General features: G+C 40.6%; 56 protein-coding genes, 1 pseudogene and 1 other annotated feature (1 of these 58 running past the window's edge). Of the genes and pseudogenes, 14 read left to right on the forward strand and 43 right to left on the reverse strand.

Features of this window, described 5'->3' with window-relative positions:
- The 23 genes and pseudogenes from Q0O89_RS01875 to Q0O89_RS01985 all read right to left on the reverse strand — a co-directional run.
- Positions 1-86, reverse strand: the beginning of a protein-coding gene (locus tag Q0O89_RS01875) for an NCS2 family protein (RefSeq protein WP_293730094.1). It extends 1,144 nt beyond the left edge of the window; 86 of the gene's 1,230 nt are visible here — the first part of the coding sequence; its start codon is at positions 84-86; its stop codon lies off the left edge, out of view.
- Positions 87-402: 316 nt separating this feature from the next.
- Positions 403-1,029 (reverse strand): uracil phosphoribosyltransferase, encoded by a 627-nt coding sequence (gene upp, locus Q0O89_RS01880; RefSeq protein WP_135709185.1) that lies wholly within the window; start codon positions 1,027-1,029, stop codon positions 403-405.
- 132 nt (positions 1,030-1,161) lie between these two features.
- Complete coding sequence (gene hisIE / locus Q0O89_RS01885; RefSeq protein ID WP_293730095.1) at positions 1,162-1,803, reverse strand: bifunctional phosphoribosyl-AMP cyclohydrolase/phosphoribosyl-ATP diphosphatase HisIE; 642 nt, start codon at positions 1,801-1,803, stop codon at positions 1,162-1,164.
- A 67-nt stretch (positions 1,804-1,870) separates the two neighbouring features.
- Positions 1,871-2,485 (reverse strand): DUF2726 domain-containing protein, encoded by a 615-nt coding sequence (locus Q0O89_RS01890; RefSeq protein ID WP_293730096.1) that lies wholly within the window; start codon positions 2,483-2,485, stop codon positions 1,871-1,873.
- A 4-nt stretch (positions 2,486-2,489) separates the two neighbouring features.
- On the reverse strand, positions 2,490-3,266 hold the full coding sequence (gene hisF / locus Q0O89_RS01895) for an imidazole glycerol phosphate synthase subunit HisF (RefSeq protein WP_293730097.1): 777 nt from the start codon (positions 3,264-3,266) through the stop codon (positions 2,490-2,492).
- Positions 3,248-3,997, reverse strand: a complete 750-nt coding sequence (hisA, locus tag Q0O89_RS01900; RefSeq protein WP_293730098.1) for a 1-(5-phosphoribosyl)-5-[(5-phosphoribosylamino)methylideneamino]imidazole-4-carboxamide isomerase — start codon at positions 3,995-3,997, stop codon at positions 3,248-3,250. Before hisA ends, hisF begins: the two co-directional genes overlap by 19 nt.
- A 244-nt stretch (positions 3,998-4,241) precedes the next feature.
- Positions 4,242-4,697, reverse strand: a complete 456-nt coding sequence (gene tnpA, locus Q0O89_RS01905; RefSeq protein ID WP_062924251.1) for an IS200/IS605 family transposase — start codon at positions 4,695-4,697, stop codon at positions 4,242-4,244.
- Between the two features lie 55 nt (positions 4,698-4,752).
- Positions 4,753-5,418, reverse strand: coding sequence for an MOSC domain-containing protein (locus Q0O89_RS01910; protein WP_293730099.1), 666 nt, complete (start codon positions 5,416-5,418; stop codon positions 4,753-4,755).
- On the reverse strand, positions 5,418-6,011 hold the full coding sequence (gene hisH / locus Q0O89_RS01915) for an imidazole glycerol phosphate synthase subunit HisH (RefSeq protein WP_293730100.1): 594 nt from the start codon (positions 6,009-6,011) through the stop codon (positions 5,418-5,420). Before hisH ends, Q0O89_RS01910 begins: the two co-directional genes overlap by 1 nt.
- A gap of 2 nt (positions 6,012-6,013) precedes the next feature.
- The gene (locus tag Q0O89_RS01920) at positions 6,014-6,604 is read right to left on the reverse strand and encodes a hypothetical protein (protein WP_293730101.1); all 591 of its coding nucleotides are present in this window, start codon (positions 6,602-6,604) and stop codon (positions 6,014-6,016) included.
- An 11-nt stretch (positions 6,605-6,615) separates the two neighbouring features.
- Positions 6,616-6,954: pseudogene (locus Q0O89_RS01925) on the reverse strand (DUF1016 N-terminal domain-containing protein); the annotation flags it as partial.
- Positions 6,955-7,015: 61 nt separating this feature from the next.
- On the reverse strand, positions 7,016-7,861 hold the full coding sequence (locus Q0O89_RS01930) for a DUF817 domain-containing protein (RefSeq protein ID WP_276983944.1): 846 nt from the start codon (positions 7,859-7,861) through the stop codon (positions 7,016-7,018).
- 132 nt (positions 7,862-7,993) lie between these two features.
- Complete coding sequence (gene hisB / locus Q0O89_RS01935; RefSeq protein WP_293730102.1) at positions 7,994-9,088, reverse strand: bifunctional histidinol-phosphatase/imidazoleglycerol-phosphate dehydratase HisB; 1,095 nt, start codon at positions 9,086-9,088, stop codon at positions 7,994-7,996.
- Positions 9,089-9,155: 67 nt separating this feature from the next.
- Positions 9,156-9,611, reverse strand: a complete 456-nt coding sequence (gene tnpA / locus Q0O89_RS01940; protein WP_075606160.1) for an IS200/IS605 family transposase — start codon at positions 9,609-9,611, stop codon at positions 9,156-9,158.
- Between the two features lie 81 nt (positions 9,612-9,692).
- Positions 9,693-10,745 (reverse strand): histidinol-phosphate transaminase, encoded by a 1,053-nt coding sequence (gene hisC / locus Q0O89_RS01945; RefSeq protein WP_293730103.1) that lies wholly within the window; start codon positions 10,743-10,745, stop codon positions 9,693-9,695.
- Between the two features lie 48 nt (positions 10,746-10,793).
- Positions 10,794-11,204: an ACT domain-containing protein gene (locus tag Q0O89_RS01950; RefSeq protein WP_293730104.1), complete on the reverse strand. Its 411-nt coding sequence runs from the start codon at positions 11,202-11,204 to the stop codon at positions 10,794-10,796.
- Positions 11,205-11,402: 198 nt separating this feature from the next.
- The gene (locus tag Q0O89_RS01955; RefSeq protein ID WP_293730105.1) at positions 11,403-11,546 is read right to left on the reverse strand and encodes a hypothetical protein; all 144 of its coding nucleotides are present in this window, start codon (positions 11,544-11,546) and stop codon (positions 11,403-11,405) included.
- A gap of 86 nt (positions 11,547-11,632) precedes the next feature.
- Positions 11,633-12,916, reverse strand: a complete 1,284-nt coding sequence (gene hisD, locus Q0O89_RS01960) for a histidinol dehydrogenase (RefSeq protein WP_293730106.1) — start codon at positions 12,914-12,916, stop codon at positions 11,633-11,635.
- Between the two features lie 63 nt (positions 12,917-12,979).
- A complete protein-coding gene (locus Q0O89_RS01965; protein WP_293730107.1) occupies positions 12,980-13,507 on the reverse strand; it encodes a transposase in 528 nt (175 codons plus the stop codon).
- A gap of 3 nt (positions 13,508-13,510) precedes the next feature.
- Complete coding sequence (hisG, locus tag Q0O89_RS01970; RefSeq protein ID WP_293730108.1) at positions 13,511-14,410, reverse strand: ATP phosphoribosyltransferase; 900 nt, start codon at positions 14,408-14,410, stop codon at positions 13,511-13,513.
- Positions 14,411-14,443: 33 nt separating this feature from the next.
- Positions 14,444-14,567, reverse strand: a sequence feature (His leader region).
- Positions 14,568-14,693: 126 nt separating this feature from the next.
- Positions 14,694-15,443, reverse strand: a complete 750-nt coding sequence (locus Q0O89_RS01975) for a class I SAM-dependent methyltransferase (protein WP_293730109.1) — start codon at positions 15,441-15,443, stop codon at positions 14,694-14,696.
- Position 15,444: 1 nt separating this feature from the next.
- Positions 15,445-16,698, reverse strand: a complete 1,254-nt coding sequence (locus Q0O89_RS01980; protein ID WP_293730110.1) for an aromatic amino acid transporter — start codon at positions 16,696-16,698, stop codon at positions 15,445-15,447.
- Positions 16,699-16,753: 55 nt separating this feature from the next.
- On the reverse strand, positions 16,754-17,389 hold the full coding sequence (locus tag Q0O89_RS01985; RefSeq protein ID WP_293730111.1) for a YitT family protein: 636 nt from the start codon (positions 17,387-17,389) through the stop codon (positions 16,754-16,756).
- Between the two features lie 137 nt (positions 17,390-17,526).
- On the opposite strand from Q0O89_RS01985, the gene Q0O89_RS01990 reads away from it, so the two are divergent.
- The 5 genes from Q0O89_RS01990 to dusC all read left to right on the forward strand — a co-directional run bounded on the left by Q0O89_RS01990 (position 17,527) and on the right by dusC (position 22,841).
- A complete protein-coding gene (locus Q0O89_RS01990) occupies positions 17,527-18,792 on the forward strand; it encodes a NupC/NupG family nucleoside CNT transporter (RefSeq protein WP_293730112.1) in 1,266 nt (421 codons plus the stop codon).
- Between the two features lie 100 nt (positions 18,793-18,892).
- Positions 18,893-20,080: a phosphopentomutase gene (locus Q0O89_RS01995; RefSeq protein WP_293730113.1), complete on the forward strand. Its 1,188-nt coding sequence runs from the start codon at positions 18,893-18,895 to the stop codon at positions 20,078-20,080.
- Between the two features lie 52 nt (positions 20,081-20,132).
- A complete protein-coding gene (gene deoD / locus Q0O89_RS02000) occupies positions 20,133-20,849 on the forward strand; it encodes a purine-nucleoside phosphorylase (RefSeq protein WP_293730114.1) in 717 nt (238 codons plus the stop codon).
- A gap of 175 nt (positions 20,850-21,024) precedes the next feature.
- A complete protein-coding gene (gene djlA / locus Q0O89_RS02005; RefSeq protein WP_293730115.1) occupies positions 21,025-21,906 on the forward strand; it encodes a co-chaperone DjlA in 882 nt (293 codons plus the stop codon).
- Positions 21,906-22,841, forward strand: a complete 936-nt coding sequence (gene dusC, locus Q0O89_RS02010; RefSeq protein WP_293730116.1) for a tRNA dihydrouridine(16) synthase DusC — start codon at positions 21,906-21,908, stop codon at positions 22,839-22,841. The genes djlA and dusC overlap by 1 nt, the downstream gene beginning before the upstream one ends.
- 57 nt (positions 22,842-22,898) lie before the next feature.
- On the opposite strand, the gene infA is transcribed toward dusC, so the two are convergent.
- Positions 22,899-23,117, reverse strand: coding sequence for a translation initiation factor IF-1 (gene infA, locus Q0O89_RS02015; protein WP_135709164.1), 219 nt, complete (start codon positions 23,115-23,117; stop codon positions 22,899-22,901).
- 344 nt (positions 23,118-23,461) lie between these two features.
- Between infA and Q0O89_RS02020 the strand changes: the two genes are divergently transcribed.
- From Q0O89_RS02020 to mreD, 3 genes are all read left to right on the forward strand, one after another.
- The gene (locus Q0O89_RS02020) at positions 23,462-24,511 is read left to right on the forward strand and encodes a rod shape-determining protein (protein WP_273316825.1); all 1,050 of its coding nucleotides are present in this window, start codon (positions 23,462-23,464) and stop codon (positions 24,509-24,511) included.
- Positions 24,512-24,587: 76 nt separating this feature from the next.
- On the forward strand, positions 24,588-25,637 hold the full coding sequence (mreC, locus tag Q0O89_RS02025) for a rod shape-determining protein MreC (protein WP_293730117.1): 1,050 nt from the start codon (positions 24,588-24,590) through the stop codon (positions 25,635-25,637).
- Positions 25,637-26,128 carry a rod shape-determining protein MreD gene (gene mreD / locus Q0O89_RS02030; protein WP_293730118.1) on the forward strand — a complete coding sequence of 164 codons (492 nt, stop codon included), beginning with the start codon at positions 25,637-25,639 and terminating at the stop codon, positions 26,126-26,128. The genes mreC and mreD overlap by 1 nt, the downstream gene beginning before the upstream one ends.
- Positions 26,129-26,221: 93 nt before the next feature.
- Here the strand turns inward: mreD and Q0O89_RS02035 are convergent, their stop codons facing one another.
- The 4 genes from Q0O89_RS02035 to Q0O89_RS02050 all read right to left on the reverse strand — a co-directional run bounded on the left by Q0O89_RS02035 (position 26,222) and on the right by Q0O89_RS02050 (position 29,997).
- Positions 26,222-26,980, reverse strand: coding sequence for an energy transducer TonB (locus tag Q0O89_RS02035; protein ID WP_293730119.1), 759 nt, complete (start codon positions 26,978-26,980; stop codon positions 26,222-26,224).
- 1 nt (position 26,981) lies between these two features.
- Positions 26,982-27,368 carry a TonB system transport protein ExbD gene (gene exbD, locus Q0O89_RS02040; protein WP_293730120.1) on the reverse strand — a complete coding sequence of 129 codons (387 nt, stop codon included), beginning with the start codon at positions 27,366-27,368 and terminating at the stop codon, positions 26,982-26,984.
- 9 nt (positions 27,369-27,377) lie between these two features.
- Positions 27,378-27,833 carry a TonB-system energizer ExbB gene (gene exbB, locus Q0O89_RS02045; protein WP_135709156.1) on the reverse strand — a complete coding sequence of 152 codons (456 nt, stop codon included), beginning with the start codon at positions 27,831-27,833 and terminating at the stop codon, positions 27,378-27,380.
- A 202-nt stretch (positions 27,834-28,035) separates the two neighbouring features.
- Complete coding sequence (locus Q0O89_RS02050) at positions 28,036-29,997, reverse strand: TonB-dependent receptor (protein WP_293730121.1); 1,962 nt, start codon at positions 29,995-29,997, stop codon at positions 28,036-28,038.
- A gap of 187 nt (positions 29,998-30,184) precedes the next feature.
- Here Q0O89_RS02050 and Q0O89_RS02055 point away from each other — a divergent pair, with 187 nt between their 5' ends.
- Genes Q0O89_RS02055 through Q0O89_RS02070 form a run of 4 tightly spaced genes read left to right on the forward strand, consistent with a single transcriptional unit; the run spans position 30,185 to position 33,807 of the window.
- The gene (locus Q0O89_RS02055; RefSeq protein WP_293730122.1) at positions 30,185-31,141 is read left to right on the forward strand and encodes an iron chelate uptake ABC transporter family permease subunit; all 957 of its coding nucleotides are present in this window, start codon (positions 30,185-30,187) and stop codon (positions 31,139-31,141) included.
- Entirely contained in the window at positions 31,134-32,102 is a 969-nt protein-coding gene (locus tag Q0O89_RS02060; protein WP_293730123.1) for an iron chelate uptake ABC transporter family permease subunit, read from the forward strand. Before Q0O89_RS02055 ends, Q0O89_RS02060 begins: the two co-directional genes overlap by 8 nt.
- Positions 32,093-32,887: an ATP-binding cassette domain-containing protein gene (locus Q0O89_RS02065; protein WP_293730124.1), complete on the forward strand. Its 795-nt coding sequence runs from the start codon at positions 32,093-32,095 to the stop codon at positions 32,885-32,887. The genes Q0O89_RS02060 and Q0O89_RS02065 overlap by 10 nt, the downstream gene beginning before the upstream one ends.
- Positions 32,884-33,807, forward strand: a complete 924-nt coding sequence (locus Q0O89_RS02070) for an ABC transporter substrate-binding protein (protein ID WP_293730125.1) — start codon at positions 32,884-32,886, stop codon at positions 33,805-33,807. Before Q0O89_RS02065 ends, Q0O89_RS02070 begins: the two co-directional genes overlap by 4 nt.
- Positions 33,808-33,866: 59 nt before the next feature.
- Here Q0O89_RS02070 and Q0O89_RS02075 read toward each other — a convergent pair whose 3' ends face one another.
- From Q0O89_RS02075 to Q0O89_RS02090, 4 genes are all read right to left on the reverse strand, one after another.
- On the reverse strand, positions 33,867-35,102 hold the full coding sequence (locus Q0O89_RS02075; protein ID WP_293730126.1) for an O-antigen ligase: 1,236 nt from the start codon (positions 35,100-35,102) through the stop codon (positions 33,867-33,869).
- An 83-nt stretch (positions 35,103-35,185) separates the two neighbouring features.
- Complete coding sequence (gene fbaA / locus Q0O89_RS02080; RefSeq protein ID WP_293730127.1) at positions 35,186-36,265, reverse strand: class II fructose-bisphosphate aldolase; 1,080 nt, start codon at positions 36,263-36,265, stop codon at positions 35,186-35,188.
- 73 nt (positions 36,266-36,338) lie between these two features.
- On the reverse strand, positions 36,339-37,508 hold the full coding sequence (gene pgk, locus Q0O89_RS02085; protein ID WP_293730128.1) for a phosphoglycerate kinase: 1,170 nt from the start codon (positions 37,506-37,508) through the stop codon (positions 36,339-36,341).
- A gap of 104 nt (positions 37,509-37,612) precedes the next feature.
- A complete protein-coding gene (locus Q0O89_RS02090) occupies positions 37,613-38,389 on the reverse strand; it encodes a ribonuclease HI (RefSeq protein WP_293730129.1) in 777 nt (258 codons plus the stop codon).
- 74 nt (positions 38,390-38,463) lie between these two features.
- Here Q0O89_RS02090 and Q0O89_RS02095 point away from each other — a divergent pair, with 74 nt between their 5' ends.
- Entirely contained in the window at positions 38,464-38,724 is a 261-nt protein-coding gene (locus Q0O89_RS02095) for a YfhL family 4Fe-4S dicluster ferredoxin (protein ID WP_293730130.1), read from the forward strand.
- 11 nt (positions 38,725-38,735) lie between these two features.
- On the opposite strand, the gene Q0O89_RS02100 is transcribed toward Q0O89_RS02095, so the two are convergent.
- Together Q0O89_RS02100 and Q0O89_RS02105 are read right to left on the reverse strand one after the other, a co-directional pair.
- Positions 38,736-38,966: a zinc ribbon domain-containing protein gene (locus Q0O89_RS02100; RefSeq protein ID WP_293730144.1), complete on the reverse strand. Its 231-nt coding sequence runs from the start codon at positions 38,964-38,966 to the stop codon at positions 38,736-38,738.
- Positions 38,966-40,006 carry a TrmH family RNA methyltransferase gene (locus Q0O89_RS02105; protein WP_293730131.1) on the reverse strand — a complete coding sequence of 347 codons (1,041 nt, stop codon included), beginning with the start codon at positions 40,004-40,006 and terminating at the stop codon, positions 38,966-38,968. Before Q0O89_RS02105 ends, Q0O89_RS02100 begins: the two co-directional genes overlap by 1 nt.
- Positions 40,007-40,116: 110 nt before the next feature.
- Between Q0O89_RS02105 and pssA the strand changes: the two genes are divergently transcribed.
- On the forward strand, positions 40,117-41,469 hold the full coding sequence (gene pssA / locus Q0O89_RS02110; protein WP_293730132.1) for a CDP-diacylglycerol--serine O-phosphatidyltransferase: 1,353 nt from the start codon (positions 40,117-40,119) through the stop codon (positions 41,467-41,469).
- Between the two features lie 145 nt (positions 41,470-41,614).
- Here pssA and Q0O89_RS02115 read toward each other — a convergent pair whose 3' ends face one another.
- The 9 genes from Q0O89_RS02115 to plsX form a co-directional block, all read right to left on the reverse strand.
- Positions 41,615-42,178, reverse strand: a complete 564-nt coding sequence (locus Q0O89_RS02115) for a manganese efflux pump MntP family protein (protein ID WP_293730133.1) — start codon at positions 42,176-42,178, stop codon at positions 41,615-41,617.
- Positions 42,179-42,244: 66 nt separating this feature from the next.
- Positions 42,245-43,594 (reverse strand): anaerobic C4-dicarboxylate transporter, encoded by a 1,350-nt coding sequence (locus Q0O89_RS02120; protein ID WP_293730134.1) that lies wholly within the window; start codon positions 43,592-43,594, stop codon positions 42,245-42,247.
- Between the two features lie 305 nt (positions 43,595-43,899).
- Positions 43,900-44,130, reverse strand: a complete 231-nt coding sequence (acpP, locus tag Q0O89_RS02125) for an acyl carrier protein (RefSeq protein ID WP_115637124.1) — start codon at positions 44,128-44,130, stop codon at positions 43,900-43,902.
- A gap of 150 nt (positions 44,131-44,280) precedes the next feature.
- On the reverse strand, positions 44,281-44,649 hold the full coding sequence (locus Q0O89_RS02130) for a HepT-like ribonuclease domain-containing protein (protein WP_293730135.1): 369 nt from the start codon (positions 44,647-44,649) through the stop codon (positions 44,281-44,283).
- The gene (locus Q0O89_RS02135) at positions 44,646-44,936 is read right to left on the reverse strand and encodes a nucleotidyltransferase family protein (RefSeq protein ID WP_293730136.1); all 291 of its coding nucleotides are present in this window, start codon (positions 44,934-44,936) and stop codon (positions 44,646-44,648) included. The genes Q0O89_RS02130 and Q0O89_RS02135 overlap by 4 nt, the downstream gene beginning before the upstream one ends.
- A gap of 46 nt (positions 44,937-44,982) precedes the next feature.
- On the reverse strand, positions 44,983-45,708 hold the full coding sequence (fabG, locus tag Q0O89_RS02140; protein WP_293730137.1) for a 3-oxoacyl-ACP reductase FabG: 726 nt from the start codon (positions 45,706-45,708) through the stop codon (positions 44,983-44,985).
- A gap of 54 nt (positions 45,709-45,762) precedes the next feature.
- On the reverse strand, positions 45,763-46,701 hold the full coding sequence (fabD, locus tag Q0O89_RS02145) for an ACP S-malonyltransferase (RefSeq protein ID WP_293730138.1): 939 nt from the start codon (positions 46,699-46,701) through the stop codon (positions 45,763-45,765).
- An 81-nt stretch (positions 46,702-46,782) separates the two neighbouring features.
- Positions 46,783-47,733, reverse strand: coding sequence for a beta-ketoacyl-ACP synthase III (locus Q0O89_RS02150; RefSeq protein ID WP_293730139.1), 951 nt, complete (start codon positions 47,731-47,733; stop codon positions 46,783-46,785).
- 2 nt (positions 47,734-47,735) lie between these two features.
- On the reverse strand, positions 47,736-48,757 hold a 1,022-nt coding region (gene plsX / locus Q0O89_RS02155; protein WP_293730140.1), incomplete at its 5' end, for a phosphate acyltransferase PlsX.

Raw genomic sequence — 48,757 nt, forward strand, 5'->3', positions numbered from 1 at the left:
ACCAACGCACCAAATGCCACGAAAAGCATTTGCAGTCCCACAAATGCTTGTTTTGCTTTACTTTGTTGTTCAATTTGAGTTGTCATATTTGCTCCAAAAATAACCGCACTCTAGGGTCTGTTTATCTTTCAATAAAAGGCAGCGGCGGAGCTTATTTTTTGCCCAATCAAGGCAAAAAAACTGCCGTTTAGTCATTCTAAACAAAGTTTTTTTAACACAGAGTGGGCAAAAAAGAAGCCCGCCCCTTCGGGTTGTGCCTAAAAAAGCCATCGTCGTTGTTGTAAAACTTGTCAATAGTCCTGCTATTAACTGCGTTTTACGCCTAGCCGATGGCTTTTTTAGGCGACAACGCAGCTTTTTATTGAAAGATAAACAGACCCTAAAGTGCGGTCTAAAAAAGAATTATTTTGTACCAAAAATCTTATCGCCGGCATCCCCTAAACCAGGAATGATATAACCATGTTCATTTAAATGACTATCAATTGACGCAGTATAAACTTCAATGTCCGGGTGTGCTGCTTCTAAGGCTTTAATACCTTCAGGTGCCGCCACTAACACTAGCACTTTGATTTGTTTACAGCCGTGTTGTTTTAATAAATCAATGGTCGCAATCATTGAACCGCCTGTTGCCAACATGGGATCCACGACAATGGCTAAACGCTCATCTAAATCACTGGCTAATTTTTGGAAATAAGGCACTGGCTCAAGGGTTTCTTCATTACGATACATCCCCACAACGCTAATACGCGCGCTTGGAATATGCTCTAACACCCCATCCATCATCCCTAAACCCGCACGTAAAATAGGCACAACGGTCACTTTTTTACCCTTGATTTGCTGGATTTCTACATCACCGCACCAGCCATCAATAATCACATTTTCCACTTCTAAATCTGCCGTGGCTTCATAAGTTAAAAGGCTCCCCACTTCGGTTGCCAATTCACGGAAATGCTTCGTGCTAATATCTGCTGCACGCATTAAACCTAATTTATGTTTCACCAACGGATGTTTTACTTCAACCAATTTCATACTTGTTGCCCTTTCATTCAAAAAAATCGTTTGATTGTAATGAAATTCAGTATTTCATTCAATGAGCGAGATCACAAAATCATAAAAAAAAGTGCGGTTATAAAAATCCTTATTTTTTCACCGCACTTTATCCTATTTATTCGACCCTTCAGGATGTAGCCCAATCCCTTGATGACGTTCTTTGAGTTTTTCAATCACATCTTGCCATGCCAAATTTTCATTGTGGAGCAATACAGTTAAGTGATAAACCAAATCTGCCGCTTCGCTAACTAATTCTTCACGATCTTTTGCCATCGCAGCCAGCGCCGTTTCAACCCCTTCTTCCCCGACTTTCTGCGCAATTTTCTTCGTGCCTTTCGCATACAGTTTTGCCGTATAAGAGCTTTCAGGATCAGCGTTTTTACGCTCGGCAAGGGTGCGTTCTAATTTACTAAACCACGTCCAATCGCCTTCAGATTGCGTTTCAAACTGATGAAAACAACTTTCTGCCCCTGTATGACAGGTTTCGCCAATCGGATCGGCTAAAATCAGCAAGGTGTCGTTATCGCAATCCAGGCTCATATCCACCACGTTTAAGAAATTGCCTGAAGTTTCTCCTTTCGTCCATAAACGTTGTTTGGTACGAGAGAAAAACGTCACTTTTTTCTCGGCTAATGTTTTGGCTAATGCTTCTTGGTTCATATAACCAAGCATTAGAACTTCACAGGTTTGGGCGTTTTGGACGATCACGGGAAGTAAACCGTCCACTTTTTGCCAGTCTATTGTATTTATCATTCTTTAATCCTTGTTTTTTCCTAGCACGACAAGCCGTACTAGGTTATAAATAATTAAATCGCCAATTTTATTTATTTGCTATCTTAGCGTAGTGAGCATTAAGCAATAATGAAATTTTCTCACATTCAAATTCTTTTGAGTGTTCAAATACTTCAATTAAATCTACACCTACTTTTTGACAGGCATAACGTTTTCTAGTATCTCGATCGCTAGAATTTTCCACTCTATGACCAGAGCCTTGATATTCAATGACAAGAACCGGCTTACCAAATCTATCAATAATTAAAAAGTCAGCGCGTAAATGGTTGATTGCCCAAAAAGCATCCTTTTCCTCTTTGGTACAATCATCTAACTTTTTAGGTGGATCAATCAGACCTCCTAATCCTACCTGAACAAATAGCCGATAATTTTGTTCTCTATGCTTTTCTAACAAAAGTTTCTCTAATGCACAGAAAACTTTATATTCAGCTTTATTCATTAATTGCCTAGATTTAAAATTGGTATTTAAAATTTGTTTTATGCGCTCATTTTGAAAAGAACTTTTATTATCTTCTTGATAATAAAAAACAGGCTCTTCTCGTCTATATTTTGTTATTCTCTTAGTACGGTGAGTTTTAGGATTAAAAATTAATACTAAAATAAAAATAATAATTGATGAAATAATAACAATAGAATTATTCACTTTATTAACCTCTTCTTATTTCAACATTTTCTTTCCCAAGATACGCCTTCAACTCCCCAATATTGATAATCTGCTTATGAAACACACTTGCCGCCAGTGCGCCGTCCACATTCGCTTCCACAAAAGCATCTCTAAAATGCACCATTTCGCCTGCACCGCCTGAGGCAATTAGCGGTACGTGGCAGACTTCACGCACTTTTTTCAGTTGGACTAAATCATAGCCGTTGCGTACGCCGTCTTGGTTCATCATATTCAGCACGATTTCGCCTGCGCCACGTTTTTGCACTTCGGCAACCCAATCAAGCAATTGCCAGTTGGTTTGACGGGTGCGGCTTTCATCGCCTGTGTATTGGTTCACCCAATACTTGCCCGTTTCTTTCTCAAACCAGCTATCAATCCCCACCACAATGGCTTGCACGCCAAAGCGATCCGCAAGGCGAGAAATCAGTTCAGGATCGGCAAGTGCGGGCGAATTTATAGAGATTTTATCCGCACCAAAGGCAAAAATTTGCTCCGCATCCTCAATGGTTTTAATGCCACCCGCCACGCAAAACGGAATATCGATCACTTCCGCCACACGCTCCACCCAGCTTTTATCCACCGTTCTTCCGTCTGAAGAAGCCGTAATATCGTAGAACACCAATTCGTCCGCCCCTTCTTCCGCATAGCGTTTGGCAAGCGGTACGATGTCGCCGATAATTTCGTGATTGCGGAACTGCACACCTTTGACTACTTGTCCGTCACGCACGTCTAAACAAGGGATTATCCGTTTTGCCAACATTCGATTGCCTCCGCTACATTAAATTTACCTTCCAACAACGCACGCCCCACGATCACGCCAGCCACGCCTGTGCCTTTTAACGCTTGAATATCGGCAAGAGAACCGATACCGCCCGATGATTGGAAATTCACATCAGGGTATTTGGCACAAATTTCTTTATACAAATCCACGTTTGACCCTGCCAATGTGCCATCACGGGAAATGTCCGTACATAAAACGTGCTGCAAACCGACCGATTGGAAATCGTCAATCAATTCTTCCAATGACACGCCGCTTGCCTCTTGCCAACCGCTAATCGCAATGATTTTTCGACCGCTTGCATCAATGTTCACGTCCAACGCTAACACGAATTTTTCTGCACCGTATTTGTTAAACCAGCTCTTGACCATCTCACGTTCTTTGACCGCTGTTGAGCCAATCACCACACGGTTCGCCCCCACTGCTAATAAATCCGCCACATCTTGCTCCGAGCGAATACCGCCGCCCACTTGGATTTTACATTTGGTCGCCGCAATAATCTCACCGATAAGTGCGGTCTGTCTTTTGGCAGGATCTTTCGCCCCCGTCAAATCCACCAAATGCAACTGCTCCGCCCCTTGTGCAAGGTAGCCGGCAAATTGCTCAATCGGATTGTCACTATAAGTCGTCTGTTTGGCATAATCGCCTTGGTGCAACCGCACCACCTGCCCATCAATCAAATCAAGGGCGGGAATAATAATAGATTTTTTCATTGTGTTTGTTTCCTATCCTATATGCTCCTACCCCAAAGGGGTAGGTCTATGATTAACCTAGGGTAATTTATTACCCTAGGCACAGCTATATCATCTCCCCTAGGGTTACTTGTTTGTCCTAGGCACTGCTATGTCGTTTCCCCTAGGGCTGCTTGTTTGTCCTAGGGTAGCAAGCTACCCTAGGTTATGCATGATCCTACCCCGTTGGGGTAGATATGGCACCTAGATACAACTAGGGTCGCTGTTATAAATTTCTATCAATAAAGTTTGCATCAACTTCTACACCAGCTTCAGCCAGTAGAAATTTTGCTTCGTCCATAAAACTCGTATGTTTATGGTGTTCTTTTTGATTTTTGATGTAGTTAATAATTTTTGCTTTATCTCTTTCGCAATAAGTTAATGCACAATAACCCACTGCCCACTCAGTAAAATCAGGAAATAATGATTTATTTTGTTCTAAAAATAAATGCGTTGTCTTTTTTAACTTCCGCACAAATTCCGATACAGGAATAGTTTGATGAATTTCCACAAATAAATGAATATGATCGGGCATTCCATTCACACGGTATAAAACGCTTTGATGATCTTGAACAAATTTCCAAATACAACGATAAAGCTCATTTTCATATTGTTCATTAATGGCGTGAACCCCATATTTTGTCCGAAAAACAATATGATAAAGTAAACGTGTATAACTCATTATATTCCTCAATTACCCCAAATGGGTAAGCTTATACATAACCAAGGGTAACTTGTTACCTTTGGGTTAATCGCCCCAACTGATTTCTCAACGTCCGCTTAAACGCCTCTGCCAGCACTTCGCAAGCTAAAGCTTTTTCTAGCTCCGCGCGCATTGCCTCTGTTGATTTTTGTGCGGCAAGTTGGTTTAGGTGCATAATATTCAAATCCGGATACGGGCGTTGCAAGCGATGGATTTTGTCTCCTTTTTTGCAAATGCCGGTTTGAATCACACGCACATACCAGCCTGTTAAACCTTGCTCTCGCACGATTTTTTGTGTCTCCGCACATTCGGAATTGAGCGACAATCGCTCGCAAGGCTTGCGTGGTTGCGAGACTTCTACAATCACATCGCCGATTTGATAATGGTCGCCCACACAAACGTTGGTTTCGTCCAATTCGGAAACGATAAAATTCTCGCCGTAAATCGCTGTGTTTTTCCAATCGAAATCCTTGCCGATAAGTGCGGTCAATTTTTCAAAGGTTTTTTCTGCCATAAAAAACAACGCTTTATCCACGCCACCGTGGTGGGCTTTCAAGCCCACATCATTACCTTCTGCGCCTAATTCGTGAACGGTGATTTGATCCACTGGCTGCTTGCGGATAGCACTTTCTAAGGTCGTGCCGTCCGCAAAAGTAACGTTTTCCACCAAACCGATTTTTAAGGCTAACACTTCCGCCATTAAATATTCTCCACAAAATTTTTCAATAACTGCGCCCCGTTTTTGCCCGAACGTTCAGGGTGAAATTGCACGCCATAAAAATTTTTGCTCGCAATCGCCGCCGAAAAATCCACGCCGTAGTTACAGGTCGCAATGGTATTCTCATTCGGCAGCACCGCATAACTATGCACAAAATAGAAATGGCTGTCTTGCTCAATATCGGCAAACAACGGATGATCCGCCGCATAACGCACAGGGTTCCAACCCATATGCGGCAACGGCAAGCCTGTATTCGGGATTAACTCCGTTTTACCGTTCATCAGGCGCAAGGTTTCCACATTACCTTCGGTGGAAAACTCCGTCATCAGCTGCATTCCCAAACAGATACCAAGCATCGGTTGAGTAGCGTTTTGAATGGTTTCAATCAGCTGACGCCCCTGCAGATTTTTCATCGCCGCAATCGCTGTGCCCACGCCGGGTAATAGCAATTTATCCGCCGATCTGATTTTCGCTAAATCACGGCTAATTTCCGCTTGAATTCCCAAACGGTCGAATGCAAATTTTACAGAAGACAGGTTTGCACAGCCTGTGTCGATGATTACTAAATTAGTCATAATTATGAGATCTCAACTATATAAAATTTCTTATTCTCACCAAAATCCCGCCATATTATTTGGTAAGTTTCCTTTAATGATATAGAGTATTTTTCTTTTCCTGTCGGTTTTTCTATATCTCCAGTTATTTGTTTTCCATTACGAAAATAAGCATAAACCCCATCAATCTTACCCTTCTTCTTATAAAAATTTTCATCTTCAATAATTGTAATACAATAATTCCTAACAAATCCTTTACATTCCGCTTTGACTGTTTCCATAAAATGTATATCTTTAATAAAACTAAACATCTTTTCAGGGTATTGACCATTAGTTGTATTTGCAAATTTTAGCTCTATTGCATATTTTTCATCATTTTCATATTTATTTAATATAACTATATCTATTTCTTTTTTCTCATTTTTATCTTTTGGTATATAACCAAAATCTTTGACATTTCTTTCAAATTGAATTTTATAGTCTTTATATTTTAGCTGTTCTCTTAAGAATATACCAAGTTCATGCTGAAAGCTAAACTCATTATAAATTTCAATATCTTCTTTATATTTTAAATAACTAAAGAAATCATTAACTAAACTTTCTATATCTAACATAAAACTTCCTAAAATAATCGTTTATCCGCATCATCAAGGCGTAATAACATACGATATTGCGTCCGCAGTGCGGACGCAATTGGAAACGCACGATAAAATTGGCGATAACGTTCCAATTGACGGGCAGAAAAACCACTGCCAAATTCGGGCTGTAGTTGTTGTGCAAGGGATTTGATCAAATAAGCGCCATAATCCGCCCGATCTTGCCCTTGCTGTTCTTCTTCAAAAATCCGCTTGCCGATATGCCAATACATCAGCACCCGTTGGAAATCCACCGCGCGAATGGCCGTTTCGCGGGATTGAAGGATGATTTGTTTGATGTCGGTGGTTAAAGTATTGGCTGTGAGCATGTTTTTTCCTTATCATTTCTACTTGTTACAGGCGGTCTGATTTCTACAAATTTTTGCAAAATCAATCTCTTGAAATACGAATAGTTTTTTTAATATGTTTTAAATTTGCCACAATAGTAAATGTCATCACAATTAAAAGCGACCAAGCTCCCCATTTTCCTAAATGCACCGTTGTCCATGCTCCCATTTGGTTTGGATATTGCCAGATGCCGACAAACGTTCCGATATTTTCAGCTAACCAAATAAAAAAGCCAATTAATGCAAATGCTAATAAAAGCGGCATTCTTCGCTTGCGATCGTAAGGGGTGAAATAAACATAAGTGCGTGCATATAATCCCATTGCAAATGCAGCTAAATACCAGCGATAGTCACCAATATAATGATGAGTAAAAAAATTCAAATAGATCAGTATAGCAACTAAGGTTGATAGCCAATAAGGTGGATGGCTTTTTATTTTTAAATCAAATAATCGCCACGCCTGAATAATATAACTTCCTACCGCTGCATACATAAAACCGGTAAATAATGGTACACCACCAATTTTAGTATAAGCAAAATCAGGATACGCCCAAGATTGTATACTGCTTGATGTTTTAAAATATTCCAAAATAAAACCAATAAGATGAAATAAGGTAATGGATTTTATTTCATCGAGAGTTTCTAATTTTGTCCAGAACATAATAGCTTGTACGACTAACGCAAAAATTAACAATAAATCGTAACGGGGTATATTCCAGATTCCTGCCTTAGGAATCATAAACATCGCAATAAAAAATAATCCAGCAAATAAACACGATCTGGCTTCTTTTAAACCAAAAAATAGAAATTCAACACAAAAACGTTGTATGCCTTTTAATTGATTATTCGTTTGATGATAAATAAGCCATTGATCTAATTTATTGAGCATTTTAGTTCCGATTTAATTTTCTAATTTGTGTTTTTTAGTTTTTCTTGAATTTCTATAACAAGCGGTCAAATCCCCAAAAACTTTGCAAAATCCAACCGCACTTTAGGGCGAATATAATTCTCCCTTACAACATTACAATACGCCTTTACTACTCGGCAATTCATTCCCTTCAATGCGAATAGCTTGGCGTAAGGTTCTGCCGAAAACTTTAAACAGGCTTTCGATTTTGTGATGATCATTGTCGCCTTTGGCCTTGATGTGCAAGGTGGCGAGCATCGTGAAGGCGATAGATTGGAAGAAATGCTCTGTCAATTCGGTGCTAAAGTCGCCGACTTTGTCACGTTTAAAATCTGCTTTGAATTTAATAAATGGTCTGCCCGATAAATCCATTGCGCATTGAGCTTGACATTCGTCCATTGGCAACACAAAACCGAAACGGGCGATGCCACGTTTGTCGCCGATGGCTTGTTTTAACGCAGTGCCGAGGGCAAGGGCGGTGTCTTCAACGGTGTGGTGTTCGTCAATCCAGAGGTCGCCTTTGCACGAGATGTTCATACGGAAACCGCCGTGGGTGGCGATTTGGTCGAGCATATGGTCGAAAAAGCCCACGCCCGTTTTAATGTCGTTCACACCCGTTTCATCCAGCCACACTTGTACTTTGATGTCAGTCTCTTTGGTTTTGCGCACCACTTCTGCATAGCGTGGTTGGCGTTCGCCGATGTTGGTCACCGGCTCGCCCAATAATTTTTCCACAATCAAATCCCAATTTAATTTTTCAGGATGATATTGCAAAGCACGAATACCAAGATTTTCCGCCAACTGAACGTCTGTAGCACGGTCGCCGATGACAAAACTGGTGGCAGGGTCAAACAGTTCACGCTCAATATATTTTTGCAACAACTTGGTTTTCGGTTTGCGGCAATCGCAGTTGTCTTCAGGTTTGTGTGGGCAAATTAACACTTCATCAAACTCAATACCTTGCGAGCGGAATAGTTCCATCATCGCATTATGCGGTTTATCGAAGGTCTCTTGAGGAAATGAACTCGTGCCTAAGCCGTCTTGATTGCTTACCATCACAAAGCGGTATTTGTGTTTGAGTTTAAGCAAAGCTGGGATCACATTCGGCTCAAATTTGAGTTTTTCTAAACTGTCGATTTGAAAATCGGTTTTCGGTTCGTCAATTAAGGTGCCGTCACGGTCGATGAATAAAATAGATTGTTGTGTCATTTTTGTTCTCCTGTTCTTGCCACATACTGACGTATGTGGTTACGCATAGTGGCGATGCGCTGCATCGCTATAAATCTTGTTCAAAAAATTTTTCGTTTATTTCAATTCCAGCCTCTGTAAGCAAGAATTTTACTTCTTCTACAAAATCAGCTGTTTTATGGTGTTCTTTTTGATTTTTAATGTAATTGATGATTTTCTCTTTATCTTTTTCGCAATAAGTTAGTGAACAGTAGCCCCTAGACCACGCATAAAATTCAGGAAAAAGATGTTTATTTTCATCAATCCATTTATGCGTTGTCGTTTTCAGTTTTTGTACAAACTCAGCGACCGAAAGCATCGGGTGCAATTCAACAAAAAGATGAAGATGATCGGGCATACCGTTGATCCGATAAAGCACAGAATTATGTTCTCTCACAAATCCCCAAATATAGCGATAAAGCGCATCTTCATTTTCTTCTAAAATACTTGGCGTACCATATTTAGTACGGAAGATAATATGGTATAAATTTCTTGTATAGCTCATATTTTCCCTAGCTTACCGCTACGGAGTAGCGGCACTATGCTTAACCACGTACGTCAGTGCGTGGCATCCGCACGATTTATCTTATACGCCCCCAATCGCCTCCACCGTTCTTTCCAGCTCTTCTCTCGTGCCAATAGAAATCCGAATACAATTCTGTAACCCCAATGCTTTTTGTTGGTCACGTAAGATAATCCCTTTTTCCCATAAGGCTTTGAACACCTTTTGTCCATCTTGGAATTTTACCAGTACATAGTTGGCTTCAGTGTCGAAAATTTCAACCACACTTGGGATTTGTTTGAGTTGGTCGATTAACCACGCACGGTTTGTCAATACATCGGCAACACGTTGTTGCATTTCGCTCAAGCCTTGAGCGGTTAAGGCTTGGGTAGCGATGTCGGTTACAGGGGTAGGTTGTGGGTAAGGGGCGATGACTTTTTGTAGCACGCCGATCAATTCTTCATTAGCAAGGGTAAAGCCGCAACGCAAGCCAGCAAGAGCAAAGGCTTTGGAGAGCGTGCGGATAATGGCTAAGTGCGGATAATTTGGTAGCTCATTGACCATTGTCGCTTGCGGGCAAAATTCGATATAAGCCTCGTCCACCACCACAATGGCTTTGCCTGCGGTGATTTGCAAAAGTTTGAGCAAATCCGACCGCTTGACCAACGTACCTGTTGGGTTGTTAGGGCTACACACAAACACTACTTTCACCCCGTCCAAATTGCGTTCAATTTCAGGTAAATTAAGTTGGAAATCCGCAGTTAAAGGCACGGTTTTGAGCGCAATGCCACAGGTCTCCGCCGACACGCTGTACATTCCATAAGTTGGCGGACAGTACAACACGCTATCGGTCGGTTCACAAAAAGCGCGGATAATCAATTCAATACTTTCATCGCCGCCACGAGTGGTAATGACTTGCTCAGGTTTCACACCTGCATAAGCCGCATAGCCCTTAACCACGCTTTCAGGTTGCGCCTCGGGATAGCGGTTAAGCGCCGATAATTGCACATCAATAGTCGGCGAAGTTGGATATTCATTGGCATTTAACCACACATCGCCCGAACCACCCAAACGGCGAGCAGATTGGTATGGAGTAAGAGCTTGGATGTTTTTTCTGGAGAGTTGTGAGATTGTCATAGTGTTTTTTCCTGCTTTGCCTGTATTATGAAAATGACTTATTGTTAATTATTTTATTGCAGCATCTTGTTGTAATTTTCTTAAGACACTCATTGCCAAATCAGCTTGTTCATAAGGAACGAAAATATGATCGTGATAATTCCCCGCAACAACATTACAACTAATCTGAGCTTGACCTAATGCTGCTGCGAAAGCCGCCGTTAAACCGACCGCTGCAAGATCGGAATGTACGGTTAAAGTAATCCAAGCAGCACGAAATTGAGCGTTTAATTGGTATTTTTGAGCTGTTTGTTCTGAAACAACAATAGATAATCCTTCTTGCTCTTGAATAGAAGAAATAATTTCCGAGAGTGGAATTGCAGTGTCAGGTTCAACCGTAGCAAAGAGGTATATGCCTTCATTCAAGTGCGGTGTCATTGTACGTAATAATTCATTTAAGTTATTGATTGGTAATGTCATTTTTTATCCTCATATTGACGGTGTTAATTATGCGCTTATTTATAGCCATATCTTGCATCATTGCAAGTTTTTGTTTGTTCATTATATTTTTCCTTTTACCCGTAGGGGCAAAATATTTTTTGCCCCAAAACATCGTGGGGAATTCAGGGCGAAAAATGTTTCGCCCCTACAATTTATTTATCTTCGTCAATTCAATATCTATTTTTCGCAAATCTTACTCTGTTCGTTATAACTACCGCCATTATCTAAACAAGCGTCTTTCGCCATAAAATTTTGAATAAAAGGAATGGCAAAAACCAAGCATAAGATAATCATTAACAGCAGATAAATTATTTTTTTCATTAAATGTTTCCTTTTGAACCGTAGGGGCAAATTACATTTGCCCTTATTACCTTTTGCTTTGGGGCTAATATGATTAGCCCCTACAATTATTTCCCGATTTTATTTAATCTAATCGACACCGCCTGTTTGTGCGCATCCAACTGTTCCGCACTTGCCATCAGTTCCACGGTTTTTGCTAAGTTTTTAAAACCCTGTGGCGTGAGTTCTTGTACAGTCATTCGTTTGCTGAAATCCGCTAAACCTAGGCTGGAATAGGTGCGGGTGTAGCCGTAGGTTGGTAGCACGTGGTTGGTGCCGCTGGCGTAGTCGCCCATACTTTCGGGGCTGTATGCGCCTAAGAAAATTGAGCCGGCATTGTCTAGGCTGTCGAGCAAGTCTCGGGCATTTTCCACTTGCACCACCAAGTGTTCAGGCGCATATTCGTTGCTGATTTCCACCGCTTGTTCGATGCTGTCGGCAATAAAGGTGCGGCTGTGTGAAAGAGCTTTGCGTGCGGTTTCTGCACGTGGTAATTGTGCCAGTTGATTTTCGATAGAAAGTGCGGTCTGTTTTGCTAATGTTTCGCTTGGCGTAACCAAAATCACTTGGCTGTCGGCACCGTGTTCTGCTTGAGAAAGTAAGTCGCTGGCGACAAAATCAGGGTCGGCGTTTTCATCGGCAATCACTAACACTTCCGAAGGCCCTGCCGGCATATCAATTGCCGTGCCTTCTTGCACCACTTGGCGTTTTGCCTCGGTGACAAAAGCGTTGCCCGGCCCGAAGATTTTATCCACTTTTGCCACTGTTTCTGTACCGTTTGCCATAGCAAATACCGCTTGCGCACCGCCTACGGCATAAATGGTTTCCACGCCGCATAGGTTGGCGGTGTAAAGAATTTCATCGGCAATCGGCGGCGGTGAGCAAAGAACGATTTTCTTACAGCCGGCAATTTTGGCAGGAATAGCAAGCATCAACACTGTTGAAAATAGTGGCGCTGAACCGCCCGGGATATACAAACCCACACGCTGAATAGGGCGTGTCAGCACTTGGCAACGCACACCTGCTTGAGTTTCAATATCCACACCTTGCGGAAGTTGAGCGTTGTGAAAACGCTCAATGTTGCGTTTAGCGTTTTGAATGGCTTGCTTGAGTTCGTCAGGAATACGGCTCGCTGCCTGTGCGATCTGCTCGGCAGAAATCACAAGGCTGTCGAGCTTAATACGATCAAACTGCTCCGCTAATTCAAACAGGGCTTTATCGCCGTTGGTTTTGACATTTTGTTTAATTTTTTCAACCGCTTGCGTAACGCTCTCGCCCACTAATTGCGCAGGGCGAGAAAGAGCAGCTTGTTTTTCGGTTTCAGTTAAGTTGTTCCAAATGAGGGTTTGCATATTTTTATCCTTCCTGTCGGTTGTAGGGGCGAAATATTTTTCGCCCTAATTACGTTCTGATATTTATGAATAAAATCTATCGGTTCGCCAATTTAATGGATTATATTTAATATAATCACTAATTTTATGGTAGCTTTCTTCCGTCCGAATAATATGTTCATAATAATTTCGTTGCCATAATGTATGAATTTGAGTATGTTGCCTTACCCATTTTGTTACACCCACTTTAAATCCTCGAACAATAGAACCAATTGTTTGAGAGGTTCCTTTCGGGCGATTAACCATAAATTCATTTGGGTCATTGGGCGAAAAATATTTCGCCCCTACAATTTCAATGATGAAATGAATGTGGTTGGGCATAATGACAAATTCATGTAACTCAACATTTTCAAAATGATTGGGGATGTCATACCAACATTTCTGGGCAATTTCCCCAATGTCATTTAATTGCATATGATCGTCAATAATTTCACCAAAAAAATGCGCATTATCTTTACAACAAAGCGTAATAAAATAAAAACCATCTTGACGATAATCGAAATGTTTTAATCTTATCGAACGCCGATGATGTATATTCGGATCATATTTCATTTATTACTCCATCATCTTCTCAATCGGTAGCACTAAAATCGAGCTTGCACCGATTTCTTTCAGTTTTTCCATCGTTTCCCAGAACAAGTTCTCTTGGCTAACCACGTGCATTGCGACTTTTGAGTTGTCGTGAGCGAGCGGTAAAATCGTTGGATTTTCTACGCCGGGTAAAAGAGCGGTGATTTCTGCGAGTTTTTCTTTTGGTGCGTGGAGCATAATGTATTTGCTTTCTGTGGCTTGTTGTACGCCTTGAATGCGAGTGAGCAATTTGTCCACTAAAGCTTGTTTATCCGCCGAAAGCGGTTCTTGGCGTTGGATTAAGCAGGCTTTGGATTTGTAGATCACTTCCACTTCTTTTAAGCCGTTTGCCTCAAGGGTTGCGCCTGATGAAACTAAGTCGCAGATAGCATCGGCAAGCCCTGCTGAAGGTGCCACTTCTACGGAGCCGTTTAATAAGGTGCTTTTAAATGAAACGCCTTGTTCTGCCATATAGCGTTTGAGTAAATTCGGGTAAGAGGTGGCTATGCGAGCATTGTTGAAATCTTGCACGCCGTTGTACGTGCGGTCGCGATCAATAGCAAGAGATAAGCGGCAACCACCGAAATCAAGGGTGCGGAGTTTTTTGTATTCCACGTTTTCGCCTGTGGCTAAACGCCCGAGTTCTTCTTCCTCCAACACGTTTTCACCGATGATACCGAGATCGACCACACCATCGAAGATTAAGCCTGGAATATCGTCATCACGCACACGCAAAATTTCAATGGGTAGATTTTCAGAATAGGCGATTAAACGTTGTTCATTCCAATTGATTTTTACCCCACATTGTTTAAGTAGCTCGGCGCAATCTTTGCTTAGACGACCTTTTTTTTGTAATGCAATGCGTAAACGATTTGTGTCTGTCATAATGTTTTCCTTCTCATTTTTGAATTCTAAATATAAAAAAATCTCTCGAAAGTGGTATTCCGAGAGATTAATGTTTGATTACCTGCACTTTCTCGGAAGCTATCTTCCGAACAGCACCATGCGCCCGAAAGATTATTCAGGGAAATGATGGCGGTGATGGTTAAAAGTGCGGTTAAAATTCATTGTATTTCCTTAATGTCATTTATTTGTATAAACGATTGCGTGCTTTTAAAATACGGAAATTTCTTCTCTCTTGCAAGTAGTTTTTTAGGTATTTTTAAAATTATTTTGGAAATAGCCTTGCGCGGAGAAACAATAACACAGGGCGATGCTGCAAATCTTTAAATTCAGCATGCCATTCGGGTTGTTCCGCCAACATGGGCTCTGCCATTTTTTCAATCTTAAAACCGGCTTCAATAAGCTGATTGATTATCGTGGCGGTGGTACGGTGATAGGTTTTGAACGGTTGCTTAAACCAAGTTCTATCACGCTCTCCTTCGTCACGATAAAAATTCAAACGATAGGCAATTTGTTCCTTTTGCGCATTTTTTTCCCAACGTTCGCCACCTTGATAAGCTGTCACAATCGGATGTTCTTGCGAAAAAACTAAGGTGCCATTGGGTTTTAATTTCGCTTTAATATCTGCTAATAATTTAGGGAAATCTTGCACATAATGAAAAGCAAATGAACTTGTGATGATATCAAAATCATTTTCGGGCAACTCACTTAACTGTTCCATTGATGACTGATACAGCGAAAAGTGCGGTCGTTTTGTGGAAAGATTGATATCCGCTTGCTTTAACATGGATTCAGACAAATCCACGCCCACCACAAAATCAGCCCCTTGTTCAAGATACAACGCTAAATGTTCGCCTGTTCCGCAACCTAAATCCAATAGCCTTTTTCCTTGCAAATCAGGCAATAAGGATAACATTGTGGGCTTTTCCACAATGTTATTTAGGCTAATTGGATTGGCGCGTAACTTTTGATAAAGCGCAAAAAAGTTTTCTGTATCGTAAACGGATTTTTTCATCTTAACCTTTAAATTCAGGCAACCAACCGAATTGTGCGGCTAATTGAGCAAGGATATTTAACAAACCAAATAAAATCACAAAATACACCATGCCATTGCCCCCGAAAGCGGTATATTGGCGTTCTGGGAATTTTTGACGGCAGGCTTTGGCAAGCAAGGCCGGCACAATTGCCGCCCAAATGGTTGCCGCAAGTCCGGCATAGCCAATGGCGAGCACAAAGCCATAAGGATATTCTAGGCTTAAAATGAGCGGTGGCAAAAAGACCACAAGCGCCGTTTTGGTGCGTCCTAATTTGCTGTCATCAAAGTTAAATAAATCTGCGATGTAATCAAATAACCCCAGCGTTACGCCTAAAAATGAGCTAGCGATGGCCATATAAGCGAAGAATTTTAGGGCGACAGCGATATAATCCGTTTCTAGCGTAGCACTTAAGGTATTAAGTAATGCTGCAATATCGCCCCCTTTTTCAATCACAGGGCCGAATGCCGCACGCGGTAAATTTCCTTGAATCGCCAATTGCCACAACATATAGATACCAAGGGCAATGGCTGTACCAATAAAGACCGATTTCACTACTTTGGACGCATCACGATGGTAATATTTTACCAAGCTCGGTACGTTTTGATGAAAGCCAAAGGAAACCAAGCAAACGGGTAAGGCGGCTAAAGCATAAGGTAAATATTTGGTATTTTCTTGCGCTAGGGTATCAAACAAAATCTCCGATTTAACGGATGAAACCAGCCCGCTAATGGATAATACGAAAGAAATCACCATTCCAGCGATTAATACAGTACTAAAACGATCCACGGCTTTGGTGGAAAACCAAACAAAGGCGGCTAAAAGAATGGCGAAGATCAAGGAACCTGAAGTACGCCCGATTTCTACCGCACTTTCAGGGGAACTCAGTAATTGATTGATAAAACCTTCCGTAATTCCGCCACCTGACGTAATGTAGGCATAGGTTAAGATGTAAAGCACAAATGCCAAAGACAAACCATTTAAAGCGTTCCAACCTTTACCTAATAAATCTTTTACGATGGTGTCAAAACTCGCACCTGTCGGATAATGCAAATTGGCTTCCAATAGCATTAGCCCTGAAGACATCATACAAAACCAAGTATAGATTAGGATAAGAATAGAGCCAATAAACCAAACGCCTGAGGTTGAAATCGGGTTAGCCAGCATCCCGGCACCAATGGTACCGCCTGCGATAATCATAATACCGCCCAATAAAGATGGATGTTTTTTGTTCATAGAGAAATCCTTACTTAAAGTTTTGTACTATTATAGTAGTACAACAAGCAAAATATCAAGTGAAAGTGCGGATAAAAATTAAAGTAAGTTGAACAACCCAGCCAATAGAAAGGGCAAAAACCAGCGTTCCTATACCAAAAGTACCACCAAGCAAGAAACCGAGTAAGCAAACCAACACTTCAATGCTGGTACGTACAATACCGATTTTCCAATGAAATCGTTGGCAAAGCCCCACCATTAAACCGTCACGCGGCCCTGCGCCTTGATGACAAGTAAGATAAAACGCGGTTCCGATACCCAAAAAAAGAATACCTGCTAAGGCATATAACCAACGCGTAAGAAGTGCGGTGGGGGTGGGAATAATCTTGACGGTAAGTCCAAGAAAAAAGGCAATAACCGCAACATTGAGAAGGGTGCCAATACCAGGGCGTAAACGCAAAGGAAACCAAAATAACATCACAACAAGACTAATGACAAAAGAAGTCCAGCCTACACTTACCTCTAATTGTAATGCCAAGCCCTGAGACAAAATCGTCCAAGGCGCAGAACCTAAATGAGATAAAAGAAGCAATCCTTCCCCTAACCCCACGCCTATAAAGGTCAAAATAAGCACCAGCAATGAACGTGGTTCAAGGGACCACAGTGATGTGGCAGTCCAAGGGGTTTTAGGTAAAACGGCATATTTTGACATAGCTATCCTTTCATATTAATTCACAGTAATGATATCCAAATATTTTTCAAAACAAAACTATCGTCTTGCTATAACTTATAGCCAAATCAGCTAAAAAAAGGTAGAATTCGCGCCGTCAAAAACCTAGAGGACATCTTATGGAAACATTAATCAGCATTTTGGGGATTGTGGTTTTATTAGCAATCGCCTTTTTATTATCCACTAACCGCAAAGCCATTAATTACCGTACGGTAATCGGTGCATTTGCTATCCAACTTATTTTTGGTGCACTCATTTTATATGTGCCGATTGGACGCGATGCGTTGAAATGGCTCGCTGAAGGTGTTCAAAACATCTTAAATTATGGTGCAGAAGGGACAAAATTTGTGTTTGGTGGCTTAGCCAGTAACAAAATTTTTGAAGTCATGGGGGGCGATGGTTTTATTTTCGCTGTTCGTGTTTTACCTGCAATCGTATTCTTCTCTGCATTAATTTCTCTTCTTTATTACATCGGCGTGATGCAATGGGTAATTCGCATTATTGGTGGTGGCTTACAAAAATTACTTGGTACATCAAAAGCGGAATCGATGTCTGCTGCAGCCAATATTTTCGTAGGACAAACCGAAGCGCCACTTGTGGTGAAACCGTACATTAGCAAAATGACAGAATCTGAATTATTCGCTGTTATGGCCGGCGGATTAGCCTCAATTGCCGGTTCTGTTCTAGCCGGTTATGCAGGAATGGGTGTGCCGTTAACCTATTTAATCGCCGCTTCATTTATGGCGGCTCCAGCAGGTTTGCTTTTCGCCAAAATCCTTGTTCCACAAACAGAACAATTTAATGATGATTTTACTAAAGTAGAATTTGAACAACCCTCTAATATGCTTGATGCGGCAGCAGCCGGTGCGTCATCAGGTTTGCAACTTGCCTTAAATGTTGGCGCAATGATGATTGCTTTTGTGGCATTAATTGCCTTATTAAACGGCATTTTAGGCGGTATCGGTGGTTGGTTTGATATGCCGGAATTATCTCTGGGCATGATCTTCGGTTGGATTTTCAAACCACTGGCTTGGGTAATTGGTGTACCTTGGGAAGAAGCCCATATTGCCGGTCAAATGATTGGGACAAAACTGGCTATTAATGAATTCGTAGGCTACTTTGAATTCTCAAAATATTTAAGCCCTGAAAGTGCGGTGCAATTAACAGACAAAACCAAAGCCATTATTACTTTTGCGTTATGTGGTTTTGCAAACTTTAGCTCTATCGCTGTACTTATCGGTGGCTTAGGCGGCATGGCACCAAACCGCCGCGGTGATATTGCTCGCTTAGGCATTAAGGCGGTCATTGCAGGTTCGTTGGCTAACCTAATGAGTGCGACCATCGCAGGCTTATTTATTGGACTAAGCGGTATCGCTCTAGCCTAATTTTATGCTATACTCATCCCATTCAAAACCACGGTTCATCCGTGGTTTTGTCGTATTTAAACATGTTAAACGTTTGCGTATGGCAACGTAAGGAATAAAGATGAAACGTGTATTTATTATGATGTTGGATTCTTTTGGCATTGGTGGTGCAAAAGATGCAGCAAAATTTGGTGATGAAGGCGCCAATACCCTTGGACATATTGCAGAACATCAAGCCCCACTCAAGCTTCCTCATCTTGAAAGCCTTGGCCTAGGATTAGCGGCACAGCAATCCTGTGGCGAATTACCAAAATCTTTCCAAAATCAACCGCACTTAATCGGTGGCTATGCCTATGCTAAAGAAATTTCTTCAGGCAAAGACACCACCTCAGGACATTGGGAAATTGCTGGCGTTCCTGTTTTATTTGACTGGGGATTATTTCCTGAAAAACAAAATAGCTTTCCACAAGCTCTGTTAGATCGTATCGTTGCCAAATCAGGAATTAAAGGCTATTTGGGCAACTGTCATTCATCAGGCACCGTTATTTTAGACGAATTGGGCGAAGAACATATGAAAACCGGTTTGCCGATTTTCTATACGTCCGCCGACTCCGTATTCCAAATTGCAGCTCACGAAGAAACCTTTGGCCTGGATAAGCTCTATGCTCTTTGCGAGCTGGTTCGAGCTGAACTTGACGAGTACAACATTGGTCGTGTTATCGCGCGCCCTTTCGTAGGAACAAAAGCAGGCGAATTTAAGCGTACCGGCAATCGCCGAGATTATTCTGTTGAACCACCTGCTCAAACCGTCCTACAAAAACTGATTGAAGAAAAAAATGGCACGGTGATTTCAGTGGGGAAAATTGCAGATATTTACGCCCACACCGGCATTAGCAAAAAAGTTAAAGCTACCGGCATTGAGGAACTTTTTGATAAAACCCTCGAAGAAATCAAAAGTGCGGCGGAAAATAGTATCGTTTTCACTAACTTTGTAAATTTTGATGCCGATTTTGGTCATCGCCGTGATGTCGAGGGTTATGCAAAAGCCTTAGAATATTTCGATAGCCGATTACCTGAATTATTTGCATTAATGCAAGAAGGGGATTTGCTGTTCTTTACTGCTGACCACGGTTGTGATCCAACTTGGGCTGGCTCAGATCATACACGTGAAAATATTCCTGTTTTAATGTATGGTAAAGACGTGCCAACGCAATTCTTAGGCGAACGTGACACCTTTGCGGATATTGGCCAAACTATCGCAAAACATTTTGAGCTTTCACCTATGCCATATGGGAAATCAATTATTTAACAACAACCTAAAGCGGTTTATTCGCTGCTTTCTACGATAAAAGGAACATATTATGACTCCACATATTAACGCACCGGCAGGTGCATTTGCCGATGTTGTTTTAATGCCGGGCGATCCGCTTCGTGCAAAATATATCGCAGAAACCTTTTTAGATAATGCGGAACAAGTGACCAACGTCCGCAATATGTTTGGTTATACCGGCACATACAAAGGCCGTCGAATTTCTGTCATGGGTCACGGAATGGGTATTCCCTCTTGCTCAATCTATGCCAAAGAATTAATTACCGAATATGGCGTAAAAAAAATTATTCGTGTAGGTTCTTGCGGTGCCGTGCGTTCAGATGTTCATGTCCGCGATGTCATTATTGGTTTAGGGGCTTGTACCGATAGCAAAGTAAACCGCACACGTTTTAAAGACAATGATTTTGCTGCTATCGCTGATTTTGAATTAACCCAAGCTGCCGTTCAAGCGGCTAAAAATAAAGGCGTTGCTGTTCGTGTAGGTAACTTATTCTCTGCCGATTTATTTTATACCCCAGATGTAGAAATGTTTGATGTCATGGAAAAATACGGCATTCTTGGCGTAGAAATGGAAGCCGCCGGCATTTACGGTGTTGCTGCTGAATTTGGTGCTCAAGCCTTAACGATCTGCACAGTTTCAGATCATATTCGCACGGGCGAGCAAACCACGGCAGAAGAACGTCAATTAACATTCAATGACATGATCGAAATTGCGTTGGAAAGTGTATTGATCGGAGATAATGCATAATTTAGTCCTTTTTTCAGGCATGGGGCAATGGTATTTGCCCCAATTTTATTTTAGGGCAACAATATAATTTAATTTTCTTAGATTTTTCACCGCACTTTTCTTGAACTTCCCTTTTTCATCCCAATCTAATGCGCTAAACTATCGTTATTTTTTAGACTTTTAGTTGAGGGCCAGCATGAATTTTATTGGTAAACTTTTCGGCTTTTTTCTTGGTTTCCGCTGGGGCGGTTTATTTGGCGCGATTATCGGTGTCATTGCCGGACATTGGGTTGATAAAAAACTCTATGAGTTAGGCAGTGTTAACTCGTCATTTTTCCACAGAAAACTCACGCGCCAATCGCTCTTTATGCAAACAACCTTTGCCGTACTGGGTCATTTAAGTAAAGCCAAAGGGCGTATTACCGAAGACGATATTGCGCTTGCCAACAACCTCATGGAACAACTTCATCTTGATAGCGCCAACCGCAAATTAGCGCAAGAAGCTTTTACACGGGGTAAAGAAGCAGATTTCCCTATTCGCCAAGTTATTCGCGAATTTCGTTTAGGCTGTGGGCAACGTGCAGATTTATTACGTATGTTCCTCAGCGTACAATTCCAAGCAGCATTTTCAGATGATCACTTACATAATGCAGAACTCGAAATCTTACGTGTTGTCGCGGAAGAGTTAGGTATTTCAACATTCCAATTTGAACAAATGATCGCCATGGAAGTGGCTCGCCGTCAATTTTCAAGCGGTAATTTCTACCAACAGGCTTATCAACATTATCAGCAATATCAACAAGGTGCTTACCAACAACAAGATTATCAACAAAATAGCTATGGCGGTTATCGTCAGGCTTCCGGCCCAACGGTGGAAGATGCTTATAAAGTTTTGGGTGTTTCCGCTAGTGACGATAAACAAACTGTCAAACGCGCTTATCGTCGTTTGATGAATGAAAATCACCCTGATAAATTGGTTTCAAAAGGCTTACCACCTGAAATGATGGAAATGGCAAAAGAGAAAGCACAACAAATTCAAGCTGCTTACGATTTAATTTGTAAGGCGAAAGGTTGGTAATGCGCGTTATTCTCGCCCCAATGCAAGGCGTATTAGATCCCCTAGTGCGCCAGCTTCTTACCGAAATCAATCACTACGATCTCTGTATTTCCGAATTTGTTCGTGTGGTCGATCAATTACTACCCAGCAAAATCTTTTATCGTTTAGCCCCTGAATTACAACAAGGGGGCTTGACCGCATCAGGTACGCCGGTACGTGTTCAGTTACTTGGGCAATTTCCCCAATGGCTCGCAGAAAATGCTGTTCGAGCCATTGAATTAGGCTCTCATGGCATTGATCTAAATTGCGGCTGCCCATCCAAAACGGTGAATGGCAGTAATGGGGGAGCAAGCCTATTAAAAGATCCCGAATTAATTTACCAAGCGACCCTGGCTTTACGTCAAGCCGTTCCTAAAGAACAACCTGTTAGTGTGAAAGTGCGGTTAGGTTGGGATGATATTTCTCAAGCCTTTGAAATTGCCGATGCAGTACAACAAGGTGGTGCAACTGAAATCACCATTCATGGACGTACCAAAATGGACGGCTATCGCGCGGATCGCATAAATTGGTCACAAATCGGCAAAGTTCGTTCAACCTTACGTATTCCGGTGATTGCTAATGGCGAAATTTGGCGTTGGGAAGATGGGCAAAAATGCCGTGAAATAACAGGTTGTGAGGATTTAATGATGGGACGCGGCGCGTTAAACATCCCCAATTTAAGCCATGTTATTAAAGAAAACGCGGACAAAATGCCTTGGGAAGAAGTCATGATTATGTTGAGAAAATATGCTCAAATGGAAAATATCCACGATAGCGGCTTCTATCACGTGGCACGTATCAAACAATGGCTACATTACCTCAAAAAAGAATACGAAAATGCCACCGCACTTTTTGCTCACATTAAGGCATGTCATGATGCCCATGACTTACGTGAAAAGCTGTTATCCTTCCCATAAAAGAAAAAATCCCGAAACAAGTTGCTTCGGGATTTTCTGCATTTAGTCAAAATACCATTAACGCGCGCGGAATACGATACGACCTTTGCTTAAATCATAAGGCGTCATTTCTACCGTTACTTTATCGCCGGTTAAAATACGAATATAGTTTTTACGCATTTTACCTGAAATATGTGCGGTTAATACGTGCCCATTTTCCAACTCAACGCGGAACATGGTATTTGGCAAGGTTTCCAAAATTGTGCCTTGCATTTCAATGCAATCTTCTTTAGCCATTCGCTATAAATCCTTTGTAATTAAAATAAGTTCAAAAAAACGTGCTGATTATACTCTGTTAACAAGGTTCCGCAAAGTAATTTGAATAAAACAAACACAATTTTTGAGTAAAAGACATAAAATCCGCTTACTCGGACAAATAACGTCAATCCATTTTAGGTAACCAACACAGACTACATAAAACCTTTCAATTTTTAACCGCACTTTTGTAAAAGTGCGGTTATTTATTTTGTATTTTTACCGTAGCCACTCAAAAAATCGCTGTTATGTAAGTCTATTTTTTGATACATTATGCAAGATTTTTTGCATGCCTAAATTTAGGCGAAATTAAGAACGGAACACTTATGTTATTTAAAAAAATTCGTGGATTATTTTCTAACGATCTTTCAATTGACTTGGGGACAGCAAATACCCTGATTTATGTGAAAGGTCAAGGTATTGTACTGGATGAACCTTCTGTAGTGGCTATTCGTCAAGGTCGTAATGGCAATAAAAGTATCGCTGCTGTAGGGAAAGATGCGAAGTTAATGCTTGGTCGTACATCCAATAACATTACAGCAATTCGCCCAATGAAAGACGGTGTGATTGCAGATTTCTCTGTCACTGAAAAAATGTTGCAACATTTTATTAAACAAGTACACAGTGGTAACTTCCTACGTCCAAGCCCTCGTGTTGTAATTTGTGTGCCTGCCGGGGCTACACAAGTTGAACGCCGTGCCATTAAAGAATCGGCATTTGGTGCAGGTGCACGTGAAGTACATTTAATTGTAGAACCCATGGCTGCTGCAATTGGGGCAAAATTACCTGTTTCCACACCAACAGGTTCTATGGTTATTGATATCGGTGGTGGTACCACAGAAATCGCGGTCATTGCTTTAAATGGTGTTGCCTACTCTTCATCAGTACGTATCGGTGGCGACAAATTTGATGAAGCAATTATCGCTTATGTTCGCCGTACATTTGGTTCATTAATTGGTGAAGCCACTGCGGAACATATTAAACAAGAGATTGGTACCGCTTATATCCAAGATGAAGATGAAGTGCGTGAAATGGAAGTTTATGGTTCTAATTTAGCAGAAGGTGTGCCACGTGCATTCAAATTAACCTCGCGCGATATTTTAGAAGCGATTCAACAACCGTTAGAAGGCATTATTACTGCAATGCGTACTGCCTTGGAAGAATGTAAACCGGAGCATGCCGCAGATATCTACGAGCACGGTATGGTATTAACAGGTGGTGGTGCATTATTACGTAACATTGATATTTTGTTAGCAAAAGAATCTGGCGTACCTGTTGTCATTGCTGAAGATCCATTAACCTGTGTTGCACGTGGTGGTGGTGAAACCTTAGAAATGATTGATAAATACGGTTCAGATATTTTTAGTGACGACTAACTTGAAGAAAACACAATCAAAGTGCGGTAAAATCTGACCGCACTTTTCGTTTATTTATTTCGATATTTTTCACTCAATGAAACCAATTTTTAGTAAAGTTCCGCCGTTAGGTTTACGGCTTTTCCTTGCGGTCATCGCCTCTATTGCGTTGATACTCTCTGATGGGCAAACCAATGCCATGATTCGCATGCGTAGCCTTATGGAAACCGCGATGGGAAGTCTCTATTATTTGGCAAATTCACCACGTTCAGTGTTAGATAATGTCTCTGAAAACCTTGTAGATACCAATAAATTACAGATTGAAAATAAAGTCCTCAAAGATCAATTACGTGAAAAAAACGCGGATCTCTTGTTACTTGACCAATTAAAAGTAGAAAATCAGCGTTTACGTTTATTGCTCAATTCACCACTACGTACCGATGAATATAAAAAAATTGCTGAAATTTTAACATCGGAAACAGATCGTTATCGCCAACAAGTTGTGATCAACCAAGGGGCAAATGATGGCGCTTATGTCGGTCAACCTGTCATTGATGAAAAAGGGGTGATTGGGCAGATTATTTCAGTCGGTGAACAAAATAGCCGCGTGCTGTTGCTTACAGATGTCACTCATGCCATTCCAGTCCAAGTTTTACGTAATGATGTGCGAATGATTGCAAGTGGCACGGGTCGCCCGGATGAACTCACCTTAGACAATGTACCGCGTTCGGTGGATATTGAAAAAGGTGATTTACTGGTCACTTCAGGGTTAGGGGGTCGTTTTCCTGAAGGCTATCCTGTTGCTGTCGTTGAAAATGTCTCTCGAGATGGCGCAAATTATTTTGCCACCATCACGGCAAAACCATTGGCATCCTTGGAACGTTTACGTTATGTACTCTTAATTTGGGCAAACGAGGATATGCACCGCGCCAAAGCCAGTTCCCCTGAAGAAGTACGGTCAACTGTACAACAACGGCTAGCTAATCAGGAAAAAGGGGTTGATACCAAAAAAGCATTGATCGTTAATGAAGAAAATCAAACTCCACCAACTGTGGATGAGATACCATCGCCTGATAATTTGCCTGAAATGAACAACCATGATAATCAGGTTGATCCTGAATTAAAAGAACACAGAGAAGAAGACTAATGAATGGACGATTCTTTATCCAATTTTTGGGACTATGTACGACATTTATTATTACCCTCGTACTGGAAATTGCACCTTGGCCGGCAGGGCTACAAGCCTTAAAACCGGCTTGGCTCCCTTTGGTATTGGCCACCTGGATTCTAGCTTTACCCACCAAAATTAATGTAGGAACCGCATTTATATTGGGGATGTTATGGGATGTGGCCATTGGCTCGATTCTTGGTGTACATGCTTTAGTGTTATCACTATTCGCTTACACGCTCGCACGCTACAACCAGATTTTTGCCAATCTGTCTCTATGGACGCAAAGTCTATTGATGATTCTCATGGTATTTATGTTACGTATTGTTATTTTTATCGTAGAACTTTGTATTCATACGGCGACTTTCAACGGACAAGAAATTTTTGGCGCGATTATTAGTGGGGCATTATGGCCTTGGCTATTCTTATTACTTCGCCGTATCCAGCGTCAATTAGGGGTAAATATTTAGAGTCTGTTTATTGAAAGATAAACAGCCCCCAATTATCAAAAACAAAAGCGCGGTCAAAACTCAGTGAATTTTGACCGCGCTTTTTTCATTAAACTAACGAATCACAAAACTAATAGGAACACTCAAAGAATCGCTCATGCCTGCAGGTCTCGCGCCCACTGACTGCGCTGAATTCACTGCATTGAGTGCGGAATTATCCAACTCTTCTTTACCCGAAGATTTTGCCACTCGCGCATTTCTTAAGGAACCGTCTGAAGTAAGATTAAAGGCAATGGTAACAACCCCTTGCAATCTCATCATTCTTGCTCGTTGAGAATATTTTTTATGTCGTTCAATCTCACGGTGCAATTTGGCTTTATAGGCTGCAATTTCCGAATCATTCGTACCATGTCCCACCATATTGGTATTGGTATTCGCAGATTTTGACATCGCCGTTGCTTGTGAATTCACACTTGCATTTCCGGCTTGCACTTTTGTGGCAACCACCGCATTCGGATTAGGTTCGGATTTTGCCATCATCCTATGTTCACGTTCTCGGTGTTTAAAGCGATGTTTTTCACGATGGTGCTCTTTCCGCTTTTCTTTATATTCTTCTTTCGGTTTGACAAATTGCTTGGTTGGATCGGCAACGATTTCTTTTGGCTCCGGCTCAATGGCTTTCACGGCTTCCGCTGGAGGTTCAGATTCTACGCGCGTTGCCATTAACATTTCCATGGAAATATTCGTGGAAATTTCATCAGCAGTAATACCATTAGCGGGTTTATCTTCTTTAAACGAGAACCATAATAAAGCAATTAAACCCACATGAAAAAACAAAGAACCTAAGAAACCAAGACGCAAATGACTTTTCATGTTATTTGCCTTTTTCTTTCATTGCGACAATGGCAACGTTTTTGATGTGATTTTTTGCCATCAGATCTGTGATGGACACAAAATCCTGAAAGGAGGCTTCAGCATCCACTTTTAAAGTCACTTTTTGATCTTTATTCCAACTAGCAATTTCTTGTTCTAAGTCTGTTTTATCGATAGGCTTGTCGTTAAAAAACAATTTGCCATCATGAGTGACCGTTAACAATTTTGCTAAATCATCAGATTTAAAAGCGACAGTTTGAGAAGCTTTGGGAACATTAACTTGAATTTTGCCTTGTGAAATAAAGGAGGCCGTAATCAACACAATCGCTAACAAAACGAGCATAATGTCGATAAAAGGAATGATGTTAATTTCATCAAACTTTTTCATAGCCTACCTCTATGCGCCAATATTTTTGCTGCTATTTAAGGCTTTCCATTTTAAGCGTTGCACTTCAACTTTTCGCCCTAGCGCGCTGTAAAACACCATAGATGGAATTGCCACTAAAATCCCCACCGCAGTGGCTTTTAACGCAAGGGATAAATGCAACATAATTGCCGCAGCGTCAATATCACCCGCGGAATTGCCTAAATCGAAGAAGGTTAATAAAATCCCAACGACCGTGCCTAATAAGCCGACATAAGGTGCATTGGCACCAATGGTTGAAATAATAGTGAGATGGCGATTGAGATCGATGTCTAATTCGTGAATATTGCTATAGGTTTGCACTTTAATACGGCTGAGAAAAATGAAACGTTCAATCACAAAACACACCATAATAAAGCTCATAATGCCTAATAAGCCGATGATAATGTAATCGCTATAGTCTTTGAGAAATTGAAATAATGCTGGCATAGGACACCTTTTATATAAGTAAAAATTGCTTCCGAATATAATTGAGAATTACTTTCAATTAGGTTTTGAATTGTATCAAACTCAAGAAATGAGGTAAATAAACAAAATAAGGGTTTTACGATATAGATCAAAAGTGCGGTGGAAAATAATGAAAAAGTGGGTAATAGGTCAACAAACTCCCCCATTGCCCACTCTCATTAAACTAGAATTTATAAGCAACGCTTAATTTGTAGTTACGACCTGGATCTAAATCAACAGAACCATAATATTGCGTACTGTGATCCATATAAGCTTTGTTGAAAATGTTATCCACACCGGCAGTTAACTCTAAGCCTTTGATTTGTTTAGGTGACCAAGATACATAAACATCACTAACTGCATAACTTTCACGAATAGTTTGTTCTACCGCAGGCAAGTTAACTTCTCGTACATACATGGTTTTCCAGCCTAAATCCAATTGGGCATCAGGAATGTAGTAGTTTAAGGCGAAAGTATAACGATCGCCTGTATCAGGGAAGGCATAATAACCTGTGGCTTTTTGTTCACTACGTGCGCGAGCATAAGTTACTGAAGCGGCAAAATTGTCATAACGGTATTTAGCCGAGGCTTCAACCCCTTTTAACACCACTTCACCAATATTTTGGTAAACACTACCACGACCACGACCTGCACTTACCGAGCGACTGATGTTGTCATAATTGGTGTGGAAATATTTAGCCGTGAGCGATAACCCATCGACATCCGCAAATACGCCGTCTTGTGCATAGCTAAATCCGATTTCTTTATTATCGCCACGCGTTGCGTCTAAGTTAGCAGAATAAGCTCGCGTGCCACGTAAATAAATTTCGCCTGCATCAGGGCCTTTGAATAATTCAGTGTAGTTGGCAAAGAGCATTAAATTATCCGTCACTGAATATTTTAACCCTAAGGCTTTAGAAACGCGGCGATAGGTTTTATCAAAGTTAGCGGCTAAATCTGCATTGTAATGATCATAGCGAAGCCCGGGTATAATCATTAAATTACCAAGGGCAATTCGATCTTCCAAATAAACAGAAGTACTGGTTAAATTCGCCACATAAGCATTTGCCGGCGCATTAAGCGCTTGTGATTTGGTATTGTAATATTCACCACCGAATAAAATTTCGTGGTTTGTTTTGCCTAATTCAAAGCGTGATGTATTGGATAAAGTTCCGCCCACAGTGCGCACTTTGGTTTGTTCAGAATTCATCGATTCTGAAACAGTTTCTGTATTGTACACATTAGCTTTGATATCAACCCATTGATTTTCTTCAGGATTATAACCATAGCTTAAGGTATAAGTTTTACGGGTCAACCCTGCATAGGCTTTGCCGTGGCTGGCTTGATTGTAACCGCGCTCCCCTGGTGCCGGCACATCGCCTAAACACATTGCCATATTAGCGCGGAAACAGTTATAAGCAATATTGCGATAACGTTCCGCGGAAGCTTTAACCCAATGATCTTTGCCGATATTGTATTTGGCTTTGAAAAGATAATTTTGCAGATGACCTTTGTTTTCATTTTCTAAGCCATTGCCATCTTTGCCATTTTCCTGATGACGATAGTTGAAATAACCTAATAATTCTAAATCATTGGCACGCCCATATAACATCCCCATTCCTTGGTTTGAGTCGCCATTTGAGCCATAAGCATATTTGACTTTACCGCCAAAATTTTGTCCTTCTTCTAGCATATCCGAAGCATCGACCGTTTCAAATTTGATAGAACCACCCAATGAACCAGCACCGGCCACCACCGAGTTTGAACCAACGTCAATATCAACACGTTTAAGAATTTCAGGATCGATCCCATAGTTGCCGTTATGATGGAAGGCATAACCATTTTGACGCGCACCATCAACAGTAACAGTCAAATATTCTTCACTCACACCACGAATGTTATAACGTTCCACATTTGAACGTGCGCCATTCACGTTTACCCCTGGAATACCGCGAATAACATCAGACATTTTGGTGGCTTGACGAACTTTGGTTACCCCTTTGGCATCAATATTTGCCGCTTGTGGTGCAATATTGTCACTAACCACATCAATGGTATCCAATTGTTCCGCCGCCTGTGTATTGAGTGCCACAAAAACACTCAATGGTAACAATGCCAGTGGCATTTTCTTGATTTTTTTCATCATTAGGTTCCTTCTTTTTGAATTTAGTGCAATTGAGAATCGTTATTATTTGTAAAAATAAATTTCTGTCAACCGTTTTCTAAAAAAATTTTTCTGAAAAAAAATCCCATCAATTTTTATTTGTTTCAATAAAATTTCTGTGTTAGTCTGAATATAAGAATTATTCTCAAAATCATTTACAAGGTTTTTAATGCTATTTCAACGCTGTTATTTGCTTCTTTTATTGCTGTTGCTTTCCCTGATTTCCTTATTTATCGGGGTAAGTGCGGTCAATATTCAGGGACTTTTGGCGTTAGACAGTCAACAATGGGAAATGCTGACCATAAGTCGCTTACCGCGGTTAATCAGCATTTTAATTGCAGGATCGGCGTTAAGCATTTGCGGGTTGGTGATGCAACAATTAAGCCGTAATCGATTTGTTTCGCCAACGACCGCAGGCACAATGGACAGCGCAAAATTGGGGATTTTAATCGCGATTTTACTCTTCCCTTCCGCCAATATGCTGTTAAAAACCGGCATCGCCATTGTTGTTTCTTTCATTGGCACGCTGATCTTTATGACAATTTTGGGAAAACTCAAGGTGAAAGACAGTATTTTCGTCCCCTTGGTTGGCATTATGTTCGGCAATATCATCAGCTCAATTACCGCCTTTATTGCTTACAAAGAAGATCTGTTGCAAAACCTTTCAGGTTGGTTACAAGGGGATTTTTCGCTCATTATGGCAGGACGTTATGAATTGCTCTATGTGAGTTTGCCGATGTTAGTCATTGCCTATTTATTTGCCCAACGTTTTTCCATTGTGGGAATGGGGCAAGATTTTGCGACCAATTTAGGATTAAATTATAAGCAGGTACTTTATTTAGGCTTAGTGATTGTGTCCGTAGTCTCTAGTATTATCATTATTTCCGTGGGCGTCATTCCCTTTTTAGGGCTGATTATCCCTAATTTAGTGACGCTTTATTTAGGCGATAACTTAAAAAAAGTCTTATCGCACACCGCACTTTTAGGTGCAATATTTGTATTATGTTGTGATATTTTAGGGCGTTTGGTGATTTATCCTTACGAAATCGCCATTAATGTTGTTGTTGGCGTTTTTGGTAGCGCAATCTTCTTAGGGTTGTTATTGAGAAGATATCGTTATGCGTAAAACATCCTTTAACCACAAGCAAAAATTAGCTCTGTTAGTGATCATTAGTCTTATCGCTATGGCATTTTATCTCGCTTATAATTTGCCTAATCGCTGGCAATACGCCTTACATCATCGCGCCTTAAGTTTAACTGCGATGATGGTAACAGGTTCAGCCATTGCACTTGCCACAATGATTTTCCAAACCATCGCTAACAATCGAATTTTAACGCCAAGCATTTTAGGCTTAGATAGCCTGTATCTGTTCATTCAAATCATCATCCTGTTTCTCTTTGGATCAACGACGCTCAATTCCATTGATCCCGTTGTCATGTTCTTTGGCAGTACAGGCGTGATGGTATTATTTGCCCTGGGTTTGTATCAAGTGATGTTTAAACAAGAGCAACAAAATCTCTTTTTCTTGCTTTTAGTGGGCATTGTGTTTGGCACCTTGTTCCAAAGCCTGACAACCTTTATGGAAGTGCTAATCGATCCCAACGAATTCCAAATTGCGCAAGACATTGGATTTGCCAGCTTTAACCGAATGAATTTAGGGATTTTATGGTTCGCCTTGGGGATTTTATTGCTGACGATTATTCTCAGTGTACGCTATTGGCGATACTTTGATGTTCTCGCGTTAGGGCGTGAACAGGCGATTAATTTGGGCGTGGATTATGCCAAAGTCACTAAACATTTATTAATTATTGTGGCAATTTTGATGTCCGTTTCCACCGCTCTTGTGGGCCCCATGACGTTCTTAGGCTTGCTGATTATGAATTTAACCTTTGAATTTATGCCAACCTATAAACACAAATGGCTCATTCCTGCGGCAATGTGTTTATCGATAATCACTCTGATTATCGGGCAAACCCTTGTCACCCAAGTTTTTGCTTTTAATACCACATTAAGCATTATTATCAATTTTGTGGGTGGCGTATATTTTATTTTCCTGCTGTTAAAAACGAGTAAAAAATGGCAATAGAACTAAAACAACTGAGTAAACATTATGGCGATAAAGTCGTTGTAGATCAGATTTCTCTTTGTATTGAACAAGGCAAAATTACCGCATTTATTGGCCCGAATGGGGCGGGTAAAAGTACATTATTAGGCATGATGAGCCGCTTATTACCAAGCTCAAGCGGCGAAGTTTGGCTGGATGGCGAATTGCTTAATCAGAAAAAGAATGCAGACATTGCCAAACAATTAGCTATTTTAAAACAATCCAATCACATTAACTTGCGCTTAACCGTGGAAGAATTAGTAGCATTTGGACGTTTCCCTTACAGCAAAGGAAACTTAACCCAAACCGACCGCACTTTTATCGACAATGCGATAGATTACATGGATTTAGGCGAGTTTAGACATCGCTACATCGACCAATTAAGCGGTGGGCAACGCCAACGTGCCTATATTGCAATGACCTTAGCACAGGATACGGATTACATTTTGTTAGACGAACCCTTGAATAATTTGGATATGAAACATTCGGTACAAATTATGCAAGTGTTGCGTAAACTAGTGGATGAACTAGGAAAAACGGTAATTATCGTGATTCACGATATTAACTTTGCTTCTTGTTATGCAGATCAAATTCTCGCCATGAAAAAAGGGAAACTAGCGGCATTTGGGAAAACTGCTGATATTATGCAACGTGAAGTATTGGAACAAATTTATGATATGACAATCCCTATTTATGATATTGATGATTGTCGTATCGCAACCTATTTTCGAACTCATAACAACCACTCACTAAAGGAAACTTTATGAAAAAACAGACAAAATTCACCGCACTTTGTGCAGCATTAAGCACCGCTTTCTTGGCATTTTCCGTACAAGCTAAAGATGTTACGGTTGATACTTTTACAGGACAACAAACCATTCCACACAATCCGCAACGCGTTGTGGTGTTGGAATTTGCCTTACTTGATGATCTTCGAGAATTAGGGCTAAAAGATCGTGTAGTAGGCAGTGTAAAAGGGAAAATCCCGAGCTACTTAAGTGAATTTGCTGATGATAAATACGCCAATATGGGGACAATGCCTGAACCTAATTTTGAGAAAATTAATGAAGTTGCCCCTGATTTAATTATTGCATCAGGGCGTATGCAAAAAAACATTGATCGCTTAAAAGAAATTGCCCCTGTGCTGTACCTCGAAAATGACTACAACGACTATTATGGTCGTCTAAAAAAGAATATTTTTGCTTTGGCAAAAGTGTTTGATAAAGAAGCGGTAGCGGAAGAAAAACTCGCAAGTTTAGATAAACAAATTTCTTCGCTGGCACAATTAACAAAAGGAAAAACCGCGTTAGTGACCATTGTTAACGAAAGCCGAATTAGTGCCTTTGGCGATCAATCACGTTATGCGATGGTTTACAAAAACTTTGGTTTCTCACCAATTGACAATAACTTAACGGCAAGCACCCATGGCAATAGTGTTAGTTTTGAATATATTGCAGAAAAAAATCCTGATTATCTGTTAGTGGTTGACCGTACTGCTGCTGTTACAGACAAAGTCAATAATGCTCAAATGGTGTTAGACAATGCGATTGTAAATAAAACTAAAGCCGCGCAACAGCATCATATTATTTATCTTAATGCGCAAAATTGGTATTTAGCCTTTGGCGGCTTGAAATCTACCGAGATTATGGTTGATGAAGTGAGTTCCGTGATGAAAGCAAAACCGTAAGCGTACAAAAACGAAATAAAGAAAACCGCACTTTATATGATGTAAAGTGCGGTTTGTTTTTAACTATTTTTCCAGCAACTATTCATAGAAAATAAGATAAAGAGTAAAACAAAGTAAAACATTTGTGTGGTGTGTAAAGAGAAAAATGCTTCACTCATCCCGTAACACATTACGGCAAGGATATGAACCACACCCAATGCGCCAAGTGTTTTTGCTTCTACATGGGGATTTCGTGCCGATTTAATAAAGCCATATAATGGTACAAAGAAAATAGCCAACAAAGATAACAACCCGAATAGGCCATTTTTAGCTAAATTATCTAAATAAAGATTATGTGCGTGAGCATAGACACTGGCTGAGTGAGCCATCTCGCCTTCTTCAGCATATTTTTTAAAATAATCTTTAAACGCCACCTCGCCAACACCGGCAAGCGGTCTTTCCTGAGTCATCATCAATGCCCCTTTCCACATTTCAAAACGCGCACCAATTGAGGTGTTTGGGTTTCCATCTAAATAAAGCACAATATCATTCTTAGCCTGATCAATACGCTTGCTCACTTGCGTTTGCGGAACCATAAATAATACGGCTGAACTAATAAAAATTAATGCGCACAAACCAACCAAAAATTTCTTAGAGATTTGCCGGCGAAAAATAAAAAAGATGACCAAAAGAATAGGTGGCAAACTAATCCATCCTCCACGTGCCGTCGATAAAACACTTGCGCCAAGCCCTGCTAACGTGCCAAGTACACAAAGTGCGGTCAATAATTTTTCTTTTTTTGTCAATGCATAAAAGAATAGAACAAAAGACAACCAACCCAATGATAACGCCATATCACCAGCTTGAATATGAATCATGCTGCCAAAAGGTAAAGGTAAACCAAGATAAAGACGATCATAGGCTGCAATCGCAAAAGCAATAATTGCACTACAAGGAATCGCCAAAAACAGTGTTTTTAATGTGATCTTAAATTCGCGCAATAAAAAGAATGTTGGAAGAAAAAATAATAATTGAGTAACTGCATCAATATGACGCATACGATCATCGTGGAAGCCAAAGGTAATTAATCGAGCAAATACATAAAATAAAATGGCATAACAAAACCATTTATCATTTGAAGTTAACAGTTGATTTCCTTTGTTTTTCAGCAAATAAACCGCATATCCTAATCCTAACAACGCCAAAACAATAAACGCAGCATTATGCACAGGCTTGAAAATAAAAATAGTCAAAATATATACTAATGCCAGCGTATTCACCCACATTGGTAATTTACCAACTCGAAATAATTGCATGGTCAGATTCCTTTAATTTTTACGAATAAAAAACCGCACTTCAGCCTCCTGAAGTGCGGTTAATTTTAACAGAATTTTAGAAATTATAATACATCAACGCAGTTTAAGTCTTGGAAAGATTGTTCTAAGCGTTTAGACATAGACTCTTCCATTTTACGTAACCAAACGCGTGGATCGTAGTATTTTTTGTTTGGTGCATCAGGGCCTTCCGGGTTACCTAATTGACCTTGAAGGTAAGCTTCATTTGCTTTGTAGAATTGAAGAATACCGTCCCAAGCTGCCCATTGTGTATCAGTATCAATGTTCATTTTGATTGCGCCGTAGCTGATTGCTTCGCGGATTTCTTCTTGTGAAGAACCTGAACCACCGTGGAATACGAAGTTAATTGGTTTCGCTGGAAGATTACGTTCTTTTGCTACGAATTCTTGTGAAGCACCTAGAATTGATGGTTTTAATTTTACGTTACCCGGTTTGTAAACACCGTGTACGTTACCGAACGCTGCTGCCACGGTGAAACGTTGGCTTACCGGGCTTAATTGATCGTAAACGTATAATACATCTTCAGGTTGAGTGTAAAGTTTAGACTCATCAACACCTGAGTTATCCACGCCATCTTCTTCACCACCGGTAATACCGATTTCGATTTCAAGGGTCATACCCATTTTGTCCATACGAGCAAGGTATTCGCGGCAGATTGCCATGTTTTCTTCCATTGGTTCTTCTGAAAGATCTAACATGTGAGATGAGAATAATGGTTTACCCGTTTCTGCGAAGTGTTTTTCACTTGCGTCTAATAAACCGTCAATCCAAGGTAATAATTTTTTTGCTGCGTGGTCGGTGTGAAGAATTACCGGTACACCGTATTCTTCTGCTAACGTGTGAACATGTTTTGCACCTGCGATAGCACCTAATACATCTGCGCGCGCACCTGATGCCGGTTTGATACCTTTACCTGCAACGAATGAAGCACCACCATTTGAGAACTGAACGATAACCGGTGCTTTAACACGTGCTGCAGTTTCTAATACGGTATTTACAGAGTCTGAACCCACACAGTTCACTGCAGGGATTGCGAAACCGTGTTCTTTTGCATATGCAAATACTTTTGAAACATCTTCACCGGTTAATACACCCGGTTTTACGATATCTAATAATTTAGCCATTTTTGCTTTTCCTTTATTGAATGAAATTTAAATAGGAAATGTGACGATGAGTTTCCTCAGCGTCACATTTAAATTAACCGTTAGCGCGTTTTTCTAAGATTTCAACCGCTGGTAACACTTTGCCTTCTACGAATTCTAAGAACGCACCGCCACCTGTTGAGATGTAAGAAATTTTATCTGCGATACCGAATAAATCGATTGCGGCTAATGTATCACCACCACCAGCGATAGAGAATGCACCATTTGCAGTCGCTTCAGCAATTGCATTTGAGATCACTTCAGTGCCTTTACGGAAGTTAGGGAATTCAAATACGCCAACCGGACCGTTCCAAAGGATGGTTTTCGCTGATTTAATGATTTTCGCTAATTCTTCTGCTGACTTATCACCAATATCAAAGATTGATTCGTCTGCTGCGACATCAGAAACGGCTTTTTCAGTTGCAGGTGCAGTTTCAGAGAATTCAGTACCAACACGCACATCTACCGGTACAGGGATATTTGTTGCTTTCGCTAAACGTTGCGCTTCAGGAATTAAATCTGCTTCGTATAAAGATTTACCTACGTTATGACCTTCCGCTGCGATGAAAGTATTCGCAATACCACCACCCACGATTAATTGGTCTGCAATTTTTGATAAGCTGTCTAATACCGTTAATTTAGTTGAAACTTTTGAACCACCCACAATCGCAAGCATTGGACGTTGTGGCTCTTTTAATGCTTTACCTAACGCGTCTAATTCAGCCGCTAATAATGGGCCTGCGCAAGCAACCGGTGCGAATTGCGCAACACCGTGTGTTGAAGCTTGTGCACGGTGTGCTGTACCGAATGCATCCATAACGAAGATGTCGCAAAGTGCGGCGTATTTTTTAGATAATTCTTCGTCATTTTTCTTCTCACCTTTGTTTACGCGAACGTTTTCTAATACAACGATTTCGCCATCAGCCACTTCAACGCCGTTTAAGTAATCTTGTACCAAACGAGCTTTAAAGCCTGCATTGTTCAAGTAATCAACAACAGGTTGTAAAGAATCTTCCGGTTTGAATTCGCCTTCTGTTGGACGACCTAAGTGCGAAGTGACCATCACTTTCGCGCCTTTCTCTAACGCTAATTTTAACGTTGGGATCGTAGCACGAATACGTGCATCAGATGTTACTTTGCCATCTTTTACCGGCACGTTTAAATCCGCACGAATGAAAAGACGTTTACCTGCAAGATCAAGGTCGGTCATTTTGATTACTGACATAATTTATCCTCTTTTGGTTAAAATAATAAAATCTGAAACCTCGACATTATACCGAGTTATTATTAGCTTGTAACTGTTCTAGATCAAATTTCTTAAGATTTTGCCTATCTACTCGGGCAATTCGTCACCTTCCAATGTAAATCATAACAAATAAATAACTCACTACGACTGGCTCTCAAATTTACATTACGCAGTTGAGGGTTATTCATTTTCATCCAACGAAACAACATTTTCACAGGCAAAGCTTCTGTCGGTAAGCGTAAAGTGCGATACAATTCTCGTTGTTTTTGAAAATAGCCATTGGCGGTTTTAAAAGCACAAGCACCATGCTTTTCCCATTCTCCTTGCAATAAATGAGGACTTGGACTTTCTGCTAAATATTGCTCAATTACTGCATAATCCAATTGTGGCAAATCACCTCGACAAAAACGTGGATGTTCAGAAACACTACGGGCACTCGCATTTTGTGGCCATAAACCATGAATTATCCAACCATATTTCCGCTGCATACCGCATTGCATCTTAGCTGAATCAGGCAAACTATTGCCGTATTTTTGCATTTGGCTCTCACAAAAAGCAGGCGACCAAGAAAGTGCCAACATGTAATAATCCACCTTTGCATAAGCGTTTTGTCCAATGGCATCATTACGCATGATGGTGTCATAATGAGGTAAAGGATGACTTTCTTTTACCGCTCGATTAACCGGTTGAATAACTGGTTGTTGAGTCGCTTTTTGTTGAATCACTTCCTGTTGATTTTCTTTAACATTAGGCTGTTTATCTGTATTCCATTCGCTTATTGCCAAAGAAATATAGATCACGAGGCCCCCGACTAATGCAGAAAAAAGTGCTGAAAAAAACCGTTTCAAATACCGTTCCATTATTGTTATCCTTTAATTTTCCCACTAATTTCTTTATAATCGCCCACTTCATCTCATTACCCTTAAGGATTGCTATGGCGTTATTAATTACTCAAAAATGCACCAATTGCGATATGTGTCTACCCGAGTGCCCAAATGAAGCGATTTCTGTGGGCGATGATATTTATGTCATTGATCCTACACTTTGTACAGAATGTGTCGGTCATTATGATAGCCCCACCTGCCAAAAAGTTTGTCCTATTAGCAAATGTATTATTGATGATCCCAACCACCGCGAAACCCAAGAAGAACTTTGGGAACGCTTTGTTTTAATTCATCATGCTGACAAACTTTAAGCATGATGAAATTAATTGTGCCACCAACTTGCTAGTGCTATCACAATCATAAAAATCACTAACCAAATTAGCTGGATTTTTGCATTTTGCTTATTCAACGCCTGATTATGCAAACGCCGCTGTTCTAATTTTTGCTTATACATTTCCAAATCTGCGACATGAAAAGAAAAACCACAGTGCGGACAGTTTTCCGCGCTATCGCTAATTTTATGCCGACATTCCGGGCAACGTTGCAACGCCATTAACGTGCCACCCATTTAGCAAATAATACGCCTGCGGCTACCGCCACATTTAAACCTGATTTGAGCGGATTTGCTAAGCTCAAATTGACAACATGATCATTTTTGTCTGCAAAATCAGCATGAGCCAGCACAAACACAACTTTATCCTGCAATTTAACACTTGAAATGCTTGGCACATTTTTCTCATTACTCAAATGAACAATTTGATATCCTGCTTTGCGCAACTGAGATAATGCCACATCTGTAGCTTCTACTTGCAAAGGATGAACATATTCCATCCCCCCTTCCGCCACACGAAAGGCATTCGGACTATTCAATAATTCAGGTTCACTCGAGACCACATGTTTAATCCCATAGAACGCACAAGTGCGGATAATGCCGCCGATGTTTTGCGGATTATTCGCCACACCATCAAGCAACAGCAAACAATCTGCTTGACGCGGAATATCTAAATAGCCAGTTAAGGTAAAAGGACGTTGTTTTTTCACTAACAAACAAATTCCACCATGATGTTCTGAACCGCTCACCAATTCCAACTCAGTGCGATCGACCACATGATAAACCTTTTTATTTGCCGCCAAATAACTCAGCATTTCCCCTACACGATGTGACATCTCTACCGTCACCCAGACCCGAACAATACTTTCAGGGCGTTCAGCAAAGAGCGTCAAACAAGCATTTTCGCCAAATACTTTCATTTCTTCTGCTCGATTTTTCTTAATCTTTTCAGGTGCGCGTGGCGATAATGCTCCTGTTTTCTTCGCCTTAGGTTTATCGCTTGTACCCATCGATTTCACCACCACTTTCACTCCTCCTAGCTGGGTTTCCGTTATTTGTGGCTCGATATTTTTTGAGCGTGTTAAAGGGGAATTATCGCGCCCGAGCGATGGACGTTTTCCCTTAAAGTGCGGTGAATTTTCATTCTGTTTTTTCGCTTTACGATCATTAAACTGACGCGCGTAACCTTCGCCAAGCGTACGTTCTTTAAAACGATTTTCTTGTAAAGATGTTTGAAACTTAGGTTGCTTAAATTGGGTCATAGCATTGTCTCTAATCAAAAATTTTAGGCATTATAGCAAAAATATTGTAAACTATCGCATTAATTGGCATCACGCCAACAGTTAAAAATTGTGTAAGAAGAAAAAATAATATGTTTATCAATCGACACAAACGTGCTCAGCAACATCTTGCGAAATTACCTTATTTATCGCTTAATTCAACGGATGTAGAATTTCTCGCGAGTGCATCACAATTCAAACAAACCATCATTGAGTTAATTCGTCGTGCAAAAACACGTATTTACGTCACCGCACTTTACTGGCAACTTGATGAAGCCGGTCAAGAGATTCTCAATGAAATTTATCAAGCCAAAACTGCTAATCCTAACTTAGAGATCAAAATTCTCGTAGATTGGCATCGTGCGCAACGTAATTTATTAGGTGCTGCAAAAGGGCAAACAAATGCAGATTGGTACGGTGAACAACGTCAATTACACGGTAATGACAGCATGTTCTTTGGTATTCCCGTAAATACCCGCGAGGTCTTTGGCGTATTACATATTAAAGGCTTTGTATTTGATGACACCGTTCTTTACAGTGGTGCAAGCATTAATAACGTCTATTTACAACAAAACGAAAAATATCGCTACGACCGCTATCAAAAAATCCACCATGCGGCGTTAGCAGATAGTTTTGTCAACTTTATTAATAACCATTTACTTGATTCAACAGCTGTTTATCCATTAGATGAAGCTCGTCCGAAAACGAAAGAGATAAAATCAGCCATCAAAACTTTCCGCCGTAACTTGAAAAAGGCCCAATATCAGCTTGAAAGTGCGGTGAGTTTTGGTGAAGAATTGATGATTACGCCATTATTCGGTTTGGGTGCGCGTGATAATTTATTGAATAGAACCATTCAGGATTTATTTGTTCTCGTTGAAGATAAACTTACTATTTGCACGCCATATTTTAACTTCCCTCGGACATTACAGGTTAAAATTCGTGATTTGCTTAATGACGGCAAGCAAGTAGAAATCATTGTAGGCGATAAAACCGCAAACGACTTTTATATTCCACCAACAGAACAGTTCCGTATGGCAGGCGCATTACCTTATTTGTATGAAAAAAATCTACGATTATTCTGCAAAAAATTTGAAGCGGATATCGCTCAAGGCAACCTACAAATTCGCCTGTGGAAACATGGTGAAAACTCTTATCACCTGAAAGGGGTTTGGGTAGATAACCGTTATATTTTGCTCACAGGCAATAATCTTAACCCTCGAGCTTGGCGTTTAGATGCAGAAAACGGTTTACTTATTCATGACCCACATCAAGTGTTACAAGAAAAAGTGCGGGCAGAACTAGAGCAAATTCGCAACCATACCAGCTTACTGGGTCATTATTCTGAATTAGAGGAAATGGATGACTACCCTGCACCGGTACAGCGCCTATTAAAACGCTTCTCTCGGGTTAAAGCTGATCAAATTGTGAAAATGATTTTATAGCGTAAGAAAACGGCATAGTGACAAAATGGTTGCTAATTTCCTGAAAACTATGCTTATATAACAAAGTGGTTGCTAATGAATATTTTTAATTATTCTTAGCAACCATTTTGTCTACTATCCCATATTTTTTGCCCCAAAATTCTTCCTAACTAAAGACGTGGTGTTCATATAAAATATGAATGCCAATGCCGATTAGCACAATTCCTCCCAATAATTCCGCATGTTGGCGTATTTTCCCACCGAGCCAATATCCAGCTTTGACACCACTCAAGCATAAAACCACCGTAGTGATACCAATCATAGCCATCACTACACCAATATTTACTTGCAAAAAGGCAAAGGAAATGCCCATGGCAAGGGCGTCTATGCTGGTGGCTATACCTAGCGTTATTAAGTGTTTGAAGCTGAAATCTGTTGGATCATTATCTTCGTCATCTTCACTTAGGGATTCGCGTATCATGTTGATGCCAATTAAGCAAAGTAGGATAAAGGCGATCCAATGATCCCATTCGGTGATGTATTGGCTAAAATTCAATCCCACATAATAGCCAATTACAGGCATTAAGGCTTGGAAAATGCCGAAACAAAGCGCGATACGTAAGGCAAATTTCCAAGAAAATTCAATTAAGCATAAGCCTTTGGTTACGGCGACTGCGAAAGCATCCATAGATAATCCAAAGGCAATGACCCACAAGGTATAATAAGACATAAAACTATCTCAAATATAAAAAAACAGCCAAAAGAGACCTCTTGGCTGTTGTTGATCATCGGTGTATTACACAATAATCATGTGCGCGATAGCGTAACCCACTAAACAAGCCACAGACACGCCAATTAAACCCGGCACCATAAAGCTGTGGTTGAAATAGTATTTACCGATTTTGGTTGTACCTGTTACGTCAAAGTTTACAGTTGCGATATCTGACGGATAGTTAGGAATAAAGAAGTAAGCATAAGTCGCCGGAATTAAACCGATTAACACCGGTGCCGGTAACCCTAATTGAATACCTACCGGTAACATCATTACTGCTGTGGCCGCTTGGCTGTTGATCACGACAGAAACCGCAAATAACGCAAAAGCAAAGGTCCAAGGATAATGTTCTACCATGCTGGTTACTGCCGCTTTAAATTCCGGCATAGCATATGAGAAGTATGTATCACTCATCCACGCAATACCGAAAATGGCAATACAAGCCACCATACCTGATTTAAACACCACGCCGTTTGGCACAGTTTGTGGATTGGTTTTTGTGGCTAATAAGATAATACCGCCAAAACACAACATCATCATTTGGATAATGTAAGACATTGAGATAGGTTTAACGGCTTTACCGTCAACAGGCACACCCACAGTACGAATTTCCGGTAGCATGGCAATCACAACGACAGTCACTAAAGAAAGGACGAATAACCAAACAGATAATTTTGCTGATTGTGGTAATTCGGCATCTAATGATGTCGCGGTGGTATTTAAGATACGCTCACGCCATACAGGGTCTTGTAAACGGCGTTGATATTCCGGATCATCTTCCAATTCTTTCCCACGGCGTAAGCTATACATTGCCATAGCTAATGTGCCTAAGAAAGTTGCCGGTACCGTCACAGAAATAATATTTAATAAGGTAATGTGTTCATAGCCGGGGATTTTTGTGATTTGCGTTAAATAGTACGCAATTGCCGCTGATAATGGGCTTGAAGTAATGGCTAATTGTGAAGCCACTGAAGAGACCGCCATTGGGCGTTCAGGACGGATTTTATTTTTCAGTGCAATATCACCGATAATTGGCATCACAGAATACACTGAGTGACCCGTACCTAACATAAAGGTCATAACATAGGTAACGATTGGACCAAGGATGGTTACGCGTTTTGGGTTGCTACGTAAAATACGTTCTGCAATTTGTAACATATATTTTAAACCACCTGCTGCTTCAAGCACAGACGCACAGGTTACTACGGCTAAGATCACAAGCATGACGTCAATAGGGGCCTTACCTAAAGGCATGCGTAATACAAAGACTTCGATCGCAAGACCGATACCGGAAATCACCCCTAACCCGATACCCCCAAAGCGGCTACCGGTGTAGAGCATTAATAATAGAAATAAAAATTCTAAATAAAGCATAAGCTATCACCATAAAGAGTTAATAAAAAAAAACCGTGGCGATCATACTGGAACTAAGAAATAGCACAATCTTTTTTATTAAAATTTCTAAAAAAATTTAAGAAAAGTTTATTTTGGATCAAAATAATTGGGGATGAGAGATTGGGTAAGTCTTATTTGTTAAGAAGTGCGGTGAAAACTTAAGTGATTTAGGGTCTGTTTATCTTTCAATAAAAAGCTCCGCCGCAGCCTTTTATTGAAAGATAAACAGACCCTAATGATGACAGACAAAAAATTAGGCGGTTTAAAAACCGCCTAACTAAGAATTATTGATTGTTTTGTACGTAATCAATCGCTGATTGAACTGTAGTAATTTTTTCAGCTTCTTCATCCGGAATTTCGATATCGAATTCTTCTTCTAAAGCCATTACTAATTCAACTGTGTCTAAAGAGTCTGCACCTAAATCTTCGATAAATGAAGCTTCAGATTTTACTTCTTCTTCTTTAACACCTAATTGTTCAACAATGATTTTTTTTACGCGTTCTTCAATGCTCATTTTTGTTTCCTTGTAGTTCTCGCACAATGCGATTGGGGTAATAGTGTATGTATTTTTTCCGAAGTTGCAAGCCATTTTTTTTACTGGTCTAACCAGAATTAGATGCAATCCGTAGGAATTCTAACAAATCCTTTAATTTTTAACCACGATTTAAATCTGATTTTTGTGGAAATTTGCCAGTAACGCTTCTATCTGTTCTTGTAACTCTGGTATAGAATCAATCGCCGTTTCATAAACGACTTCAAAATCTAACTCAAAATAACCATGGGCAATAATATTGCGCATCCCCCGGATATAACGCCATGGAATCTGTTTATGTAATTCAGGAAAATCCGGATACTTATGATGAATTACTGTTGCAATTTCGCCTAACGCAATTAAACTCATTGCAACGGCATTTTCGGTCCGTTTATCATCAAGAAAATCTTCCAAAGAAACACCTTCTACAAATACCTGAATATCCAAACAAAGTTGGTGTAATTTTTCAAGATAATCAACTAAACGAAAATCAGCACTCATAATGGTTTCGCCTCTCTTAGTACTTGCTCACGAAACTTCTCAGGTAAACTACGAGGGGTGAGTACATCGACTTTTATACCCAATAAATCTTCAAGCTCTACTTGTAAACCACACAAATCAAACAGGGTGGTTTTAGGGGTTGGATCCACCAAAATATCAAGATCACTCCCTTCTCGATCAATTCCTTTGGCAACCGAGCCAAAAATCCGCAAGTTTCCAAGAGCAAATTGATGGCTAATTGCCAAAATTTCCGCTTGTTTAGCTTTAACTAATTGAGAGGGAAGCATAGTATTTCTCCTTATTCTAAGGGAATGATCTTATATCAAACGAAAATTAGCTCATATACAACCCACCGTTTACATGCAATGTTTCACCATTGATGTAACGTGCGTCATCTGATGCTAAAAATGCCACTGCTTTTGCGATATCTTTCGGTAAACCTAATTCACCTGCCGGGATTTGGCTCAAAATGGCATTTTTTTGATCTTCGTTAAGTTCATCTGTCATATCTGTGGCAATAAAGCCCGGTGCAACCACATTAACCGTGATACCACGTGAAGCTACTTCTTTAGCCAGTGATTTAGAAAAGCCGATTAAACCTGCTTTTGCAGCACAATAGTTTGTTTGACCCGGATTGCCCATTGAACCCACCACAGAACCGATAGTAATAATACGACCGCCTTTTTTCATCATTGGGCGAAGTACCGCTTTAGATAAACGATAAACGGATGTTAAGTTTGTTTGGATAATATCAAACCAATCACTGTCTTTCATACGCATTAATAAACCATCACGTGTGATACCCGCATTGTTTACTAAAATATCCACATCGCCAAATTCTGCTTTAATTTGTTTTAATAATGTATCAATTGATTCTTCATCAGTCACATTTAATACAAAACCTTTACCCTTTTCGCCCAAATAAGCAGAAATCGCTTCTGCCCCTTTTTCTGATGTCGCTGTACCGATTACTGTCGCGCCTTTAGAAACTAATTCTTCCGCGATGGCTTTGCCAATACCACGAGTTGCGCCTGTCACTAATGCGATTTTACCTTGCATGTTATATTCCTATTTCTGTTTTCTGCGTAAAGTGCATTGAGCACCTGACAATGATTAAGCCAATAAGTCTTTTACTGCTTCCAATGATTTCACATCATTGACTGCTGCAGCAGAAAGCTCTTTAACAATACGGCTAGTTAAACCGGTTAAGACTTTACCCGGGCCGATTTCTACCAATATTTCAACACCGCTAGTTGCCATTTTTTCTACCGTTTCCGTCCAACGAACCGGGCTATAAAGCTGACGAACAAGGGCGTGACGAATCGCTTCTGCCTCATTTTCTGTTTTCACATCCACATTGTTGATTACGGCGGTTTCCGGTGTTTTCACCGCAATACTTTCTAATGAAACGGCCAATTGATCCGCTGCCGGTTTCATTAACGCACAATGTGACGGAACACTTACAGCTAATGGTAAAGCGCGTTTAGCACCAGCTTCTTTACAAGCGGCTGCCGCACGTTCTACCGCTGCTTTTGCACCAGCAATGACCACTTGACCCGGTGAGTTAAAGTTAACCGCTGAAACGACTTCGCCTTGTGCGGCCTCGTTACATGCTTTAATGATGCTTTCATTATCTAAACCGATAATCGCATACATTGCACCTGTGCCTTCCGGCACCGCTTGTTGCATTAACTTACCACGTAACTCCACTAACTTAATCGCGTCTTGGAAATCCATTGCGCCTGCACAAACTAAAGCAGAATATTCGCCCAAACTATGACCGGCCATCACTTCAGGTTTTAAATTTGGGTATTGCTGTTGCCATACACGATAAATGGCGACAGAGGCGGCTAAAAGTGCGGGCTGAGTTTGCCATGTTTTATTAAGTTCTTCCGCCGGGCCTTGTTGTGTTAATGCCCATAAATCATAACCTAACACATCTGATGCTTGTTTAAAGGTTTCAATGACAACAGGGAATTGTTCCGCTAATTCTGCTAACATTCCTACGGTTTGTGAACCTTGACCCGGGAAAACCATTGCAAATTTTTTCATTTTTCGTCCTTTTTTAATGATGAAAAGGGCGCGTTAAACGCACCTTTTAAAACTTTCTAAACATTGACCGCGCTTATTATACTAGAATCGCACAAGAGCTGAACCCCAAGTCCAACCACCACCAAATGCCTCTAATAATAAAAGCTGACCACGTTTAATACGACCATCACGTACTGCTTCATCCAATGCCACAGGCACTGTTGCCGCACTGTTATTGCCATATTTTTCTACCGTTAAAACCACTTGCGACATATCCATATCTAATTTTTTTGCGGTTGCTGCAATAATACGAATATTGGCTTGATGTGGTACTAGCCAATCTAAATCTGTTTTTTGCAAATTATTTTTCTCAAGGGTTTCTTCGACCACACTTGAAAGCTGGCCTACTGCCAATTTAAAGGTGGCATTGCCTTGCATCGAAATATAACCGGATTGTGCATTACCCCGTTCAGATTGCGGTAATGAAAGCATATTTTCTGTATCAGCAGAAGCATGTAAATGTGTTGAAATAATGCCAGCTTCATCGCTTGCTTCCAGAATTACTGCACCAGCACCATCACCAAATAACACGACTGTTCCACGATCTGTTTCGTCAAGATGGCGAGAATTTAAATCTGAACCGATGACCAAGGCTTTTTTAACTTGTCCCGTGCGAACAAATTGATCTGCAACGGAAAGTGCGTATACAAAACCTGTGCAAGCAGCTGCCACATCAAAGGAAATCGCATTTTTAATACCTAAAATCCCTTGAATTTGGCATGCAGCACTTGGATAAGCATGAGAATTTGTCGTTGTCCCTACAACAATTAAATCAATCTCTTGCGCATCAATACCTGCCATCTCTAAAGCATGGCGCGCCGCTTGTGCGCCCATTGTTGCCACAGTTTCATCGGCAGCAGCAATACGGCGTTCTTTCATACCTGAACGGGTATAAATCCATTCATCTGAAGTGTCTACCATTTTCTCTAAATCCGCGTTGGTACGAACTTGAGAAGGCAAATAACTTCCTGTTGATAAAATTTTGCTATTCATACTTAATATTTCTCTAATCCGTCTAAAATTTTCTGCGGTATGTTCTGACGAGCTTGAAATGCCGCATCTTTAATTGCATTGGCAAAAGCATCCACATTTGCACTACCGTGGCTTTTCACCACAACGGCGGTTAATCCAATTAAAGATGCCCCATTATATTGATCAGGGTTAATATCTTTTAAACGCTGATAACTGTCTTTAAACAAGACTTTCATTAAACGACCAAACAAAGGTTTGAGTAAATAATTACGCGATTTCCCTTTTAGCAATCCAATCACATTTTTCGCTGCCCCTTCAAGGGTTTTTAATGCCACATTGCCGGCAAACCCTTCGCTGACGATGACATCTGCTTTGCCGTTAAGCAACAAATCGCCTTCAATAAAACCGATATAATTAAGTGCGGTGTCTTTTGAGAGCATTTCTGCGGCTTCGCGAATAGATTTATGTCCTTTGATTTCTTCCACGCCAATATTCAATAAGGCAACCCGTGGAAACACCAAGTTTAGCCGATTTTCTGCGAAAATTGCACCCATTAACGCAAATTGATAGAGATTTTCTGCACTACATTCCAGATTAGCTCCTAAATCCAACATCACGGAATGACGTCCATCCATCGTGGGTAATAGAGAAATAAGAGCAGGACGTTGAATACCTTTTAGCGGCTGAAGAATGACTTTTGCCAACCCCATTAACGCCCCTGTATTTCCGGCACTCACACAACCCTGTGCATCACCATTTTGAACCGCTTCAATCGCTAAACGCATCGATGTCCCTTTGCTATGACGCAATGCTTCTGCAAGATGTTGATTGTTACCAATCACTCGTGAACAATGGTGAATTTCTAAACGATCACGTAAATTTGGCGGAAAGTTTTTTAGGGAACGTTCTAATTCAGATTGGATTTTTTGGCTATCGCCAAATAATAACAAAGACAACGCTGGATCAGCTTCCAACGCTTTTAGGGATGCTGGGATAGTAATACGGGGACCAATGTCCCCGCCCATCACATCTAACGCAAGGGTTA

Origin of the sequence: uncultured Actinobacillus sp. (assembly GCF_945915845.1) — a bacterium.
Lineage (GTDB): Bacteria > Pseudomonadota > Gammaproteobacteria > Enterobacterales > Pasteurellaceae > Exercitatus.

Excerpts from the sequence above, each read along its gene's own strand:
- Q0O89_RS02035 (WP_293730119.1), bottom strand. The coding sequence starts at position 26,980 with ATGAAAAGTCATTTGCGTCTTGGTTTCTTAGGTTCTTTGTTTTTTCAT.
- Q0O89_RS02050 (WP_293730121.1), bottom strand. The coding sequence starts at position 29,997 with ATGATGAAAAAAATCAAGAAAATGCCACTGGCATTGTTACCATTGAGT.
- Q0O89_RS01975 (WP_293730109.1), bottom strand. The coding sequence starts at position 15,443 with ATGAAAAAATCCGTTTACGATACAGAAAACTTTTTTGCGCTTTATCAA.
- exbD (WP_293730120.1), bottom strand. The coding sequence starts at position 27,368 with ATGAAAAAGTTTGATGAAATTAACATCATTCCTTTTATCGACATTATG.
- Q0O89_RS02065 (WP_293730124.1), top strand. The coding sequence starts at position 32,093 with ATGGCAATAGAACTAAAACAACTGAGTAAACATTATGGCGATAAAGTC.
- Q0O89_RS01950 (WP_293730104.1), bottom strand. The coding sequence starts at position 11,204 with ATGACATTACCAATCAATAACTTAAATGAATTATTACGTACAATGACA.
- Q0O89_RS01965 (WP_293730107.1), bottom strand. The coding sequence starts at position 13,507 with ATGAAATATGATCCGAATATACATCATCGGCGTTCGATAAGATTAAAA.
- hisD (WP_293730106.1), bottom strand. The coding sequence starts at position 12,916 with ATGCAAACCCTCATTTGGAACAACTTAACTGAAACCGAAAAACAAGCT.
- Q0O89_RS01955 (WP_293730105.1), bottom strand. The coding sequence starts at position 11,546 with ATGAAAAAAATAATTTATCTGCTGTTAATGATTATCTTATGCTTGGTT.
- Q0O89_RS02075 (WP_293730126.1), bottom strand. The coding sequence starts at position 35,102 with ATGCAATTATTTCGAGTTGGTAAATTACCAATGTGGGTGAATACGCTG.
- Q0O89_RS01990 (WP_293730112.1), top strand. The coding sequence starts at position 17,527 with ATGGAAACATTAATCAGCATTTTGGGGATTGTGGTTTTATTAGCAATC.
- Q0O89_RS02135 (WP_293730136.1), bottom strand. The coding sequence starts at position 44,936 with ATGCTTCCCTCTCAATTAGTTAAAGCTAAACAAGCGGAAATTTTGGCA.
- Q0O89_RS02055 (WP_293730122.1), top strand. The coding sequence starts at position 30,185 with ATGCTATTTCAACGCTGTTATTTGCTTCTTTTATTGCTGTTGCTTTCC.
- hisH (WP_293730100.1), bottom strand. The coding sequence starts at position 6,011 with ATGACTAATTTAGTAATCATCGACACAGGCTGTGCAAACCTGTCTTCT.
- tnpA (WP_062924251.1), bottom strand. The coding sequence starts at position 4,697 with ATGAGTTATACACGTTTACTTTATCATATTGTTTTTCGGACAAAATAT.
- hisB (WP_293730102.1), bottom strand. The coding sequence starts at position 9,088 with ATGACACAACAATCTATTTTATTCATCGACCGTGACGGCACCTTAATT.
- fabG (WP_293730137.1), bottom strand. The coding sequence starts at position 45,708 with ATGCAAGGTAAAATCGCATTAGTGACAGGCGCAACTCGTGGTATTGGC.
- Q0O89_RS02090 (WP_293730129.1), bottom strand. The coding sequence starts at position 38,389 with ATGGAACGGTATTTGAAACGGTTTTTTTCAGCACTTTTTTCTGCATTA.
- fbaA (WP_293730127.1), bottom strand. The coding sequence starts at position 36,265 with ATGGCTAAATTATTAGATATCGTAAAACCGGGTGTATTAACCGGTGAA.
- pssA (WP_293730132.1), top strand. The coding sequence starts at position 40,117 with ATGTTTATCAATCGACACAAACGTGCTCAGCAACATCTTGCGAAATTA.
- fabD (WP_293730138.1), bottom strand. The coding sequence starts at position 46,701 with ATGAAAAAATTTGCAATGGTTTTCCCGGGTCAAGGTTCACAAACCGTA.
- upp (WP_135709185.1), bottom strand. The coding sequence starts at position 1,029 with ATGAAATTGGTTGAAGTAAAACATCCGTTGGTGAAACATAAATTAGGT.
- infA (WP_135709164.1), bottom strand. The coding sequence starts at position 23,117 with ATGGCTAAAGAAGATTGCATTGAAATGCAAGGCACAATTTTGGAAACC.
- hisIE (WP_293730095.1), bottom strand. The coding sequence starts at position 1,803 with ATGATAAATACAATAGACTGGCAAAAAGTGGACGGTTTACTTCCCGTG.
- deoD (WP_293730114.1), top strand. The coding sequence starts at position 20,133 with ATGACTCCACATATTAACGCACCGGCAGGTGCATTTGCCGATGTTGTT.
- Q0O89_RS02095 (WP_293730130.1), top strand. The coding sequence starts at position 38,464 with ATGGCGTTATTAATTACTCAAAAATGCACCAATTGCGATATGTGTCTA.
- exbB (WP_135709156.1), bottom strand. The coding sequence starts at position 27,833 with ATGCCAGCATTATTTCAATTTCTCAAAGACTATAGCGATTACATTATC.
- hisC (WP_293730103.1), bottom strand. The coding sequence starts at position 10,745 with ATGACAATCTCACAACTCTCCAGAAAAAACATCCAAGCTCTTACTCCA.
- Q0O89_RS01910 (WP_293730099.1), bottom strand. The coding sequence starts at position 5,418 with ATGGCGGAAGTGTTAGCCTTAAAAATCGGTTTGGTGGAAAACGTTACT.
- Q0O89_RS01995 (WP_293730113.1), top strand. The coding sequence starts at position 18,893 with ATGAAACGTGTATTTATTATGATGTTGGATTCTTTTGGCATTGGTGGT.
- mreC (WP_293730117.1), top strand. The coding sequence starts at position 24,588 with ATGAAACCAATTTTTAGTAAAGTTCCGCCGTTAGGTTTACGGCTTTTC.
- Q0O89_RS02070 (WP_293730125.1), top strand. The coding sequence starts at position 32,884 with ATGAAAAAACAGACAAAATTCACCGCACTTTGTGCAGCATTAAGCACC.
- mreD (WP_293730118.1), top strand. The coding sequence starts at position 25,637 with ATGAATGGACGATTCTTTATCCAATTTTTGGGACTATGTACGACATTT.
- dusC (WP_293730116.1), top strand. The coding sequence starts at position 21,906 with ATGCGCGTTATTCTCGCCCCAATGCAAGGCGTATTAGATCCCCTAGTG.
- Q0O89_RS02105 (WP_293730131.1), bottom strand. The coding sequence starts at position 40,006 with ATGACCCAATTTAAGCAACCTAAGTTTCAAACATCTTTACAAGAAAAT.
- acpP (WP_115637124.1), bottom strand. The coding sequence starts at position 44,130 with ATGAGCATTGAAGAACGCGTAAAAAAAATCATTGTTGAACAATTAGGT.
- Q0O89_RS01980 (WP_293730110.1), bottom strand. The coding sequence starts at position 16,698 with ATGAACAAAAAACATCCATCTTTATTGGGCGGTATTATGATTATCGCA.
- hisF (WP_293730097.1), bottom strand. The coding sequence starts at position 3,266 with ATGTTGGCAAAACGGATAATCCCTTGTTTAGACGTGCGTGACGGACAA.
- Q0O89_RS02020 (WP_273316825.1), top strand. The coding sequence starts at position 23,462 with ATGTTATTTAAAAAAATTCGTGGATTATTTTCTAACGATCTTTCAATT.
- Q0O89_RS02150 (WP_293730139.1), bottom strand. The coding sequence starts at position 47,733 with ATGAATAGCAAAATTTTATCAACAGGAAGTTATTTGCCTTCTCAAGTT.
- tnpA (WP_075606160.1), bottom strand. The coding sequence starts at position 9,611 with ATGAGCTATACAAGAAATTTATACCATATTATCTTCCGTACTAAATAT.
- Q0O89_RS02100 (WP_293730144.1), bottom strand. The coding sequence starts at position 38,966 with ATGGCGTTGCAACGTTGCCCGGAATGTCGGCATAAAATTAGCGATAGC.
- Q0O89_RS01930 (WP_276983944.1), bottom strand. The coding sequence starts at position 7,861 with ATGCTCAATAAATTAGATCAATGGCTTATTTATCATCAAACGAATAAT.
- djlA (WP_293730115.1), top strand. The coding sequence starts at position 21,025 with ATGAATTTTATTGGTAAACTTTTCGGCTTTTTTCTTGGTTTCCGCTGG.
- hisA (WP_293730098.1), bottom strand. The coding sequence starts at position 3,997 with ATGAAAAAATCTATTATTATTCCCGCCCTTGATTTGATTGATGGGCAG.
- Q0O89_RS01920 (WP_293730101.1), bottom strand. The coding sequence starts at position 6,604 with ATGTTAGATATAGAAAGTTTAGTTAATGATTTCTTTAGTTATTTAAAA.
- Q0O89_RS02120 (WP_293730134.1), bottom strand. The coding sequence starts at position 43,594 with ATGCTTTATTTAGAATTTTTATTTCTATTATTAATGCTCTACACCGGT.
- Q0O89_RS02130 (WP_293730135.1), bottom strand. The coding sequence starts at position 44,649 with ATGAGTGCTGATTTTCGTTTAGTTGATTATCTTGAAAAATTACACCAA.
- Q0O89_RS01985 (WP_293730111.1), bottom strand. The coding sequence starts at position 17,389 with ATGTCAAAATATGCCGTTTTACCTAAAACCCCTTGGACTGCCACATCA.
- Q0O89_RS02115 (WP_293730133.1), bottom strand. The coding sequence starts at position 42,178 with ATGTCTTATTATACCTTGTGGGTCATTGCCTTTGGATTATCTATGGAT.
- pgk (WP_293730128.1), bottom strand. The coding sequence starts at position 37,508 with ATGTCAGTAATCAAAATGACCGACCTTGATCTTGCAGGTAAACGTCTT.
- hisG (WP_293730108.1), bottom strand. The coding sequence starts at position 14,410 with ATGACAGACACAAATCGTTTACGCATTGCATTACAAAAAAAAGGTCGT.
- Q0O89_RS02060 (WP_293730123.1), top strand. The coding sequence starts at position 31,134 with ATGCGTAAAACATCCTTTAACCACAAGCAAAAATTAGCTCTGTTAGTG.